Origin of the sequence: Agaribacterium sp. ZY112, assembly GCF_041346925.1 — a bacterium.
Classification (GTDB): Bacteria; Pseudomonadota; Gammaproteobacteria; order Pseudomonadales; family Cellvibrionaceae; genus Agaribacterium.
This window is the reverse complement of the sequence record NZ_CP166840.1, coordinates 4,228,564-4,280,525: the sequence shown is the minus strand read 5'-3', so window position 1 is coordinate 4,280,525 and position 51,962 is coordinate 4,228,564. Positions and strand designations below refer to the sequence as shown.

56 protein-coding genes and 2 tRNA genes (1 of these 58 running past the window's edge) are annotated in these 51,962 nt (G+C 44.4%); 34 read left to right on the top strand and 24 right to left on the bottom strand.

Annotated elements, in window-relative coordinates; all coding sequences use genetic code 11:
- The first annotated feature begins 204 nt into the window (after positions 1–204).
- The 9 genes from AB1S55_RS18715 to AB1S55_RS18675 all read left to right on the top strand — a co-directional run bounded on the left by AB1S55_RS18715 (position 205) and on the right by AB1S55_RS18675 (position 7,351).
- On the top strand, positions 205–522 hold the full coding sequence (locus tag AB1S55_RS18715; protein ID WP_370978766.1) for a hypothetical protein: 318 nt from the start codon (positions 205–207) through the stop codon (positions 520–522).
- A gap of 521 nt (positions 523–1,043) precedes the next feature.
- Positions 1,044–1,427, top strand: coding sequence for a hypothetical protein (locus AB1S55_RS18710; RefSeq protein ID WP_370979713.1), 384 nt, complete (start codon positions 1,044–1,046; stop codon positions 1,425–1,427).
- A gap of 939 nt (positions 1,428–2,366) precedes the next feature.
- On the top strand, positions 2,367–3,074 hold the full coding sequence (locus tag AB1S55_RS18705; RefSeq protein ID WP_370979712.1) for a hypothetical protein: 708 nt from the start codon (positions 2,367–2,369) through the stop codon (positions 3,072–3,074).
- 113 nt (positions 3,075–3,187) lie between these two features.
- Positions 3,188–3,538, top strand: coding sequence for an ankyrin repeat domain-containing protein (locus tag AB1S55_RS18700; RefSeq protein ID WP_370979711.1), 351 nt, complete (start codon positions 3,188–3,190; stop codon positions 3,536–3,538).
- Positions 3,539–3,690: 152 nt separating this feature from the next.
- Complete coding sequence (locus tag AB1S55_RS18695; RefSeq protein ID WP_370979710.1) at positions 3,691–4,008, top strand: transposase; 318 nt, start codon at positions 3,691–3,693, stop codon at positions 4,006–4,008.
- The gene (locus AB1S55_RS18690; RefSeq protein ID WP_370979709.1) at positions 4,005–4,874 is read left to right on the top strand and encodes an IS3 family transposase; all 870 of its coding nucleotides are present in this window, start codon (positions 4,005–4,007) and stop codon (positions 4,872–4,874) included. Before AB1S55_RS18695 ends, AB1S55_RS18690 begins: the two co-directional genes overlap by 4 nt.
- 48 nt (positions 4,875–4,922) lie before the next feature.
- Entirely contained in the window at positions 4,923–5,324 is a 402-nt protein-coding gene (locus tag AB1S55_RS18685; protein ID WP_370979708.1) for a DUF2059 domain-containing protein, read from the top strand.
- A 753-nt stretch (positions 5,325–6,077) separates the two neighbouring features.
- Complete coding sequence (locus AB1S55_RS18680) at positions 6,078–6,485, top strand: VOC family protein (protein WP_370979707.1); 408 nt, start codon at positions 6,078–6,080, stop codon at positions 6,483–6,485.
- Positions 6,486–6,547: 62 nt separating this feature from the next.
- A complete protein-coding gene (locus tag AB1S55_RS18675) occupies positions 6,548–7,351 on the top strand; it encodes a GyrI-like domain-containing protein (protein ID WP_370979706.1) in 804 nt (267 codons plus the stop codon).
- Between the two features lie 170 nt (positions 7,352–7,521).
- On the opposite strand, the gene AB1S55_RS18670 is transcribed toward AB1S55_RS18675, so the two are convergent.
- Positions 7,522–7,932: an MAPEG family protein gene (locus AB1S55_RS18670; protein ID WP_370979705.1), complete on the bottom strand. Its 411-nt coding sequence runs from the start codon at positions 7,930–7,932 to the stop codon at positions 7,522–7,524.
- 117 nt (positions 7,933–8,049) lie between these two features.
- On the opposite strand from AB1S55_RS18670, the gene AB1S55_RS18665 reads away from it, so the two are divergent.
- The 4 genes from AB1S55_RS18665 to AB1S55_RS18650 all read left to right on the top strand — a co-directional run bounded on the left by AB1S55_RS18665 (position 8,050) and on the right by AB1S55_RS18650 (position 9,804).
- Positions 8,050–8,409 (top strand): winged helix-turn-helix transcriptional regulator, encoded by a 360-nt coding sequence (locus AB1S55_RS18665; RefSeq protein ID WP_370979704.1) that lies wholly within the window; start codon positions 8,050–8,052, stop codon positions 8,407–8,409.
- A 172-nt stretch (positions 8,410–8,581) separates the two neighbouring features.
- The gene (locus tag AB1S55_RS18660; protein WP_370979703.1) at positions 8,582–8,995 is read left to right on the top strand and encodes a MarR family winged helix-turn-helix transcriptional regulator; all 414 of its coding nucleotides are present in this window, start codon (positions 8,582–8,584) and stop codon (positions 8,993–8,995) included.
- 16 nt (positions 8,996–9,011) lie between these two features.
- Positions 9,012–9,215 (top strand): 4-oxalocrotonate tautomerase family protein, encoded by a 204-nt coding sequence (locus AB1S55_RS18655; protein WP_370979702.1) that lies wholly within the window; start codon positions 9,012–9,014, stop codon positions 9,213–9,215.
- Positions 9,216–9,342: 127 nt separating this feature from the next.
- Positions 9,343–9,804: a DMT family transporter gene (locus tag AB1S55_RS18650; RefSeq protein ID WP_370979701.1), complete on the top strand. Its 462-nt coding sequence runs from the start codon at positions 9,343–9,345 to the stop codon at positions 9,802–9,804.
- A 236-nt stretch (positions 9,805–10,040) separates the two neighbouring features.
- Here AB1S55_RS18650 and AB1S55_RS18645 read toward each other — a convergent pair whose 3' ends face one another.
- Positions 10,041–11,420 (bottom strand): hypothetical protein, encoded by a 1,380-nt coding sequence (locus AB1S55_RS18645; RefSeq protein ID WP_370979700.1) that lies wholly within the window; start codon positions 11,418–11,420, stop codon positions 10,041–10,043.
- Positions 11,421–11,915: 495 nt separating this feature from the next.
- Between AB1S55_RS18645 and AB1S55_RS18640 the strand changes: the two genes are divergently transcribed.
- The 3 genes from AB1S55_RS18640 (at position 11,916) to AB1S55_RS18630 (ending at position 13,345) form a co-directional block, all read left to right on the top strand.
- A complete protein-coding gene (locus tag AB1S55_RS18640; protein WP_370979699.1) occupies positions 11,916–12,161 on the top strand; it encodes a DUF2164 domain-containing protein in 246 nt (81 codons plus the stop codon).
- 98 nt (positions 12,162–12,259) lie between these two features.
- Positions 12,260–12,766 (top strand): Tfp pilus assembly protein FimT/FimU, encoded by a 507-nt coding sequence (locus tag AB1S55_RS18635; RefSeq protein ID WP_370979698.1) that lies wholly within the window; start codon positions 12,260–12,262, stop codon positions 12,764–12,766.
- A 126-nt stretch (positions 12,767–12,892) separates the two neighbouring features.
- A complete protein-coding gene (locus tag AB1S55_RS18630; RefSeq protein WP_370979697.1) occupies positions 12,893–13,345 on the top strand; it encodes a DUF2780 domain-containing protein in 453 nt (150 codons plus the stop codon).
- A 109-nt stretch (positions 13,346–13,454) separates the two neighbouring features.
- On the opposite strand, the gene AB1S55_RS18625 is transcribed toward AB1S55_RS18630, so the two are convergent.
- The 3 genes from AB1S55_RS18625 to AB1S55_RS18615 all read right to left on the bottom strand — a co-directional run bounded on the left by AB1S55_RS18625 (position 13,455) and on the right by AB1S55_RS18615 (position 15,709).
- Positions 13,455–15,020: a SulP family inorganic anion transporter gene (locus AB1S55_RS18625; protein WP_370979696.1), complete on the bottom strand. Its 1,566-nt coding sequence runs from the start codon at positions 15,018–15,020 to the stop codon at positions 13,455–13,457.
- A gap of 163 nt (positions 15,021–15,183) precedes the next feature.
- Positions 15,184–15,402 carry a SlyX family protein gene (locus AB1S55_RS18620; protein WP_370979695.1) on the bottom strand — a complete coding sequence of 73 codons (219 nt, stop codon included), beginning with the start codon at positions 15,400–15,402 and terminating at the stop codon, positions 15,184–15,186.
- 25 nt (positions 15,403–15,427) lie between these two features.
- The gene (locus AB1S55_RS18615) at positions 15,428–15,709 is read right to left on the bottom strand and encodes a pyrimidine/purine nucleoside phosphorylase (RefSeq protein WP_370979694.1); all 282 of its coding nucleotides are present in this window, start codon (positions 15,707–15,709) and stop codon (positions 15,428–15,430) included.
- Positions 15,710–15,867: 158 nt separating this feature from the next.
- Between AB1S55_RS18615 and AB1S55_RS18610 the strand changes: the two genes are divergently transcribed.
- From AB1S55_RS18610 to AB1S55_RS18600, 3 genes are all read left to right on the top strand, one after another.
- A complete protein-coding gene (locus tag AB1S55_RS18610; RefSeq protein WP_370979693.1) occupies positions 15,868–16,332 on the top strand; it encodes a peptidylprolyl isomerase in 465 nt (154 codons plus the stop codon).
- Positions 16,333–16,478: 146 nt separating this feature from the next.
- Complete coding sequence (locus tag AB1S55_RS18605; RefSeq protein ID WP_370979692.1) at positions 16,479–16,838, top strand: MliC family protein; 360 nt, start codon at positions 16,479–16,481, stop codon at positions 16,836–16,838.
- 1 nt (position 16,839) lies between these two features.
- The gene (locus AB1S55_RS18600) at positions 16,840–18,117 is read left to right on the top strand and encodes a carbohydrate porin (RefSeq protein WP_370979691.1); all 1,278 of its coding nucleotides are present in this window, start codon (positions 16,840–16,842) and stop codon (positions 18,115–18,117) included.
- Positions 18,118–18,216: 99 nt separating this feature from the next.
- Here AB1S55_RS18600 and AB1S55_RS18595 read toward each other — a convergent pair whose 3' ends face one another.
- Positions 18,217–19,494 carry an aminotransferase class I/II-fold pyridoxal phosphate-dependent enzyme gene (locus tag AB1S55_RS18595; protein WP_370979690.1) on the bottom strand — a complete coding sequence of 426 codons (1,278 nt, stop codon included), beginning with the start codon at positions 19,492–19,494 and terminating at the stop codon, positions 18,217–18,219.
- A gap of 264 nt (positions 19,495–19,758) precedes the next feature.
- Between AB1S55_RS18595 and AB1S55_RS18590 the strand changes: the two genes are divergently transcribed.
- Positions 19,759–20,295 carry a chorismate pyruvate-lyase family protein gene (locus AB1S55_RS18590; RefSeq protein ID WP_370979689.1) on the top strand — a complete coding sequence of 179 codons (537 nt, stop codon included), beginning with the start codon at positions 19,759–19,761 and terminating at the stop codon, positions 20,293–20,295.
- 178 nt (positions 20,296–20,473) lie between these two features.
- Here the strand turns inward: AB1S55_RS18590 and AB1S55_RS18585 are convergent, their stop codons facing one another.
- Both AB1S55_RS18585 and AB1S55_RS18580 read right to left on the bottom strand, forming a co-directional pair.
- Positions 20,474–20,923 carry a GNAT family N-acetyltransferase gene (locus AB1S55_RS18585; protein WP_370979688.1) on the bottom strand — a complete coding sequence of 150 codons (450 nt, stop codon included), beginning with the start codon at positions 20,921–20,923 and terminating at the stop codon, positions 20,474–20,476.
- Positions 20,924–20,926: 3 nt separating this feature from the next.
- Positions 20,927–21,784, bottom strand: a complete 858-nt coding sequence (locus AB1S55_RS18580) for a helix-turn-helix domain-containing protein (RefSeq protein WP_370979687.1) — start codon at positions 21,782–21,784, stop codon at positions 20,927–20,929.
- A 170-nt stretch (positions 21,785–21,954) separates the two neighbouring features.
- Between AB1S55_RS18580 and AB1S55_RS18575 the strand changes: the two genes are divergently transcribed.
- On the top strand, positions 21,955–22,263 hold the full coding sequence (locus tag AB1S55_RS18575; RefSeq protein WP_370979686.1) for a SemiSWEET transporter: 309 nt from the start codon (positions 21,955–21,957) through the stop codon (positions 22,261–22,263).
- Between the two features lie 118 nt (positions 22,264–22,381).
- Here AB1S55_RS18575 and AB1S55_RS18570 read toward each other — a convergent pair whose 3' ends face one another.
- Positions 22,382–24,436 carry an agarase gene (locus AB1S55_RS18570; protein ID WP_370979685.1) on the bottom strand — a complete coding sequence of 685 codons (2,055 nt, stop codon included), beginning with the start codon at positions 24,434–24,436 and terminating at the stop codon, positions 22,382–22,384.
- A 175-nt stretch (positions 24,437–24,611) separates the two neighbouring features.
- On the opposite strand from AB1S55_RS18570, the gene AB1S55_RS18565 reads away from it, so the two are divergent.
- From AB1S55_RS18565 to eno, 4 genes are all read left to right on the top strand, one after another.
- Positions 24,612–25,400: a hypothetical protein gene (locus AB1S55_RS18565; RefSeq protein ID WP_370979684.1), complete on the top strand. Its 789-nt coding sequence runs from the start codon at positions 24,612–24,614 to the stop codon at positions 25,398–25,400.
- A gap of 320 nt (positions 25,401–25,720) precedes the next feature.
- Entirely contained in the window at positions 25,721–27,187 is a 1,467-nt protein-coding gene (locus tag AB1S55_RS18560) for an aldehyde dehydrogenase (RefSeq protein ID WP_370979683.1), read from the top strand.
- Between the two features lie 8 nt (positions 27,188–27,195).
- Positions 27,196–28,188, top strand: a complete 993-nt coding sequence (locus AB1S55_RS18555; protein ID WP_370979682.1) for a phosphotransferase family protein — start codon at positions 27,196–27,198, stop codon at positions 28,186–28,188.
- 5 nt (positions 28,189–28,193) lie between these two features.
- Entirely contained in the window at positions 28,194–29,477 is a 1,284-nt protein-coding gene (gene eno, locus AB1S55_RS18550; RefSeq protein WP_370979681.1) for a phosphopyruvate hydratase, read from the top strand.
- A gap of 113 nt (positions 29,478–29,590) precedes the next feature.
- On the opposite strand, the gene traF is transcribed toward eno, so the two are convergent.
- Entirely contained in the window at positions 29,591–30,991 is a 1,401-nt protein-coding gene (traF, locus tag AB1S55_RS18545; RefSeq protein WP_370979680.1) for a conjugal transfer protein TraF, read from the bottom strand.
- 315 nt (positions 30,992–31,306) lie between these two features.
- On the opposite strand from traF, the gene AB1S55_RS18540 reads away from it, so the two are divergent.
- The 6 genes from AB1S55_RS18540 (at position 31,307) to AB1S55_RS18515 (ending at position 37,452) form a co-directional block, all read left to right on the top strand.
- Positions 31,307–31,915, top strand: a complete 609-nt coding sequence (locus AB1S55_RS18540; RefSeq protein WP_370979679.1) for an outer membrane beta-barrel protein — start codon at positions 31,307–31,309, stop codon at positions 31,913–31,915.
- A 281-nt stretch (positions 31,916–32,196) separates the two neighbouring features.
- The gene (locus AB1S55_RS18535; protein WP_370979678.1) at positions 32,197–34,461 is read left to right on the top strand and encodes a putative bifunctional diguanylate cyclase/phosphodiesterase; all 2,265 of its coding nucleotides are present in this window, start codon (positions 32,197–32,199) and stop codon (positions 34,459–34,461) included.
- Between the two features lie 161 nt (positions 34,462–34,622).
- The gene (locus AB1S55_RS18530; RefSeq protein ID WP_370979677.1) at positions 34,623–34,985 is read left to right on the top strand and encodes a hypothetical protein; all 363 of its coding nucleotides are present in this window, start codon (positions 34,623–34,625) and stop codon (positions 34,983–34,985) included.
- Between the two features lie 202 nt (positions 34,986–35,187).
- Positions 35,188–36,063 (top strand): DUF692 domain-containing protein, encoded by an 876-nt coding sequence (locus AB1S55_RS18525; RefSeq protein WP_370979676.1) that lies wholly within the window; start codon positions 35,188–35,190, stop codon positions 36,061–36,063.
- Positions 36,060–36,809 carry a DUF2063 domain-containing protein gene (locus AB1S55_RS18520; protein WP_370979675.1) on the top strand — a complete coding sequence of 250 codons (750 nt, stop codon included), beginning with the start codon at positions 36,060–36,062 and terminating at the stop codon, positions 36,807–36,809. Before AB1S55_RS18525 ends, AB1S55_RS18520 begins: the two co-directional genes overlap by 4 nt.
- Before the next feature lie 28 nt (positions 36,810–36,837).
- Positions 36,838–37,452, top strand: coding sequence for a DoxX family protein (locus AB1S55_RS18515; RefSeq protein WP_370979674.1), 615 nt, complete (start codon positions 36,838–36,840; stop codon positions 37,450–37,452).
- 23 nt (positions 37,453–37,475) lie between these two features.
- Here the strand turns inward: AB1S55_RS18515 and AB1S55_RS18510 are convergent, their stop codons facing one another.
- Together AB1S55_RS18510 and AB1S55_RS18505 are read right to left on the bottom strand one after the other, a co-directional pair.
- Positions 37,476–38,057, bottom strand: coding sequence for a phosphoribosyltransferase (locus tag AB1S55_RS18510; RefSeq protein WP_370979673.1), 582 nt, complete (start codon positions 38,055–38,057; stop codon positions 37,476–37,478).
- 3 nt (positions 38,058–38,060) lie between these two features.
- Positions 38,061–38,627 carry a DUF1415 domain-containing protein gene (locus tag AB1S55_RS18505; RefSeq protein WP_370979672.1) on the bottom strand — a complete coding sequence of 189 codons (567 nt, stop codon included), beginning with the start codon at positions 38,625–38,627 and terminating at the stop codon, positions 38,061–38,063.
- A gap of 143 nt (positions 38,628–38,770) precedes the next feature.
- On the opposite strand from AB1S55_RS18505, the gene AB1S55_RS18500 reads away from it, so the two are divergent.
- Positions 38,771–41,782: a methyl-accepting chemotaxis protein gene (locus AB1S55_RS18500; RefSeq protein WP_370979671.1), complete on the top strand. Its 3,012-nt coding sequence runs from the start codon at positions 38,771–38,773 to the stop codon at positions 41,780–41,782.
- Here the strand turns inward: AB1S55_RS18500 and AB1S55_RS18495 are convergent.
- The 3 genes from AB1S55_RS18495 to AB1S55_RS18485 form a co-directional block, all read right to left on the bottom strand.
- Positions 41,779–42,270 carry a GNAT family N-acetyltransferase gene (locus tag AB1S55_RS18495; protein ID WP_370979670.1) on the bottom strand — a complete coding sequence of 164 codons (492 nt, stop codon included), beginning with the start codon at positions 42,268–42,270 and terminating at the stop codon, positions 41,779–41,781. The genes AB1S55_RS18500 and AB1S55_RS18495 overlap by 4 nt on opposite strands.
- 205 nt (positions 42,271–42,475) lie before the next feature.
- Positions 42,476–42,655: a zf-HC2 domain-containing protein gene (locus AB1S55_RS18490; RefSeq protein WP_370979669.1), complete on the bottom strand. Its 180-nt coding sequence runs from the start codon at positions 42,653–42,655 to the stop codon at positions 42,476–42,478.
- Positions 42,648–43,328 carry an RNA polymerase factor sigma-70 gene (locus tag AB1S55_RS18485; protein ID WP_370979668.1) on the bottom strand — a complete coding sequence of 227 codons (681 nt, stop codon included), beginning with the start codon at positions 43,326–43,328 and terminating at the stop codon, positions 42,648–42,650. Before AB1S55_RS18485 ends, AB1S55_RS18490 begins: the two co-directional genes overlap by 8 nt.
- A gap of 70 nt (positions 43,329–43,398) precedes the next feature.
- On the opposite strand from AB1S55_RS18485, the gene AB1S55_RS18480 reads away from it, so the two are divergent.
- Positions 43,399–43,902, top strand: a complete 504-nt coding sequence (locus AB1S55_RS18480) for a DNA-deoxyinosine glycosylase (protein ID WP_370979667.1) — start codon at positions 43,399–43,401, stop codon at positions 43,900–43,902.
- Here AB1S55_RS18480 and AB1S55_RS18475 read toward each other — a convergent pair.
- From AB1S55_RS18475 to AB1S55_RS18435, 9 genes are all read right to left on the bottom strand, one after another.
- Positions 43,895–44,224, bottom strand: a complete 330-nt coding sequence (locus tag AB1S55_RS18475; RefSeq protein WP_370979666.1) for a hypothetical protein — start codon at positions 44,222–44,224, stop codon at positions 43,895–43,897. The two genes, AB1S55_RS18480 and AB1S55_RS18475, sit on opposite strands and share 8 nt — an antisense overlap.
- A gap of 185 nt (positions 44,225–44,409) precedes the next feature.
- Positions 44,410–44,486, bottom strand: a tRNA-Met gene (locus AB1S55_RS18470).
- Between the two features lie 83 nt (positions 44,487–44,569).
- On the bottom strand, positions 44,570–45,664 hold the full coding sequence (ychF, locus tag AB1S55_RS18465) for a redox-regulated ATPase YchF (RefSeq protein ID WP_370979665.1): 1,095 nt from the start codon (positions 45,662–45,664) through the stop codon (positions 44,570–44,572).
- 42 nt (positions 45,665–45,706) lie between these two features.
- Entirely contained in the window at positions 45,707–46,303 is a 597-nt protein-coding gene (gene pth, locus AB1S55_RS18460) for an aminoacyl-tRNA hydrolase (protein ID WP_370979664.1), read from the bottom strand.
- A 30-nt stretch (positions 46,304–46,333) separates the two neighbouring features.
- Entirely contained in the window at positions 46,334–46,975 is a 642-nt protein-coding gene (locus AB1S55_RS18455; protein ID WP_370979663.1) for a 50S ribosomal protein L25/general stress protein Ctc, read from the bottom strand.
- Positions 46,976–47,075: 100 nt separating this feature from the next.
- Entirely contained in the window at positions 47,076–48,023 is a 948-nt protein-coding gene (locus tag AB1S55_RS18450; RefSeq protein ID WP_370979662.1) for a ribose-phosphate pyrophosphokinase, read from the bottom strand.
- Positions 48,024–48,087: 64 nt separating this feature from the next.
- A tRNA-Gln gene (locus tag AB1S55_RS18445) sits at positions 48,088–48,162 on the bottom strand.
- A gap of 233 nt (positions 48,163–48,395) precedes the next feature.
- Complete coding sequence (lolB, locus tag AB1S55_RS18440) at positions 48,396–48,989, bottom strand: lipoprotein insertase outer membrane protein LolB (RefSeq protein ID WP_370979661.1); 594 nt, start codon at positions 48,987–48,989, stop codon at positions 48,396–48,398.
- Positions 48,986–50,719, bottom strand: coding sequence for a tetratricopeptide repeat protein (locus AB1S55_RS18435; protein WP_370979660.1), 1,734 nt, complete (start codon positions 50,717–50,719; stop codon positions 48,986–48,988). Before AB1S55_RS18435 ends, lolB begins: the two co-directional genes overlap by 4 nt.
- A 220-nt stretch (positions 50,720–50,939) precedes the next feature.
- Between AB1S55_RS18435 and hemA the strand changes: the two genes are divergently transcribed.
- Positions 50,940–51,962 carry the 5' portion of a glutamyl-tRNA reductase gene (hemA, locus tag AB1S55_RS18430; RefSeq protein WP_370979658.1) on the top strand. It continues 237 nt past the right edge of the window, so 1,023 of the gene's 1,260 nt are visible here — the first part of the coding sequence; the start codon lies at positions 50,940–50,942; the stop codon falls past the right edge of the window.

Genomic DNA, 51,962 nt, shown 5'->3' with positions numbered 1-51,962 from the left:
AAGAGCAAAGATCGAAGCTAAGCAAACCCAAAATAAAACGAGGTAGGCATTGTGGCCCGCCAAATAACAAAGCCTTCAACCCTCGCCAGCAAGCTGGCTGGACGTCCACTGCGTTGTTTCTTTTGTGCTATTCAGCTACGCTGGCACAAAATTAACAACTACGTTCCCGCCGGTTAAGGCAGGCGTTAGCTCTCAGGAATTATCGTGGAATTTACCCATAAACTGAACGCAGTAGAAAAAGAGTTTAGCTTAGAGGCTAGAGCATTAAGTGGTGTAAAGTCTTGGGTCAAACACGAAGAATTTGGTGTTAATAAAACAGTATCTGATAAATTTAATTACCACTTTAAGTCTCATAAGTTTTGTTTTAAACATTCAGATTTATCATATGAATATATTGAAACAACGTACGATATTGAGCACATGGGGGAGATTATTGGATACTACTCATTGTTTACTGATCTCAACGGCGAATCCGTAGATGATATACTGGTTATTACCGATGAAGAGTTTAGAAAGAGCTAACAAAACGTTTAAATACGCTCCGGCGCAAGCGCCTGCGCCGGACACAAATTACTGTGGTTCGCTTCGCTCACAATACCACAGCAATTTGTGCCGTTTAACTTGGCGTTATGTGTTGCTAGCGAGCATATTTTAAGAGGTAACTTTGGAGTGAGCGGGACGTGATCCAACGCTACTGTGAAAGTCAACGAACCGAAATAGTAGTAAGTAGTGAGCGTTCAGGGGGTTCAATTCCCCCTGGTAAAGAAAAAGTAATCTTGATTAACCAAACTCAGCGTTGTAAGGAGGTGAGCTATGACTAAAATCATCGTGAATCTTAATTTTCGTATCAAACGGGTAGCTTTGGTTTCACTGTCTTTGCCACTGGGTTTGTACGGTGTATTCCTCGCTCAGCCCAAAGTTACTTCAAAGCCATCAACCACCGCCCGCAAGCGGGCTGGACGCTCACTGCGTCGCTTAAAGTGCGCTTTAATAGCACACTTTAATCAACTCCGTTCCCGCCGGTTATGGCGGCGTTAGTTTCTATGAGCCACCTCGAAGATCTACTTCCATATCTAGCGATCTCGATCCTAGTCCCAATATCTTATAGGGTCTTGTTTATCCCGTTTGATATAGCCGTCTGGAAAGCTAGAAGAGAGCTCTACACGCCCCTAGAAATAAGTGTCGGCCTTAATGACAAGCAAGAGTTTGAAGTAGATAAGCTATTTGTCCAAAAAACTAAAGGACGCTTCTATACCGCTATTCGCGGCCTGCAAGGAATTTTGTTAACACCTGTATTCTTCGCAATAATGGCGGGCCTTGGAAAAGAGGAAGAGGACGGTGGAGAATCCATACGCCCAATATTCATGTATCCGATCATGTCTATTTTCTTTTGCGCGTTGTATTTCCTGTCTACTATTGAAAACTAACAATGCCATCAAAAATCGCCCGCAAGCGGGCTGGACCTCCGCTGCATTGCTCGTTTTGCGCTTTTTCGCTACGCTAGCGCAAAACAATCAATACAACTCCGGCCTTTTATGGCGGCGTTATGCATATCTCACATTTAGGCTCCGTGACATGAACTGGAAAAGAATCATAACCTTCCAAATATTGGCTCTCTTGAGTTCTTTTTCGTTGGCGCTCACTAACTCAATTCTAGACTGGGGAAATCCTAGCCATTACAGCTCAGCTATAAATTTGTATCTCGCTCTGTATTTACCAGTAATCACATTCGGCATTCTTTTTTACTGGTGGTTTTCTCACAATTTGAATAAATACAGGTATCTGCAATCTCTTGTTGTACTTTTGGGGGTAGCTGTAGTCGTGCATATCATGAATCGATTTCTACTTGGCTCATTCCTGATCACCAAATTGATGCTCATAGAGTTGATCATCTCAGCTATCGCTATGACGGTCGGCGTATACATTGGCAAGCTACGGCAGCCTGCCTCCGAAGTTCCTCAAAGTGCATAACAAAGCGCTCTTGGTTTGCACGCAAGCGTGCTGGACCTCCGCTCCGTTGCTTCGGTTGTGCTTTAACGCTACGCTAGCACAACCAAACCAACTCCACTCCGGCCCCAAAGCGCGGCGTTAACTGTATCTAGGGAATTATGCGAAATACTGAAAGAGTTAATTCAGAAAGATCGGAAAGCGCATTTGAGGGTGAGGTAGCATGGAGCCCTTTAAAATCAATTTGGTTTCTTTCAAATCTGTTCGCAACGCTTTGTGTGGCACCTTTCGTACTTTCTTTTTCTTCTCTCCTCATTTTTATCTTATTGACGTCGGTTACTCTTTGTCTTGGTCATTCCCTAGGAATGCATAGACTGCTAATTCATCGCTCGTATGAATGCCCTAAATGGATGGAATATGTGTTTGTCTATTTGGGTGTGTTGGTTGGTATGGCTGGGCCTATTGGAATGATGGTGCAGCACGATTTAAGAGACTGGGCGCAACGGCAGAAGAAGTGTCATGATTTTTTATTGCACGGATCAAAAATATTAAAAGATGGTTGGTGGCAGCTCAATTGTGATCTTAGCTTGAAATACCCACCTAAATTTACTATCGAAGAAGAAGTGTCAAAAAATAAGTTCTATCTATTTATCGAGAAATATTGGTTAGTTCAGCAATTAGTTATCGCAATCCCGTTATATCTATTGGGCGGTGTATCATGGCTGGTGTGGGGCGTATCTGTAAGGGTTGTCGTTTCTGTCGGCGGCCATTGGCTTATTGGTTACTTTGCTCATAATCACGGCCAGCGCACCTGGACTGTTGAAGGCGCTGCAGTTCAAGGTCACAATATCCGTATAGCAGGTTTTCTTTCAATGGGTGAGGCGTGGCACAACAACCATCACGCATTCCCAGGTTCGGCAATGCTTGGCTTATACAAAGATGAACCTGATCCGGGTTGGTGGGTGTTAAATGCACTTCATAATTTAGGCATTGTTAAAAACATTAAACTACCTAAAGAGTTGCCTCATCGTTCAGAGTTAGTCACAGAAGCTACAGATCTTGAACGTCGAGTGGAACGTGTCCCAAAAGAGTGTGAAATTGCAAATTTCATCAGAAGAAACAGTTAACAAACAGCTCAAACCGACCTCCACTGCGTTGCTCGTTTTGTGCTTTTCAGCTACGCTGGCACAAAACAATCAACTCCGTTCCGGCGGCTTAGCTGGGCGTTAGCCACTTAGTCATGAGTTTTTCGATAGATCAACAAGTTATATTTGCAGCTCGGTCTGGCAATCTTGAACTTCTTCAAGAAAGGGTTGAAGCGGGTGGCAATATAAACCATCAAGATCCAAGTCATGGCTCTGCTATCACTGTGGCAATAAACTCAAATAACCTTGAAGTTTTAGATTGGCTAATTGCCCAAGGGGCTGACCTAAACCAAGAAAATAGCCACGGCATCACCCCACTAGATCAAGCTCTAAGATTCCCTAACACACAGGTGGTGCGCCTGCTTGCATATAACGGGGCAAAGCTAGGCAAGACGGTGCGATCTCATTACAAAGCTCGTCTAGAGGAGTGCCTAAAACATGGCTAACAAGGCTATCAACCGGAGCTCCACTGCGTCGCTTAATATGTGCTTTAATGGCACATATTAATCAACTCCGTTCCGCCCGGTTATAGCGGCGTTAGATTTTCTACCTACCCACAAAAAGTGGACACCTCATTCCTATCTAATGAGGTCCAAAAATGACTAAGAAAACGAAGAACAAATACAACCATTACACCGAAGATTTCCGCCGAGAAGCCGTGCGTCGATCTGAAGGCCCAGATACGTCAGCCGCTGAAGTAGCGCGTGAGCTAGGCATTCACCCCGGCCAGATTTACAATTGGCGTCGACAATATAAGCGATTATCAGATAAGCAGTTTAATGCGGTGGATGGTGTGGATTATTCTAAGCAGGAAAGCGAAGAAGTACGCAAACTAAAGCGTCAAATCTCAGATCTTAAAGAAGAAAATGAATTCTTAAAAAAGGCGGCGGCGTACTTCAGCAAGCCAAATTGGTGAGGTACGCCTATATAGAGTCACTCCGGGCAGAGTTCTCAGTCGTAAAAATGTGTCGATGGCTCAAGGTTAGCCGTTCTGGATACTATAAATGGCGAGAGCGTGAACCAAGCTCCCAAGCTGTCTATCGTGAGCAGCTCAGACTAGCTGTTTTGCAAACATTTGAAGCCTTAAAAGCTCGTTACGGCGCACCGAGGCTTACGCTGGAGCTTCTTGATCAAGGATTTTTCTGCTCAGTCAACCATGTCGCTAAGCTCATGTCTGATGAGGGTTTGAGAGCCAGGAACGGTAAGTCGTTCAAGTACAGCCCCTCGGGGGCGGCAAGAAATAATATCGCTAAGAATCTATTAGATAGAGACTTTGTTGCAACCAAACCAAATGAGAAGTGGGTATCGGATATCACCTACATACCGGTTCGGGGTGGTCATGTTTATCTTGCAGTTGTTATGGATTTGTTCTCAAGAAAGGTTATTGGTTGGGCTTTGGATAAGACGATGACAACTGCGCTTATTTCAAATGCATTAAATATGGCTGTATCAAGCCGTAAATGTGAGCCCGGATTATTGCTGCATTCAGATCAAGGCGTTCAATATAGATCTGCTGATTATGTTTTGGCTATGCATGACGAAGGCATCACGCCGAGCATGAGTCGCAAAGGCAACTGCTGGGATAATGCCGCAATGGAGTCTTTCTTTTCCCGACTGAAAGTTGAAGAAGTGTTCGATCAATCATACGCTGATCTAAGCGAGGTATACTCGAGTGTGTTCGAATATATAGAAATGTTTTACAATCGAGTACGGAAGCACTCAGCAAATGATTACGCCAGTCCAGTTGAGTATGAAAATTATTATTACGAAGAGTGTGCTTAAGCTGGTGTCTACTTTTCGTGGGTAATATCAAGTGCAAAGAGAAAATATATGAATAAATTAATCCTTATAATGTGTCTGTTCTTGCCTCAAGTGGCTTTTTCCGAAAATGCGTCTCACAGAGACGCAGCACAAAGAGTAATTGAAGGTTTTGAAAATAAGCCGGTTGAACAACGAGCGATGGATTTGGTTAATGCTATTGAGAAAATGGGCATGGGAATGCCAAAGGAAAAAAAAGAGTTAGTTTCAATATTTACAGAAATGTTAGGTTCTGATGCTTTTAAGGCCGACATGCAAAATATATACATGGCTAACTTTACAGAAGTCGAGCTTGTTAGAATATCAGAATTACTTAATGACCCTGTGTTTCAAAAATTTATCGGTAGTAGAATGAAAGTATACGCAGATAGTCAGCAAGTGATGTCAAAATATATACAAAAAGCATTTGAGTAAATGTACTCTAACAAGCGACTGTGGTGTCAATAGTATTAAAAACTAATTAGCACACGATTCGCTATAACCTATAATCATTGAGTTCAAGGTAGTAATGAGTTTTCTCATGCACGCCGTTATCGCCACTTTTGAATGTTTCCCGTTTGCTTTGAGTTTCAAGTAGAACGATCTAATTACGGGGTTACATAAAGTGGCGCTGAGTGTTGCCATATAGTGTGTGGTGCTTATGTGTCCACCTATGATGCGTCCTTACCCCTAACTTTACCTCTATCTCGATTTAAGGGCACAACACCAAGGAGCTTGCCAAGTTGATTGTTCGTTAACGTTCCTATCTCAGTCAGATCGGGCAATATAGAGTAACTAGTGTTTTTCCAACGCTAGGAGCTGATAATAATATTTCTTCCCGCAGGTGTATGCCTTTCTCGTGGATATAGACGTACAGGTTAAACTTACTAATATCAACGCCGACGTTAACAGATGTTTTACTCGTTTTAAGGTTTGCCATAAGGCTCGCCCTTGCTGAGTTCGAGCTCGACGCTTTTATGTCTTTGAGTGCAACTAGGCTACGGGCTACACTTTGTTTTAAGTGAGTTGATAAGGACAATTATCCATGTAAATTTGTGCAGTTGACGTTTTGGTTGGAGCTTAATTTGGGGGGGGCTTCATCACGGATCGCTTTTTCCGGCCTTGACTCTCCCATTACAGGAGCGTTTACAGTTGTGTCTTGTTAAACATAGTTGTAGGAGAGTTAAGATGAAAAGCTTGTTTCCTGATATTTGCTCAAAAAATCTTCTTGAATCTAAAGCGTTTTATATTTCTTTACTGGGGTTTGAAGTGATCTTTGAGATTGATTGGTACATACAATTACAAAGCCCTAGGATAGAGCCTATTCAGATTGCCTTTGTTGATATTAACCATTCCAGTGTGCCCAAAGAGCATCAGAAGATACCTCAGGGAGTAGTCGTAACTGTTGAGCTGGATGATGTTGATGCGGTTTATCAGAAAGCTTTGGCTTTGAAATTACCAGTAATCGTCGAGTTGTGTGATGAAGAGTGGGGGCAGAGGCACTTTATGGTGGAAGACCCAAATGGCTTGCTGGTGGATGTTTATACAATGCTTGAGCCCACATATGAGTTTGCAGTAAAGTATGGTCTTACGTAAGGTTTGCCTTTCATTGTGCCCCAGTGTCTTCGGAAAAATTGGGGCTTAGAAAGGGATTATCTATGTTAGAAAACCTAATGCCGATAGGGCGCTTTTCTAAAAGCTGTCGCTTAACTATTAAGGCGTTACGCCACTATGATGAAATTGGTTTACTAAAACCTGTTTTTGTTGAACCAGAAACAGGGTATCGATACTACGCACAGCACCAAGCTAAAAGAGCGGTATTGATAAACATGTTGCGCTCTCTCGATATTGCTATTCCCGCCATTGATAAGTTACTAGAGGCCGATGAAGTAGAGTTAGGTTCTCTCCTTGAGATGGAACAGGCGCACATATTGCTTGAACTAAATCGTAAGCAGAGCATCCTGAAGTCGATAAAGCGCATTAGCCAAAGCGGAGTGCTTATTCCCTACGACATCTCGATACGAACTGAGCCGTCTTATATGGTTGCGAAATTATCATGCTCCTCAACCTTAGATCAGCTTGTTGAAGATGGCGCTAAGGTCATCTATCAATTGCATGGGATTCTAAATAAAGCAGGACGAGACTTTGAAGACCCTGTCATGTGTATCAACCGAGACCCAGATAAACAAGGTAATGTGCTTATCGATGGCTGTATTGGGATTAAAAAGCCATATCCTGAATTGGGTGCAGCAGAGATTGTCGATATATCAGGGGGGACTGTTGCGTGGTTAACTCACAAAGGGTGTTACAGTGAACTCGGTCTTGCCTATCACTCATTATTTGCTTGGAGTCAGGAGCATGGCTACCAGCAACGTGATGACATGCGAGAAATTTACAGAAATAACCCTGAAGAAGTTAAAGTCGAAGAGTTGATTACAGAAGTTTTATTGCCGATTGAATAATCTTAACAATAATGGCTGATAATTTACCTGTCTTTGCATCTGACTATAATGTCTACTTGCAAATTTCAACCTGTTTTATACTTTTTATTGGCTGATAAGCGGACTTTATCGAATAAAGAAACTTCAGCCCGCTATGTTTTTAAATTGTTTTCATTAAGCCTTCTATTTCACTACCAAGTTATGCGAAGTATGGATAAGCCAATTACAATTTGGCATATCCATCCAATTAAAAAAGTTATGGTTCTAAGGAGTGGCACTCTAAGTGAGTAAAGGGTGAAGTGAGCAAGTCTAGAAAAAAAGTAAATAGCGCATGCTAAGGCTGTAGTGTGTGATCCTATTTGTAATATTTCTACAGTTAGCACGAGAGTAGAGAATAAAACTAAGTTTTCGATGGCATTCTCATGGGCTTTCATCATACGCTCTGCCCATTGTGCTTTGGGTCTGGTATCTGGCTGTGGGTTATATAGCGCCGACCAAACTCCGTGTTCATACATTCTGTTTATAATATAGGGGACCCAGAATAGGGATGTCATTAGTATCGTTAATGTTAACCAAAAAATATCGGGGTTTAGATTTGTCATAACTGTTTCCTTAAATAACTGATTGTTAAGGAGGCAATTTATCAGAACGTTTAAACATACATAAGAATGCACAAATACTGCATATAGTGTCTTATTTGATACCGGAGTACTTTAATTATGCGTAAGCAACGCCATCAACAATACAATGACTGCCCTGTAGAAGCTGCCCTTGATGTTATTGGGGGGAAGTGGAAGTCCATTTTGCTTTTTCGTGTGATAGAGGAAACAAGGCGATTTAACGAATTACGTAGATTGATTCCGAATGTGACGCAAAGAACGTTAACTAATCAGTTAAGAGAACTTGAGCGTGACGGCTTAATCAGCAGAAAAGTATATGCAGAGGTGCCTCCTAGAGTCGAGTATTCTGCAACTGAGCTTGGCCTATCTTTGAGATCTGTTTTACAGGCTCTGACAGCTTGGTCTGAGGATCATCTATTGCCCTCTTTTAATAAAAAAGAAGTTGTTAATAATCAGTAGTATAGGATGTTTATCTCGTCATTTTATAGCCGCATTAAAAACTTATCCGTCTAAGAAGCTATGTCAAGTGTTAGTGGTTTTAATTATTGTTGCGTATGCAACCGTGGTTTGCTAGTATGGGCTTGCCTAATGTTGCTTGTGCAACTACTTTTGTTTTATTTGAATGTAATTTATGTTTGAGCGTTGTCTTTATTTTAATACTAATACATTAGCAAGAAAACTAAATGCGCGATGGGAAAAGGCCTTTGATCCTTTTGATCTAGCTCCTTCTCACGCTTATTTGCTTCGTTTAGTGCTTGATTCACCTGGGTTAACTCAGCAGGAGTTAACAACAGAGCTTCAACTTAATAAATCTACCGTAACCCGCTTTGTCTCAGCGTTAGAGAAGAAAAAACTCGTGTTAAGAAAGGAGGGAGGCGAAGATCAGCGTAGTAATTCTATATGGCCTTCACCTAAAGCAGTCGCGATTAAGCTAGAGTTAGAGCAGTTAGGCGATGAGCTTTATGCTTCTATGTGTAGCGCTATAGGCAAAAAAAATGCAGAGACTTTTGTGGAAATGGCTAGAAAAATCAATAATGAAATCTAAATAAGGAGACCACGGTGTGCCGTATGTAAATATAAAGGTAACTAATGAAGGCGTAAGTAAAGAACAAAAAGCAGCATTGGTTTTGGGGGCTACTGAACTGCTTCAGACTGTTTTAAATAAGAATCCTGAAAGGACTGTGGTTGTCATTGATGAGGTTGAAACAGACAATTGGGGTATAGCAGGAGAGCTAGTTACTGAGCGTAGGATTAGGGGGAGTTAGAAAGTCATTAAATAGCTGTAATTGACTTTATTCCCACAAAATCTTCATGTGTGCTCTAGCTATGTGTTGATAATATGCATCATTATAGCGCTTAACATTTCTTATCTATAAGAAGCTTCAACTACTTATGAATAATTCGGTGATTTATGCTTTTATAATGCTGTTAGCTGGGCTTGGTATTCCTGTAATGGCAGCATTAAATGGCGGGCTCGGGGCTAGGCTTCAAAGCCCAGTTCTTGCGGCTACTATCTTATTTAGCTTTGGTTTTTTTGTTGCAGCTTCTGTGCTTTTAATAACAGAGGGTATTCCATCTACCTTTACGACCAATGTATTTATTCCGTGGTATTTCTATTGTGGAGGGGCGTTTGTAGTTTTCTATGTGCTAAGTATTACTTGGGTTGCTCCTCGTTTTGGTGTCTCTAACGCGGTTTCATTTGTATTGTTAGGACAGTTATTGGCTATGACGGTTGTTGATCATTTTGCTTTTCTAGGTATGCCTCATTCCCCCTTAAACATCAAGCGGCTTTCAGGTCTAGTGCTTATGAGTTTAGGTGTATTCTTAGTGCTTAATAGGCCGAAGTATGTGTGATGTTCTACTGTGAATGTATTCTTCTTGTAACTAAGCAGTGATGATTACCGTGGTTGTTGTAATGTGAGCTGCTGAAAGGTACTTCGGGTGAGACTTTAATATCTTCACCGGTGACTTATAAGTAGCCATTTATAAACTGGATCGTAAATGGCTTGTCATTATACTTTGTTAAAAAAATAGGCTTAAAGTGATGACTTTAAGCCTATTTTTAATAACTAAAACTTATTGTTCATTCATTAAAGTGATTCATTGGCAATTTGTAGCTGCCAATTTGCATCGTAATAATAGGTTTGTGGTGCTTTAGTGCCGGTACCATTAAATGACCACCAGCTAGCAAATTTTACGGAACTATTACTCCAAGCGGTACTGTTACTGTAGTCACCAGGAACATTAAATAGGGTTGCATTGATACCGTAAGGATCAGTGGTTTGGAAGTTTGTTGCATTAGTATTACTAATAACAAGGTTGCGGTAGCCAATGGCTTGAATTACGTTTCGGCCGACACCGGTAACAGTATTACGGTCATAAGTGATATTGGTGGATGCTTGAGCAATATTCAATGGCGCGCCGTGATCATTGTAAGGTAATAGGGTAAATGCATTGGCAAAATTACCTGTTGTACTTACGTGGATTTGGTTGCTGCTTACACTGATGTTATTTGCGTTGTGCTCAATATTGATGCCTGAACTAAATTCGCCTTCGTTACCCCAAGTTGATACGTAGTTTCCTGATACGTAGAGGTTGCCAACGGTTGCCAGGGCAATACCAAATTCGCGAGCATTATAGATTTTATTGCTGTTGATTTTTGAGCCTTCATTGTAATAACTACGCTTATCTTTGATGTCTTTACGGATTTGGGCGTAGTGATCTGGGTAGCTAGGTGCTACGTGAGGGTAGCCATCGTTGCCGCCATCAATGGAAATACCAAGGCGAATGTTATTACCTTTAAATTCGTTGTTAGAGATATTTAGGCTACCTGCATAAAGGCGATCGCCTAGGTTCCAGTTTGCACGATAAATATCACGCAGTAACTCAACGCCACGGTTTACGCGATCAAAAGTATTCCATGCAATATTTAGATCACGTGGCAGCATGCCGATGGAGTTAATACCCACGGCACTATCGATAAGATTACAGTCGTAAATATTAAAGTAAGCTGGGTTAGAAGCAGTACTTGTTGTGGGGAGATATATAAGTGCGCTATTGGAGGAATCCCACTGGGCGTATTTAGCTAACTGAGTATTGGTGTTTTGGCCAACCCCTTGTAGTGTCAGGTTGTGGATAGTGACGCCAGAGTATTGGATGTTGAGCATTGGAGCTGCAAAGCTATAATTGTTACGCTTTAGTTTACTCTGACGGTACTGTGCGGCACCTTTGATCTCAACTTTAGATTTAATGTTAACGGTATTACTTAGGTAGATGGTTCCATTAACGATGATGGTGTCAAGTTCGTTTGGATTTACGTAAGCTCTGTTAAGTGCATCACGCAGTGAGTCTTCGTTGTTTACCCAATAAGTTGCGGCATTACTACTTAAACTGAAAAGAGCAGCTGCAAGGCTAAGTAGGGCGGGTAGAGCGAGCTTAACAGCAGAATAAATCTCGCGAGACTGTTGCATAAAAATATCCTTAATTAAAGAAAGTGGCTTTCATTAAAACTGATATCTTGCGTGCTAGGCACGTCATCAAAAATTAGGCGAAGTTGTCCCCAATTTTTGTAAACAAGTTACAGAAATAATGAAAATGGGAGCTACTTGATTAGAATTATGGCGAGCGGGTCAGTGTCAGCGCTATGGTATTCACTTTTGGTAGAGAATTTAAATGACTGTATGTGCGCTGTACATCTGAACGCGGAGGTTAGCGCTTTGTTGTTACATTTAGCAAGCGCTTTACTATGAAATTATTATTTTTTTGATAAAAGGTAGTACGTTTGATTACAAAGCGTGCGAGTTGAGTGGTTTTTTGTCGTTCCCTCTTATTTTGCACCTGTCTTTATTTGCATGGTATTTGAATGTTTATTTTCTGTGGCCATTGCTACTGCTTTTCATTGAAATACACTAGGTTGTGTTTGTTTTTTTAAGTGGCTATTGGTAGTAAGATTAAGAGGCTTATATATGACGGATGTTAAATTTTCTAAAGAAGAAACGGATCGTTTAGTGAACAAGCTTAAGGCGTATTTTGATAAGGAGTTCGATCAGGAAATCGGTGCTTTTGACGCTGAGTTTCTTCTTGATTTTATTGCAAAAGAACTTGAGCCTGTTTTTTATAACCGTGGCCTGGCAGATGCCCATTCGCTGTTCTCAGATAAAGTGGATGAACTAGGGTATTTGATTCAGGAGCTAGAGAAACCGGCCCTCTAATTCTCCTCATTTACATTTGAAACCGGTCTAGCTGTGCTTGCTAGTGCTTAAGCTCTTGTTGTAGTAGGCTTTTATTACCTCAATGACTTAACAGTTTTATGTTACGACACCAGTATCAATACAGGTCCTACCAATACGCTTTTACTCTAATTGAAATGTTAGCGGTGATCATTGTGGTGGGAGTATTAGCTAGTATTGCTGTCCCTAAGTTTTTAGATCTGCAGCGTTCAGCGACTATTGCTTCGATGCAAGGGTTGCAGGGGGCACTAAATAGTGCTGTTTCGTTAAGTTTTGCTCGCTCTGCCGCTGATGGTGTTCAAAATGAAGCTATGGCGACAATAACGGTAAACGGTCAGCTTATTGATGTTGTTTATGGCTTTCCTGCAGGCACTCAGAGTGGTATCGGGACGATGGTAGTCAGCCCGAGTAGTGATTGGCAGCAGCGTCCGAGCACCCATTTGGGAGCTTATGTTTATTGGCCTAGCAGGTTTGATGTTGATGCTTGGCCAGCACAATGTTTTATTCGTTACCGGCAGTCGACGGGGGTGGGTAATGCGCCTGTTATCGACTTTTATACTGGCAGTGCTTCTGGTTCGGGTTGTTAGTATTCTTGCTAAAGCTTGTTTGTTTTCACGTTTACTTCATTAAATTGACATATCGATGTGTATACATTGTTTGTTTTTTAAAGAACCGTACAATGCATGGTTCTGTTAACTACTTAAGGGAAGAGTATGAAAAAGTCACTCGTTGCGGTTATGGCCGTTTGTCTATTAGGTGCTGGTTGTGGCGCTTCTAATGAAACTAAAGATTCTATGGACTCTGCGGCCTCATCGTTGAGTGCTGGTAGTCTAGTTGGTACAGATTTGTTTAGCAGTATTAGCAGTTCTTTGGGTGTGACTGAGCAGCAAGCTCAAGGTGGTACAGGTGCGCTTTTAGCTTTGGCTAAGAATAAGCTCACGGATCAAGGTATGGGTATGATGGCTAAGGGTTTAAGTAGTGGTAGCAGTGAATATGCTTCTGCACTTAGTGGTATTAAGAGTATGGATTCTGTTGAAGCCATTTTCTCACAGCTAGGCATGGACCCAAGCATGGTGTCTAAATTTACTCCTATGCTGATGGATTATATCGGTGGCAAAGGTGGATCTGATTTAACTTCTGCGCTTGGTAAAATCTGGCAGCAATAGTCTAAGCTCAGATACAAAAAAGGCGTCTATTAAGACGCCTTTTTTGTATCTGGATATGGATAGCTAACGCATCTCAATGGCTTAACTATCCGCTGGCTTAATCTTTTGCTTAGCCCAGTTTATCGCTGGCTACATGATAGTCAGGGTCTTCTAAGTGGTTGACTTCACAGAGATCACCGGCTTTATCAAATAGTGCGACACATTCAGGGCTCAAGTGGCGAATATGCAGGGTTTTACCGAGAGCCTGATAGCGTTCAGCGAGGCCGTCTAGGGCTTCAATACCACTGTGGTCACTAATGCGAGAGCGTTGGAATTCGATGATAACGTCATCCGGATCTGACTCTGGTGTAAACAGCTCTTTAAAATTGGCGACGCTGCCAAAGAAAACTGGGCCGTGTATCTCGTAGATCTTCGAACCTTTGTCATCCGTTTTGATTTCGGCATGAATATGCTGAGCATGCTTCCAAGCAAATACCAAGGCTGAAACGATTACTCCAATAATGACCGCAATGGCTAAGTCGGCAATAACCGTAACGGCAGATACCAAGATCAAGATAAACGCATCACTTAACGGTATCTTGCGAAGTATGCGCAAGCTCGACCATTCGAAGGTGCCGAGTACAACCATAAACATGACACCAACAAGAGCTGCAAGAGGGATTTTTTCAATCAGTGAGGCACCAAAAAGAATAAAGGCAAGTAAGACAAGGGCTGCGGTAATACCGCTTAAACGGCCACGGCCACCACTGTTAATGTTGATCATACTCTGGCCGATCATGGCGCAGCCACCCATACCACCAAAGAAACCATTTGTGGTATTTGCGACACCTTGGCCGATGCATTCGCGGTTACCACGGCCTCGAGTACCAGTGATTTCATCAATAAGGGTTAAGGTAAGTAGTGATTCAATTAGGCCAATCGCGGCAATAATAAAGGCGGTTGGTAGAATGATTTTTAAGGTTTCAAGGTTAAACGGCACTATAGGAATAGCAAAACTAGGTAGCTCGCCCTTTAAGGTGGCGTTGACGGCTTCTTCTGCAGGCAGCATGTCTCTTACAAAATCGATTACTGTGCGTGCTTCTAAGCCTAAGAAAGGAACAGCTAAACTTACGCCCACAATAGCGACTAGAGAAGAGGGTACTGCTGTTGTTAACTTGGGTAGGAAATGAATAATCAGCATGGTGATGGCGATGAGTATGCCCATGGTATAAAGCATTTCACCTTGCATCCAAGTTTGCTCGCCGAGTTCGTTTTTAACGAGAAACTGCCCCATTTGAGCTAAGAAAATCACAATCGCAAGGCCATTTACAAAGCCGAGCATTACAGGGTGGGGCACCATACGTATGTATTTACCGAGCTTTAATAAGCCGGCGGCGATTTGAAATAGGCCCGCAAGAATGACGGCGGCAAATAAATATTGAACGCCGTGGGCTGCAACGAGGCTAACCATCACGACGGCAGTGGCACCGGTTGCGCCACTGATCATACCTGGGCGGCCACCGACAATAGAGGTGATCAAGCCCATCATAAAGGCAGCGTATAGGCCAACCATCGGTTCAAGGCCGGCGACAAAGGCAAAGGCTACGGCTTCGGGCACCAGCGCTAAAGCAACGGTAGTACCAGATAGAACGTCGTTTTTTACATTCGACGGTGTTTTGTATATCAGATTAAACATGGGCTTCCACACGTGAGGAAATAAGGGCAGAGCGCTGAACTTGGTTTTGCTTTAACACTCTGGGCTTAGGGGCGCGCATGGTAACAAGCCCCTTTGGGTCGTACAAATACTATGCAGCTTAGCAGCTACGCCGACACTATGATGACTCGCTTTAGCGTCTGTCTTAATAGTGTGGTGGGCGCTCATCAGCGGCATTGAAGCCAGCTGCACCTTCGCTAGACTGGCTTTCTTTAAGCAGTGCGGCGAGGTGTTGAGTTTGTAGCTGCAAGCGAGCGATCTCATTGTCTTGTTCGGCAATACGCGCATTCATAGCTTGTAGCCAATCTTCCTGATGAACCAAACGGCTTTGCAGATCGGTAATTTGTTGTTGAAGATCGCTCATGGTCTACCTTGTTTTGTTTGCTAGCTTATTCGTAAGTGCAAATGTAAACAGATTGAACTTCGGTTTTGACTAGGAAGCTCTGGTTAGCAGCAACATTAAAGTGGCTGCCGGCTGTAAAGGTTTGCCATTCGTCGCTGCCAGGTAGTTTTACAATTAGAGCTCCTGCAACGACGTTCATTACTTCATCTTGGCTGGTGCCAAATTCGTATTCACCAATGTCCATAACGCCAACAGTAGAAGGCAGCTTCTCACCTTGGAATGCGATAGATTTAACTTTGCCTTCAAAATATTCGTTGGAAGTTAGCATGCTTTAGTCTCATTTATATAGGGTGGATTAGAAAACGGCGCGGATTATAGCACGCTCGGCTAGGCAGATTTGCGACGACTGCTTTGGCACATTAGACTGGCAGCCCCAAATTATTTAGCAGCCCCCTTTTACAGGGGCTTGCCCATATAGGCAGAGCAATGAAAATCGAACGTAACTCGGTAGTAAGCATTCACTACACCCTTAAGGATGAAAATGGTGAGGTGATTGATACCTCGGATGGTCAAGAGCCTTTGAAGTACCTTGCTGGTGCTAACAACATTGTTCCGGGCCTTGAAAATGCTTTATTTGACTTAGAGGTTGGCGCTAAGAAAGAAGTGACGGTTGAGCCTAGTGAAGGTTATGGCGACTACAATGCTGAGTTGGTACAAAAGCTTCCTAAGGAAATGTTTAGTGGTATCGACACCATTGAGGTTGGTATGAGCTTTCAAGCCCCTGCGGAAAACGGCGCCGTTCACTATGTTGAAGTGACTAAAGTCGAAGACGACGGTGTTACCGTTGATGGTAACCACTTACTAGCAGGCAAGACTTTGTACTTTTCTGTCAGTATTGAAGACGTGCGTGAAGCGACTGAAACTGAGATTGCTCACGGCCATGTTCACTAAGCTTTTAATGCTTAAATGAATAGGAAAAGGAGCCGCGTGCTCCTTTTTTTGTGCCCAGAACCTTCTCGTCTTTGTTTGCGTGTGCGCTTCGCTTAACATAGGGATCAATAATAATTTTATGAACCCAACTCTGTAAGGAATATAGAGTGAAATGTTTTGTTGTTCTGCCCTCTTTTTTAGCTCTACCTTTGTTATTGGCATCGTGTACTGAGTCGCCTGTTCCAGAATCTACTCTAAATACCACAAGTGATGTAAAAGCTGAACAGATTTATCGCTGCGATCGAGGTGCTGAGCTCGCACTCACTTTTTCGGACGATGGTGAGCAGTTGAACTTGGTTGTTGAAGGGCAGTCGATGAGCCTAACGCGCCAAGTGGTCGCATCCGGCTTTCACTATACAAATGGCCACTACGATATTCGTGGCAAGGGTGATGAGCTGATGTATAGCGTAGGTCGTATGGCGCCGACTAAATGTATGGCTCTTACAGTTCTTGCAGAGGAGGCTTAACGTGAGGTCTTTAACTTTTGCAGCTGTAGGGTTTTTATCGGTCTTGTCTGTGTCGACTAGCGCGCTTACATCTGGCCCGCATCAGTTAGAGCTGGACGGTTATATTCGCCACTCTATGGGGGTGAGTAAATCAGGCCAGGAGCAAGTCAGCTTTCAGGCTCCTGGTGCCCAAGCTAAATATCGTTTTGGTAACGAGGCTGATACCTATGGTGAGTTGGCGGTGGATTACCACTACTTGCCGGAGGGGGGCGCCGAAGACGCTATGTCGTATCAGTTGTACTTTATGCAAAGCGCTTATCAAAAACATGGCGAGCCCGGAAACTTTACGTTTGATAATACCGAGCAGCTTTATCTTAAGTTGAATAATGTGCTTCCCGGTGGGGTAGACCTGTGGATGGGCAAGCGCTACTACGATCGGCATGATATTCATATGCTCGACTACTACTGGCTCAATACCGTTCAAGGTGCAGAGGGCGCATTAGGCTTAGAGGGGATGGCCTTGTGGGGTGGTGAAGCGAGTGCGACGTTGATACGTACGGCAGATGATGTAGAAGCGAGTGATGGTTCTACTGAACTTTTATATGCCACAGCTTTAGATATGCGTTTATTTGATGTGCAGCTTAGCGAGCGTAGTCGAATTAATTTTTGGGCTTTTTTCAATGAGCGCCACCAAAATGAAAAGTTACATCTGAATGCTAAGGCTGGTTGGGCTTTGGGTTCTTGGTTAGTGACGGATGATATTTTGTATGGAGAGTTATTAAATGGTTTAACTCTTCGCAGCGGAGCTGCGGTTCAGCAAAACCATTTTGGTGGGCCACAGCCTGTACGTACAAGTGATGACAGGGTGTACGAAGATAACTGGGCTTTGGAGTGGGTAAACCAACACACAATCGATGTTCACGGCGATTTTGCTGTACAGAGCGTGTTTTTATACGGCTTAGCTGACGGTGATGTACCGGGTAAAGATGGCTCAAAAGTCAGTTGGTTAAGTATGGGTTCACGGCCGATGTATCGTTTGAGTCAATATGGCATGGCATCGTTCGAACTTGGCTTAGATCATGTTCGCGATGAGTATAAAGATGAAGAAGGCTGGTTAAGTAAAACCACCTTGGCTTATGAGCTTAAGCCTAGATTCTCATTTTACGATCGGCCAACACTGCGTTTTTTTGCAACCTATGCTCATTGGTCTGATGCTTTTGTCGGACAGGTTGGGGGAGAGACCTACTTGGCCGATAACGAAGGCTGGACTTTAGGTACACAGTTGGAACACTGGTGGTAGTGAGGGCGATAATGGCATTGATTGCGTAATGATCAGTAATAAAAAAGGGGCTTTAAGCCCCTTTTTTATTACTCTATTTTATTGCTCGGGTTGTGTTTTTTAAGCGGCTAGTGCTTGTTTAACAGAGGCTAATTTAACGCAGCAAACAAAGACTTTCATGGCCTCATCGACTTGCTCTACCGTAGGTACAGTCGGTGCAATACGAATATTACTATTCTGAGGGTCCTGCCCATAAGGGAAGGTCGCTCCGGCTGGGGTTAATTTAACACCGGCTTCACTGGCTAGGCTGACGACTTCTTTAGCAAGGCCTGGCTGAGTATCAAAAGAGATAAAATAACCACCTTGAGCACTTTCCCACTGGCCAAGCTCGTTATTACCAAAGGCTGCTTGTAGATGGTTTAAGACACTTTCAAAGCGAGGGCGAATAATGGCAGCATGTTTGTTCATGTGCTCGGCTAAAGCATGGTCGCCGGCAAAGAATTTAACGTGTCGCAGTTGATTGACTTTGTCTGGGCCTATCGTCATAAAGCCAAGCGACTTTTTAAAGTCACTTAAGTTGGCATCGCTGGCTGCTAAGAAGGCAACGCCGGAGCCTGCAAATGTAATCTTAGAGGTCGAGGCAAATTGCAAAACACTGTCTTCAGTACCGGCCTCTTTACATGCTTGCCATATGTTAGCAAGTTGCGGTGCATCGTCACTTAAGGCGTGAACGGCGTAAGCGTTGTCCCAGAAAACGCGGAAGTTAGCATTGGCGATGTTGCCAAGCTTGGCAATACGCGCGACAACATCATCGCTGTAAACAACCCCTGTTGGGTTTGAGAAGCGAGGAACAGCCCACATGCCAACGATGCTGCTGTCTTCTTTAATGAGTTTTTCAACGGCATCCATATCTGGGCCGTTAGCGTCCATACCTACCGTTACCATGTTGATGCCAATGTGCTCACACACACCGTAGTGGCGGTCATAACCAGGTACAGGGCAGATGAAGGTGGCTTTTTCCTGTTTGTTCCAAGCGCTTTCGGGGCCATTTAAACCATAGTGATAAGCGACACTCATTGCTTGATGCATCAATGTAAGGCTTGAATTACCACCAGCCATGACATTACTTGCAGGTGCGCCGATAAGCTCAGCACCTAAGGCGCGAGCGCCAGCAATACCATCTAGGCCGCCGTAGTTACGGCAGTCTGTGCCAGCATCGTCGCTGTAATTTCCATCTAGGATTCCATCCATCGCGTTGCTGAGGCTAAGCTGCTCAGCAGAAGGTTTACCGCGGGTCAGATCGAGGCCAAGTTTCTGGGCTTTAATCGTCTCGTATTCGGCTTCAAGTTGTTGGGCCCATTGTTGGAGTTGATCTTTTGATGCGGCTTGCAGGTCCAAGGTTCTTACCTCACATGTGTTTGCTTGGATGGATAAGTTAGTGTGCGCTTGTGGCGCAGCGGGCGAATTATACCCGTATTAGTGAGGCAATTTGCAGTAGAATATTGAGCAAAGTGACGCATCTGCAAATTTAGATCAAAAATGGCCTTTTGCATTTCCATCCTTGGCGCTTAGTTCGCTTTGCTGCTGTACTAAGTTACTGTAGTACTGGTGTCGCGCGTCTATAGTGTGCTTGTGTTTTGTTTTTCTGGATATGAGAGTTTCATGATCGATCGATTTTCTTCAAGTGGCTATGTAGGCTTTGATGTCTTGCAACTAGCCAGTGGCGAAAGCTTGAATTTACGTCAGTTACCAGCCTTCTTACGGGTATTGCTGACGACCGATGGTACGGTCACAAAAATCTTGGAGAGCTATTTCTGGGAGCCTGTAAATGTGAATCGGCTTGCCCAGAGGCGTTTATTATTAGACTGCAAAAGTAATAACCTGAACTTAAATGCTGGTGATGAGGTGATCGAGCGTCGAGTGAGTTTAAGTGGTGGTAAGAGCACGCGCCTTTATGCTTTAGCTCGGTCCTTATTGAATCCCGAAGCCTTACCGGCAAATGTTGTTAAAGAGCTGGAAGGTGAGCAAGTAGGTATTGGCGAAGTATTACGAGAAAGTGGTTTAGAGACCTATAGAGAGCTGCTGTCGATTAGCCAAGATGGCACGAATATTAGTCGTACATACCGAATCTTATTGGCGGGGAAACCGTGTATGGAGATTTGTGAAAACTTCCCCCTGGAAATTTATAAGCAGAACTAAGCTAAGTATCAGAGGCTTAGATGCAGTAGTGCGACACAAGCCAAGCTATACAGTAGGCAGCTGAGGCTAAACACTACGAGTTGTTTTTTTTGTTTTGCATGAGCCTTGCTTGCGATTAGGTTTATAGGTAGTCGCATCATTGTTACTCCTATTTATTGCAGGCCGTGCAGCCTGCTATTCATTTAACAGCTCTTGTTTGCATACGCTGAGCTGTTACTTTTAAACCGTTGTATTCAGTTTCAAAGCTTTCCACTACGTCAAAGCCATATTCTTGATAGAGCTGTTTGGCCTTGTTATTACTTTGGGCAACAAAAAGCTCGGCAGGTTCCTTACAGCGTTTTAGCATGTGCTCCAACAGTCGGCGGCCTATGCCCAAACCGCGATAGTCTTGTAGAACATAGAGGCTGCGTATTTCATTATTCTTAAGAGCCCCAAATGCCACAATGGCGCCATTTTCCTGCCAAGTATAGATCTTGCTGGTGAATATGTAGTGGTGGCGTACGGGGTCGTTTTGCAGGGGGCATAGAAAGAAGGTTTGCGGCTCTTGTTTTAGCTCGTCGAGTTTGCAGGCCGCATAGACCTTAAGTACCTGCCTGTAATCGGATTCGCTATAGTTTTTTATGGGCATGTACTAGGTTTCGGTGTCGTTGTTGGCGCTTTTTCTGTACCTAGCAGGAGGCACTCCCACACTTTTTTTGAAGCGCTTAGCAAAGCTAAATAAGTCGTGGTAGCCGACTTGTTCGGCGATTTGGGCTAAAGGCCAAGCGGTGCTGTTTAATAGGTATTTAGCCCGTTCCATACGCATATGTATAACTTGTTGTAAGGGGCTGCGGCCAAAGCGTTTTTGGCAGAGCCTGTGTAAGTGCGGCGTGGAGTAATGAATCAATGTGGCCATCTCTTCTACGCTCCAAGGGTAGTGTAAGCGTTTTTCTACATCTCTAAAGAGCTGGTCTAAGCGCTGACTTTCTGTGCTTTGGCTGGTCGGTGCTTTAAGCGTTTCTAATAAATAGTGCTCTAGATAGTTTAAGCTTGGGCGGCGCAGGCTTTCGCTTTTTTCGTAATAGAGCGTGGCAATTGTATGAAAAATCTGTCGCCCACTCTGGCAGTATTCACTAGGGGAGCGGTTGCGGCACAATTCGCTCCAGCGTGCAGTATCCGCAAGATCTAACCATGACATAGTCCAGAATGGCGCTTGTAACTCAATCAGAAAGGGGCGGCCGGCGGGCAGAATGATGAGCTCGCTCTTCTCTACGGTTTGGCAGCCTTCGGGGGTGAAGAGCTCAATGGCTCCGTCAACACTGTAGAGCAGGGTGTTACACATCGGGGCTGAGCGGCCAACACGGTAGTTTCCCTCTAATTGGCTAAAGCCGCACAGTGGAATGGCAAGTTCTTTGAGTTCCGGCACACGCTGGCAATCCAAAAAGCGTTCATTACACTCTGGCCCAATTTCGAGCACGTCTTGCCATTTCCAGTCTTTATCTAACTTCATTTTACGTCTAGGATAGTTTTGGATAAAAACATGATAGGTTAATCCATAACCAAAAGCCAGTTGGCCGATTACACTGTGCAACATATTCTGATGAAGCAGAAAACGCTTTAAGAGCTTTTTGCTTCTCGCTGTTGAACCCTTAGCGGGTTAGATTATTTAGGAGAGATGATATGAGCAACCTTGAACTACTGGGCTTTGTAGCTGCTTTTGCAACCACGTCTTCTTTTTTGCCTCAGGCCTTTCAGGTATTAAAGACACGTGATACCGCGTCTTTGTCTCTGGCTATGTACAGTATTTTTACTGTTGGTGTAGCCCTTTGGTTAGGTTACGGCATCGTTAAGCAAGATATCGCTATGATAGCTGCCAACATGGTTACTTTTGTTCTAGCGGCCTCAATTTTAGCAGTGAAAGTGCATAACGAAATCAAAGCTCGTCGTGCACCTGAGCTTCCAAGCGACAGCAACGAGTGTGTTGCCTAGCGATGTAATCAAGACTTCCACATGCATTTGTTGTTGGTTCTACGAATGCTGCTTTACCCGGCTCCGTGCCGGGTTTTTTATGGCTAAGCCTTCGGCATTTTGTATCAGCTCCTTTCGCTCACATCCTTGTTAAGGGTTTGCTGTGTTGCATATCTTGTATGGCGATGGTGCTTATTTTGCCGCCGTCATCAGGGAAGATAAGCTCAATGCTATTGTTGGCTTTGAGTAGTTGGTAATCAAAGGGGATTTCGATCACGCCAAAGAAGCTTTCACGGGCGGTACCGGGCTCACCTGCGGCATTGTGGTATTGGTCGTAACCTCTGTAGTCATCAGGGATGGTTACACTGCTACCATTGATGCTTAGTTTAGGTTTTAGGCTTAAGCCAAAATCTCGGCCTACTCCCAGACGCAGAATGGCTTCACCTTGCTTGGCTGGATTTAAGCCATTGACTTGGAATCCAAGTTGCTTGTCTTTTTCAATATCGACAGTCATTTTTTTAGCAAAATAACGGCTTTCTTGATTGTTTTCTTTTTGTTTTATTTTCTTATTAAAGTCGACCACCAAAACGGCTGTGGCTTCGGTGTCTAAGGCTATGCTTTGGGGGATGTTTTTGCCAAGTTGTTTTTCTTCGTAATGAACTTGCTTATTGTCATCAAGGTAAAGATGGCGAAGTTCAACATTTTTGACTTTGGCTTTGTTCGTACCGAGTAATTCAAGGTCGAGTTCAATGTCTTTAAATTCAAGGCTGTTAAGAATTAGATATAAACGCTTATTATCTACATAAGCATCTACCTGTACATCGGGATCGGCTGCCCAAGTGTCGATACGCTTACCTTTGATGTCGTTCCAGAGGTCGTAAAAATAAATAAGGTCTGAATACACCCACTGTTCGCCTTTTTCACCTGGGCGTTCTTTTTTCTGAATCATTAAGCGCCAGTAATAAGGGATCTCCGGTGAAATTCGGCCCCATTCAGCTTTGAGCGGAGTAAAGGGCAGCGCTTGTTCAATTCGGTCGGGGCGCTCAAGAAACTGCATTAGCATCGCACTAAATGCTTTAACTTGTAACCAGTCGCGTTCACTTGTCCAGGGTTGGTTAAAGCTGCCTTGTAGCTGGGAGCCATATTCGCTGACGACAATGGGCTTCCTTTTTTCCCAGTTAATATCCATGTAGGCGTCGAGCATATCGAGGGTGGCTTCCATGTTGGAGCCTTTACGATACAGCTGACGCTTGACCGCACCATAGGGGATATTGGGGAAGTCATAGAGGTGGATGCTGATAAAATCCATGTTTTTACCAGCGATATCCATAAATAACTTATCGGTTGTTTCCCATTCTTCAAAGTTGTTGATTTCGTAGTTCGGAAATGCAACGGTATAACCACCGATAAGTACTTCTTTATCGTGTTTTCTGATTTGATCTGCAACGGTATTGTGCAGGCGCATTACTTGTTCGATCGTAGCGGGGCGATGGTCACCTGGGTATTCCACTAGTTCAAATAATGGCTCATTCATTACCTCAACATACATAGGTTTGAGCTGGCCGGGCCCTTTTCCTTTGCGTGGGCGGAAAAACTCACTGACATAAAGCCCCATAAAGTCACCCAGCGCTGAACCTAGAGGCTCGTCTTTAGTATCCGCTGATGAAAAGTACCAAGGCTTACCGCCATAAGCGCCAACTGGGTCTCCGCCGTCTGGCCAGTAGGGGCGTTGCTGGGCACCAATAATAAGGCGCGTATTTTTATCTTCGTATTTGCGCATGGCTTTGCCTTCAGCGCTTTTATTGTTGCTATACCACCAGCGTGTATCTTTACCGCTTTTCCTCATGACATCGGCGTCGGTCCAGCCTTTGCGTTTTGGGTCTTCTTTAATGTTGACTACTTGCCACTTCATACCACCGGTATCTCGGCCAAAATACACATCGCGTTTTACGATGATATCGTGCAGTAAGTCTTTGACTTCATTGGGCTGATTTAGACTTTGCGCATTGTTACCAAACCAGTCGTGCTCATTATGGGTGGCGTGCATGGTGATAAAACGGCTGCGGTCAAAGCTATCAAAATCTCCGACGCTATGTGCGACATCGGCGTTTACTTGAACCTTTACGCCAGCTTGGCTGTAGAAAGGCAAAAAAGTCATTACGACAACATAAAGGCGGATGAGTGGTTTGTTCATGAGCATAACAGCCCTCTTGGTCTAAAAAGCGTATAGGTTTGAGTATAGAAGAGCTTGTAGAGGGCGTGGTGCTTTAGGGCGCACGCCTGAGTTAGACATTTAAAGTGTGGGGAACTGTTGCAAACTTGCCGAGTCTGAGTTGCATATTTCATACCCCTTCTGCAGGATGCAGGCTTTGATAGACGATCATCAAACAGCTATTTATCAACGGCCTTGGTTTGTTGCGCTGCTTTTTTCGCTTGTTTTACACCTTGCCTTATTAAGCCTATTTCTTTTTTTTAATTCTTCTTTGGCTTTGCCGCATTTGGGTTCTGAGTACTCGTTCCCGCTTAAAATTAAGCTACTTAAAAGAGAAGAGAATAAAGCCGCTTATGTAGCAGAGCATATTGATATGTGGGGTGAAGGTAATGATCTTGTAGATAGCGATATAGATGCTTTGAATCGTGAAGCTCAATGGCAGCAAGATGGGAGCATAAGCGCTAGCAATGTTGTGAATATGCAGGCATCTGAAGGCGGCAATAAAAACAACAAGCTTGCTCCGCTTACGAATACTCCAAAAGCAGAGCTTGACTTAGACTTAAGAGCCAAGAAACCTGTACCGTTGAGTCAGCGTCAAGAGCTTAATAGCCGTGAATTACTAGACGCTTTATCTGCTTTTGATATAGACGAAAGCAATAGCTGGCCCGCTTCACTTGATAAGGATCCCGCTTTTAGGCCTTTTGATCCTCGTCAGCAGGAGCGATGGAATAAAGCACAAAAGCGTTCCAAAGCAATAAACGTTCATCAGGATTCTCAGTTTTATCTAGATGGGCAAGGGCAAAAGGTTGTTGAGCATAACGGGCGGTGTATGACCTTAAAAGAGGATGTCAGCACGGGGCAGTTTTGGTGGACATTACCTAGCTCTTGCTCGGCTACAGAGGCGGATCTTTTATTGCTTGATTTAAAACGTCGTTTGTCTCGTTAAGTCGGTCAGTATTTGTTTTTGTTTATTTAAGTGACAGCTTAATTTATTTTATTTTCCCTTCGAAAATGTCACATATATGCTTTTCAATGCCATTGGTTTTTACCTATTGGGAAAAAGACAAAATGTTGATATTTATCAGCTGACATCTATTATCTTGTCGATAAAAACTATTGTTTTGAATTTTTTAGATTGATTCACGTCAATGGATTTCAAGCTCTTACTGTTAATGTTTGATCAACTCCTGCACAGGTAAACAAGAAAAATGTTCGCTGCTTGCTCTGGCGCTAGGGGTCATACTAATAATTAACGAGGATGCTTCGATGGTAGCCCAAACAGATAAGATCAAGGCCTTTCTGGCTCAAGACCCAGTACCGTTTTATATAGACGGAAAATATGTAGTGAATTCCGATGGTAATGAAATCAAGGTAGAAGACCCTGCAGACCAGAGTGTCTTGGCTATGGCAAGTAAAGCCAGTCCTGATGATGCTGTTAAAGCTATTGAAGCTGCTGATATCGCCTTCCAAAGTTGGAAACAATTAAGTACGGCAGAGCGCGCTGAAAAAATAAATAAGTTTGCTGACTTATGTGAACGAGATACAGAAGAACTCGCCCAACTTGAAACCTTGGATGTAGGTAAGGTTATTGAAAATGCGCGTGGTTTTGATGTGCCTTTTGGCGTTGAAGCACTGCGTTATTATACCGATCTTGTTCAAAAGATCGAATTTGAAACGGTGCTTGAACTTGCGGATATGGACGCTAAAAGCGTACGTCTTCCCCACGGTGTTGTGGCTTTTGTATTTCCATGGAACTTCCCTTTAACGCTTTGTTTGTGGGGAATAGCTCCAGCGTTAGCAGCAGGTAATACTGTTGTTATTAAGCCCGCAGCACAAACGCCTTTAAGTACGGTTTACTTAGGTAAGTTGGCATCAGAGGCCGGTATACCCGATGGTGTTATCAATATTGTTCCAGGTGGTGGCCCAGATATGGGTGAGGTACTTAGCTCTCACCCAAAAGTGAAGTATTTAAGTTTTACTGGTTCAACTGCTGTGGGTAAAACCTTAGGCGCTGCATGTGGTGCAAATTTAAAGCCCGTAAAACTGGAACTCGGCGGCAAAGGCGCAGCTGTTATTTTTGATGATGCAGATCTTGATGCTGCGGCAGAAGGTTTAGCTGGTGCGATTACGTTAAATTCAGGCCAAGTTTGTTGTACGGCAACCCGTTGGATTATTCAAGAAAATGCGATGCCTAGCTTTATTGAAAAAGTCTTGGCAGTGCTTGCAAGTACGGTTATCGAGCCACCCATGAATGAAACCAGCCAAATGGGGCCGGTGGTGAGCCAAACACAATTAAACACCATCAAAAATTATATTAGCGAAGGCGTGAAGCAAGGCGCTGAGGTGCTTTGTGGTGGTAAACAGTTGGATGGTCCTGGTTACTTCTTTGGGCCAACTTTATTAAAAGGCAGTGAAGACAATATCTGTTTTAAAGAGGAGATCTTTGGCCCTGTTGCCTATTTAACTTCTTTTACTGATGAGGCCGATGCGATTCGACAGGTTAATAGTTTGGATTACGGTTTGGCAAACAGTGTATGGACTAAAGATGAGCCTCGAGCCGAGCGTGTTGCCAAAGCGATGGTCAGTGGTAATAGCTGGGTTAATGCACACAATGTCTTCGCTTATGGTTTGCCGTATGGTGGTGTTAACGCCAGTGGTGTGGGCGGTGGTGTAAACAGTCTAGATACCTTGCTTGATTACACCCGTTCTCTATCGATAGCTGAACCCAAGTAGGTTGATTGATGATTGATGTAGCTATCCTTGACACCCTGGTTAGCCAGGGTGTTTTAAGCTCAAAAAATGTTACTGCAAGCCCCCTCAGTGGGGGGGTTAGCTGTGAAATTATTTTACTTGAAAGCGACAACGAATCTGTTGTTGTTAAGCGCGCACTCGAAAAGCTAAAAGTTAAAGATGATTGGTTTGCAGATGTTGGGCGAAATAAAGTTGAGCAAAATTATTTACGTTATGTAGACGCCTTTTTGCCGGGTATTGTTCCTAAAATATATTACTGCGATGATGAGCAAAACTATTTTGTGATGGAGATGCTTGGTGGTGATTTAGAAAACTGGAAAACCCGTCTTTTAGATGACAAGTTTGATCAAGCATATGCAGTTGAGGCAGGTTCGGCGCTAGGAAAAATTCATGAGCACAGTTTGGGGGATCGAGATGCCCAAGCGATGTTTGCAACATTGGAAAACTTTAAGCAGTTGCGCCTAGAGCCTTATTTACTTAAGACCGCAGAGCGAAATCCTGAGTTGTCTGATTTGCTTATTAAAGAGGTTGAACGTTTAGCTTCGACGCAGCGTTGTTTGGTGCACGGTGACTATAGCCCTAAAAATATTTTAGTCTCCCCCGAGCGTTTGGGCGTTCTAGATTGTGAAGTGGCTTGGTATGGGGACCCCGTCTTTGATGTGGCTTTTTACTTAAATCACTTTTTATTAAAGGCTGCACTTAAACGCGATCACTGCGATGCATTGTTGGACTTAGCTGAGCAAGCTTGGCAAGCCTATTCAAGTGCCGCACCAAGCATAGTAAATGCTGAGTTTGAACAGCAGCTTTGTCATTTGCTGCCGATGCTTATGTTGGCACGTGTGGATGGCAAGTCTCCTGTTGAATATCTTAATTCAGATCAGCAAAAAATAGTTAAAGATTTTGTCTACGACATTCTACTTACGAAAAAACCTGTAACACTCTCTGCACTTCTAACATTTTGGCAAGGTGCTTTGAAAGGATAGTAAAAATGAAAATTTCCAATATTGATGCATACCAGATTTACGATAGCCGTGGCTTCCCTACTCTTGAAGTCGAAGTCGAACTAGAAAATGGCGTAAGTGCTTGTGGCTTAGTGCCTTCAGGTGCTTCTACTGGGCAGTTTGAGGCCCTTGAATTGCGAGATGGCGATAAGACTAAGTTCCGTGGTAAAAGTGTTTATAAGGCCATTACCAATGTAAAAGAAGAAATTGCTCCTGCACTGATTGGTAAAAGTGTGTTTGACCAGCAAAAAAATGATTTGTTGATGATTGAACTGGATGGTACTGAAAATAAAAGCCGTTTAGGTGCCAACGCCATTCTTGGTGTGTCTATGGCCATGGCGAAAGCGGCTGCAGCTGCACGTGGTGAAGCACTATTTGAATACCTTGGTAAAGGTGAGGGTAACTTAATTCCTTTAAATGAGATTCAGATCTTGGGTGGTGGTGCTCATGCAGGTTGGGCAACAGATATTCAGGATTACCTTGTTATAGCGGTGGGGGCGAAGACCTACGAAGAAACATTAGAGATGACTCACAATATTTATCATACTGCCGGTGAGCTTATGAAAAAGCTAGGTAAGTGTGTGGGTATTGCTGATGAGGGAGGCTGGTGGCCAGATTATAAGGATAATGAAGAGCCTTTTGAGGTTCTGATGGAGGCCATTAAATTAGCAGGTTACGAGCCCGGTAAAGATGTTGCTATATCTTTGGATATTGCTGCAAGTGATTTATATGATGGTGAACACTACCGGTTTAAGCTAGATAATAAAGTATTCACTCGTGATGAGTTTTACGATTTGATGTCGGCGTGGTGTAAGAAGTACCCCATTATTAGTATCGAAGATCCGTTTGCTGATACCGACTTTGAAAACTGGAAGCGACTGCAAGCGGAGTTGGGGCATAAAGTTCAGATTATTGGTGACGATTTATTCACCACTAATATTAAGCGTATTGAGCAAGGCATTGATCAAGGTTTAGCAAATTCTGTGTTGATTAAATTGAATCAAATTGGCAGCGTAAGTGAAACAATTGATGCTATTCGCTTAACTCAAAAAGCTGGCTGGTTACCTGTTGTCTCTGCTCGTTCCGGCGAGACCGAAGATGCCTTTATTAGCCATCTGGCTGTAGCAACCAATGCTGGTCAGCTGAAGGTTGGCTCTTTTGCTCGAAGTGAGCGGCAAGTGAAGTGGAATGAAAACCTGCGTATTCAGCGTAAGTTAGGTGATAAGGCTCGTTTTGTTGGTGCAGCCTTGTATAAAACCATTTTCAGTTAATGTTAATGCTTGAAAAAAACGGTATAGAAAAACCGTATCCAGATAGGCTGACGTGCCATCGTTAGCTAGTACTAAGCGGCCTTTTTATAGGCCGCTTTTTTTCTAGCTTGCAGTTAAAACGCTAAACCGAGTTGAAGCGCACCACCTGCATTGTTGTCTCCTCCTTGGGCGGCAAAGTCAAAGTGCACGGCCATTATATTAAAGCCTAGCCCAGCAGATATGCTTTGATCTGCGCTATTTTCTAAGTTCTCACGCAGACCTGCCCGTAAGCGCACAATCTTCATAATGTCCCACTCCGCACCTAGTGCTAAATATTGAGTATCGTCACCTAAAAATAAGGCGGAGTTTTTGGTTAAATCCAAATCCGCAGCGAGGGTAATGCCCATAGGGGCTTGCCATGCGATACCTGCGCGAGCCTGACGGTCAATGCTGTATTTCCCTGTGACACCATTTTCGGTCGTGGTTGTTGTGTAATCTTGCTCTATTAGATTTTTTATTACTAAACCTAGGGTGAGCGAGTCTCCCGCTAAGAAACTAGTGGCGATACCTAGGTCTGCATTAAAGCTATTTTCAGTTTTTTCGGAGTCTTTGAATTCGTCTTCAATTTCATAGTTCTCATCATCTAAATCTTGAACTGTAGGAACTGCCCAGTAGCTTGTTATCTTTTGGATTTTGGGCGTGATGCCAAAGCTAATTTTTTGGCTTCCAAACTCAAACTGTTTGGCAAGAGAAAGACCAAACTCTGTTGTTGTTACGCCAGCTACAATGACATGGCTCGCTAGATCATCGGTAGGGTCATACAGGGCAGGTGTTGCTGAGGCTTCGTCTAGAATAGACCTATCTTCTGTTTCACCTTCACATCGATAGCGAAATGGTGGAATGCCTGTGCGTAATGCTGTTTCAATGTCTTGCTCGTTCTGAACGTAATTTAGGAATTTAGTATATTCATCAAGGGTTGTTCTATCACAGCTATCGATAACAGGAGTCGTTTCTATTGTTGCATTACTGCTTATATAAGCCGACATTCCTGCAAAACGAGTGGGGAAGGCAATACTGGCAAAAGCGCCTGCGTTAATTCGAAAGGGCTTTTCACTTAGTACGCTAAGCTCGTCATCAAGCCCTTGGCTGGCATCAACAACTTGTTGTCTTGCAGCTAAAAACTCGTTGGTGTCCATTGTATTTATGCTGTTATTAATTCGATCAGAACCAGTGGTTATATTATCTATATAAGCTTGGTCTTCTATGTTTTCAAAAGCGTCAACGGCATCGGGGTCTGCAAATACATTAACGCCTACATTGGGAAGGATGATTTGTATATTTCCCTCTGGTTTTTCGGCCAGTAGAGCTGGGTTGAATATCGCTGCAGAGCTGGCTTTTGCAGAGGCCACACCAGTATCTCCCATCGCTAAAGAACGGGCTTCGGTGCTATTAAACGGTTGAGCAAAGCTGGCCGAGCTGGTGAAGAAAAAAATGTAGGAAATAAAAGAACTGAGAGATAAGGAAAAGCGAGCCATAAAAGACATCCTTGAAACTTTAAGCAAAACAAGAGCAAAAATACGTCATCAAATTAAGCTTAGTTCAGTCTTGTATTAATCAAGTTTGGCTAAGGGATTTCGGCTATATGTAATAGATATAATGAGGGGTGTTTAGGTAAGTTTTGGATCTATGGCTACAGCTATTATTAGTCTTTCTATGCTCTTCTTATTCTTATTGTGAACCTGCTTTGCTATAGCAGGTGTAGTACTTGCCTTTATGTACTCGCTTGTATCAACATCAAGTGCCGCCTACAATGGACGCCTTTGCCCCATTTCTTCTGACGGATTAATTTGATGTTGTTTGCTCGCACTCCTCTCGCCTCTAGTTTGATTGTAAAAATCACCGTTGCTACCGTGCTAAGTGTACTTACTGTGGTTTCGCGGGCAGGTGTTTATGTTGACGCGGATATTGCTTATGCAACCCCCTCATCCGATGTCGTTAGCGCTTCTGCTGGCCCTGCTTTTAGTGTGGGGGTGGGCACAGAGCTAAACTCTTGGTTTGCCCTAGAGCTTGATTATGTAAGGCTTGGTGGCTTTTCTGTGAGTGGTGCCGAAGCAATTGATGAAGATGATTTGGCTGTTATTGGTTTAGGGGCTGCATCAGATTTTAATATTTCTGGTGTTAACGCGAGTGCTTTGCTCAGCTGGAGACCCAATCGCTGGGATAATTTTTACCTGCGAGCAGGCTACATGGCGTGGAACAATGCCTTAGAGGTAAGATTAAACCGCGGGTCTCATTTTGTGGATCACACGTTTAATCTTGATGGCCAAGACCCGATGTTTGGGTTGGGTTATGCCTATTTGTTAGGCGGTAATATGGAAAGCTCAATTGAGTACAACCGCTATTTCGTCGGTGATGTCGACATTGATGTGCTTGCTCTGGGCTTGAATTATCATTTTTAAACCTTTCTTACCCATCTTCAAAAACCGGCCTTGGCCGGTTTTTTTATGCCTCTGCTTTGTAGTTGGGGGCTTCTACTTGCTTTAACTTTCGGATCTATCCCGTGCTAATACACCGAGACGAAGATCAGCCGCGAAGGTGCTTTTGACGCGCCGAACATCAGAATGTCTTTATCGGCAGTTATGGGGGGTATCTAATGAGCACTGATAGATAGCTTCTAACTGGCAAAACCTTGTGTCTTCAGCTTGACTGACTGTAGAGCCTAAATAAGGGTATTAACATTTTGATAATCAGCAAGGTCAAACATCATTGGCAGGCTTGGGGCATCGTCTCGTGTTTAGCTTTGTTGTTGGTATTGCTAGCACTCTATGCTTATCAGTCAGCAGAGAGGTCAAGCGAGCAAATACTCACATTCAATGAAAGTGAATTACCACTGTTTGATGAGATCCAATACCTTCGCACATCACTGGTTTCGATCGAATCTTCGGTTTACGAATACTATTTAACAACCGATAAAGCCGCCTTTGAAGAGCGATATTCAGCGCATCTTCGCCAGTTTGAATCGTCTTTGACGCGGCTTTCTGATGCCTTGGGAGCAACAAGTGAGCTTTCACGCTTGCAGCAAATCAATACCGAAATGCAAAGCACAACACGAGTTTTTATTGGGGTTATGTCTGATAAACCCATCGATTGGGATGCGTCTAGAGAAGTGCTAAGTTGGTTTTCTCCTTTAACGGATAGAGCAAACGAGGAGAGTGCGGTTTTAACTCAGTACATACGTCAGCGCGTGTTAGATTCGTCAGAGCGTTATAGCGCTGATACGCGCCGTACGGTCTCTCTGGTGGCTTTGTTGACCTTGATATCTATATTAGCCGGTGCTTGGTTGGCGCGTAGTAACCTTCGGCGTTTAAATGCGCTCAAAGAACAGCAGCGCCTCGCTTCTTTTCCAAGTAGTAACCCTCACCCAGTTTTGTCACTGAGTCGTGATGGCCGGGTTATGTATGCCAATGAGTCAGCTTATATAGTTGCTTTAGGTGCGGATGTTGATGAATTACTGCCCTCAGATCTTTTAGACTTTCTAGATGAAAAAGAAATCTATCGAGAATGGGAATACGAAAGAAATGGCCGTCATTTGCAAATAAGTCTTGGCTGGTTACCTCAATACAATGAGTATCACGCTTATTTGAGTGATATCACGGCGAGGAAAAAAGCTGAACAAGACTTGGAGTATCTTGCGTATCACGATGTCACTACAGGTCTTATTGAGCGAGAGCATTTTAACGCCTTTGTCGATCAGCGCTTACAGTTAGAGTCGCAAAGTGTACTGGTTGCTATTTTAGATCTAGATCTTATCGATACGGTACTGGAAGCTGCAGGAGTCGCCATCTCTGAGCAAATTGCACGTATGGCCGCAGAGCGGTTTAAAAGCACAGTATTTGAAGAGGGGCTAGTAGACGATAGCTGCCTGTCGTATATCGGTGGAGGCTTGTTTTGTTTTGCTTTACCTAACAACTCTGATGTAGCTGCTCATTTATTTTCACGCATGCAAAGCAGCTTTGAGCAGTCTTTTGATATAGAAGGTTATGAGTTTTATTTAAAGTTGGTCATTGGTGTTGTAACAGGGGAGTACCTAGTTGGTGTAAACAGTGAGGAAGCCTTGCGTTTGGCCGATGGCGCTTTAAACCAAGCGAAGCAGGTCACTGCGAATAACATTGTTTATTATGAAGCCGGTATAGAGCAGAGACAGCGTTTCCGCATGGCGGTTGAAGCTGGTTTGCGTCACGCAATTACCAATGATGAGCTGCTACTCTATTATCAGCCCAAAGTCAGCTTAATAGAAGGGCGCATCATTGGTGTTGAGGCTTTAGTTCGCTGGAAAACGGCTTCTGGTGACTGGATCAGCCCTGCTGATTTTATTCCTATTGCTGAAGATTCTGGACAAATTGTTGATATTGGCCAGTGGGTACTAGAAAGAGCCTGTGAAGACGTTAGCAAGTGGAATCAAGGCCGGCTTGATAATGTCAGTGTGGCGGTGAATGTGAGCGCCAAGCAGCTATTGCATTCGGATTTAAGCCACTCGGTCATGTCTGTATTAAAGCGCAATAAGGTTCCGGTAGATTGGATAGAGCTAGAGATCACGGAAACAGCGGCACTGACTGATTTCGAGCACGCTCTGGATAAGTTACATGAGTTAAGGCAGCACGGCATTAAGATATCGCTGGATGATTTTGGTACAGGTTACTCATCGCTGAGCTATTTACAGCGCTTACCTGTGCAAACTTTGAAAATTGACCAAAGTTTTATCCGCTCTCTTGTACCTGGTTCGAAGGATGAGGCTCTAGCTTCAACCATGGTCGAACTGGCTCATCAGCTAGAGATCGCCGTGGTTGCCGAGGGCGTGGAAACAGAAGAACAGCTGCAAATGCTACGTAATTGGGGGTGTGAGTTTGTGCAGGGTTATTTGATTGCTGCCCCCATGCCTTTAGAGCAGTTTATCGCCTTTAAGAATGAGTTTAATGAGCTTCCTAAGGCTCAGAATCAGTGCTAGTCCTTAATCTGTGAACCTAGCTGTTACTTTTTTTATCTATCTTTGTAAGAATCACTCGGCTTGTGCCTACTAAGTGCATAAGAGCTTAGGCTATGTGGCCTTGGAACACTTTTTGGTGCAGTCGGCTAAGGGCTGCGTTTATAACTCGATGGAGAGCTTCAATGAAAAAACAAACTCTAACTTCTTTAACGCTTGGTTCTGCTTTTGTACTTGGTGCTGCTATTTCTGGTCACGCAAGCGCGGCTGATAACCCTTTTTCTGCTAATCAACTTAAAAGTGGTTATGAAGTAGCCGCAGCGAAAGAGGGCAAGTGTGGTGAGGGCAAGTGCGGCGGCGAGAAAAAAGCTGATGGCAAATGCGGTGAAGGCAAGTGCGGCGGCGAGAAAAAGTCTGACGGTAAGTGTGGTGAAGGCAAGTGTGGCGGCGAGAAAAAGTCTGACGGTAAGTGTGGCGAAGGCAAGTGCGGCGGTGAGAAAAAGTCTGAAGGCAAATGCGGCGAAGGTAAGTGTGGCGGTAAGGGCTAGTCACTCAAGCTAGCTGATACTTCTTAACCACTTAGGCGTATTACTCGCTACTATCACGGGCTATTACTAGCACTGCGATAGCTACTAAGAATGTTAAGATCACTCTATATCACCGCTAAGCTGCAAAGCGAAGGCGGTGATTTTATTTGTGCCTTTATAAAAGTGGCCGTTATCAACATGGCCTTGATCAGTAAGAGCTTATATGAACAACAAGGTGTTACATGGAACTGGCTTGGGCTTTAGGCGTGAGCTGCTAAGTGATCTCAAACAAGCCGATATCAGTCAGATTGATTTTTTTGAGATAGCTCCTGAGAACTGGATGCAAGCCGGAGGTCGTTATGCTCGTGATTTGCGTCACTTTACCGAGCAAAAAACCTTTGCCTGCCATGGTTTGTCCTTGTCTATCGGCAGTGCTGAAGAGCTTGATTACAGCCTGCTAAAAAATATTAAAACCTTTTTAGACGAGCACGATATTAGTTTGTATACCGAGCATTTGAGTTGGTGCAGTGACGATGGTCATCTGTATGACTTATTACCTATTCCATGTACTGAAGAAGCTGTTTTTTGGGTTGCGGAGCGTATTCGCCGGGCTCAAGAAATACTGGAGCGTCAAATAGCATTTGAAAATGCCTCTTATTACTTCACCCCGCCTGGTGCACAAATGAGAGAGCAGGAGTTTATTAGTGCGGTCATTGCAGAGGCTGGTTGTTTATTGCACTTGGATGTCAATAATGTGTATGTAAATAGTCAAAACTTTAACTTTGACCCTATCGCTTATATGCAAGAGCTGCCTTTAGATAAAGTATGTTATTTGCATGTTGCAGGGCATTATGTAGAAGAAGATGGTTTAATTGTTGATACTCATGGGGCGGATGTGATTGATCCGGTGTGGTCTTTGTTAAAAACCAGTTATGAGCTCATTGGTGTTGATGCCGCCAGTTTACCTACCTGCCTAGAGAGGGATTTTAACTTTAATGGATTAGAGTCTCTTTTTAACGAGCTTGAGCATATCCGTTCTATTCAGAAAGCCTACAGATCGGCCCAGGCAGCTGTGGTTGTAAGGCAGGGTGGCGTATGAACGATAGCAGCGATAATGTATCTGTAGCACCTAGTTCTCTGCGTGAATTTCAACTTAGCTTTGGTTGCTATTTACGTGATCCTCAAAATCAAAGTCGCCCAGACGGGGTGCCTGAAAGGCAAAGTCGTGTTTACGAAGAATTGCTTTTTAACAATATCTCCGGTTTTATTGATAATTGTTTCCCGGTAGCTAAAACCTTATTTAGTGAATTGGATTGGGTCGCTCTACAACGCCAATTCTTCTCACTTTGGCGTTGTCATACCCCTATCTTCAGCCAAATTCCCTTAGAGTTTGTTCACTTTACGCATGAGCATGCAGACGATATTAGTGCACCTCACTATTTTGTTGAACTATTGCACTATGAGTGGATGGAGCTCGAGGTCGATCTTGATGAACACCCGTGGCCGGAAGAGCTTGAGGACGTCTTAACACTTAATCCGTCAGCTCGCTTACTTGCGTATCAGTGGCCGGTGCATACTGCCAGCGCTGATAATAAGGACTTAGCCAAAGAGCCAAGTTTTCTTGCTATATGGCGAACACAAAAGTTCAATGTAAGTTTCAGTGAGTTAAATGCGACTACTTATATGTTATTAGAACTTCTAAAAGAAGAGCCTATAACACTCGCTTTACTTATTGAAAAAGTGGCGCAGCAGCTTGAACGTAATGATATTGACGCATTAAGCGCTTTTGCTGTGCCTTTATTAAACGAATTTATAGATGCTGAATTGATCGTTGGGTCCTGTTGAAGCATTAATAAGATTACATGGAATAATTATGAAACTTTTATGCCGTTTGTTTTCTGGTGTTAGCTCTGTGCTTAATGCTAGCCAGAAAGCGGATTTTATTGCGCCTTTATTATTGCGTGTATTTTTAGCTCCCATTTTTATTATGGCAGGCTGGGGAAAGCTAAGTGATTTAGATAGCACGGCTTATTATTTTGGTGAATATCTAGGTATGCCTTTACCTGAATTAATGGCCTTTTTGGCTGGTGCAACAGAATTTTTTGGCGGTTGGTTTATTTTATTAGGTTTTGCTGTTCGCTTGAGTGCTATTCCTTTGGCGATAACGATGGCCGTTGCGGCGCTAACCGCCCATTGGCAATTTGGTTGGCATGCTTTACCAGAGCAAACGCTAACTATGCCTTGGGAGTGGCGTACCGACTTGATTGATGCAGGAGCATTAAGAAAAGAACGTGCCGTTGCTCTGTTGCAAGAGCATGGGAATTACTCATGGTTAAGTGAGGCAGGCTCTTTTACTGTGCTTAAAAACGGAATTGAATTTGCGGCAACCTATTTTATTATGCTTATAGCCTTGTTTTTTACTGGAGGCGGTCGCTGGGTCAGTATTGATTGGTACATTGATCGCTATTTAAAAAGATTTGAATCGTAGTTTTTCTCAGCTGTTTTTTCGCTTTAGCTGAGACCTTCGTTAAAAGGCGGCATATCTCGACACAGTGCAGCGATATGTTCGCCTTTCCCAGTTCTAATTTCATCAAGGCTAAGCCCCTCTAGCTCATGAGGGAATACCAGCCAGTCATTGGTTTCATGTAAGAAAAAGTCGGGCACACGCTTAGTGATATTTCGCTTAGGCTTAAACCAAGGACAGGCGACTTTAATGGTTAAGGGGACTTGCTTACCGCAAGCGTGATGTAAAGCCTGAATGATGGCTTCGATCGAGCGCCCCGTATCAAATACGTCATCTACGATCAGTAACTTGTCTTGGGTCGTTAGTTGCTGAACAACGTAATCTAAGCCAAAGACTTTCACCTCTTTGTTTTGCTGGTTTATGCCGTAATAAGAGGCTGCCCGTATTGCAGCATGGTCACACTTTATGCCTGCTAAGCTTAAGTACTCTTGAATAGCGATACCGGTAGGCGTGCCGCCACGCCATACACCAATAACAAAGTCGGGTCTAAAATTGCTTTTTACGATGTCTTTTGCCAGCGTGAATGAGTCTGATAGCAGCTCGTTGGCATCAATAAAATATTTTTGCATAAGTTATTTGGGCTTGTAGATATGAGGGAAGAGGCTAATTAGTTGGGCCTCAGTTAAGGCATGAACACACTGTATATTACGCTCGTAAATACCCTCGGGGTCTTCATAAGTACTCAGAACATGTTCTAAGCTGGCTTCTCTAATGATATGGAAAATAGGCAGTGGTGCACGGTTGGTGAGATTATCTTTATCGTCTGGCGCGGTGTGTGCAAACTGATAACCGGGATGGAAGCTAGCTAGTTGAAAGTGGCCAGACCAGCCTTCTTGCTCTAAATAGAGATTGGCTAAGCCTAAGAAATCATTGTATTCAATAAAGTCACTAAGGGCATGACTAAGGCAAATTAAACTGGTTTCAACATAGTTGGCAGCATTTCTATCTTGTGTGTAAAGGCGCTGGCATTCGTTTGTTAGTGCATTTAGCAGTTTCTCGTCAGCATTGCCCTCATAGATTTCAATGTGTACTTGGTCTTGTTGGTGGGGGTAGGCAGCAAATGGACAAAGGCCTAACCCTATAACGACTTCCTCGAGCCATTGTTCAACTTTATTTTGAGCTTGTTTGAGCTTATTCATGAATCTCTCATTTGTTGCTGTAAGCCCTTATGACCTGCCTTTGTAGATGGCCTGCAGGGCTTGCGAAACTAGTGGGCTCAGCTAGGGTAATAGAGTGAGCCTTCTTTGGGCTTAAGGACGTATTGTTCACGGAGTCAGATACCATGCTTGCCTCTTTCAAGCTCTATTTGCTTAATGCCCCTCTATCTAAAAAAATCAACCTAACCATTGTACCGCCAATGGTATTGGTGCTTGCTGTTGTGCTGCTGATCATTACTCAAAACGTAGAGAAAATACGGGCCGCTAGTATAACCGAAGATGTGATCGAGCTTGTCTTGATATTAGATGGGGTGGCTCATCAACATGCTGTAGAGAGGGGATTAACAGCTGGCTTTTTGGCTAGTAAAGGGCAGGTTGGGAAACGCAAACTCGTTGAGCAGCGCAAGCGCGCAGATACGGCCGCCGCAGCTTTTAAAAAGGCTCTGACGGCTGATTTTACTTTGACTTTAGGGGAGGATTTACAGGAGCATCTAAGGGATTTAGGCAGTGAGCTAGCGTCAGTGGCAAGCCTGCGTGAAGAGGTTGATCAGCTAGATACAAGTAGCAAGCCTTTCGCTCGCTACTCTGAGATTAATAAAGCTGCCTTAGATGGTATTGATGAGTTAAGTGCTTTGATAGGCGAAAGTTCTGTACTGAAAGGCCTGCATAGTTTGACAGGTTTACTCTGGCTGAAAGAGCGCTCCGGTCAGGAGCGTGGTGCTCTAAACGGCATTTTTGCCAGCGGTCAATATACAACCGCCAAACTTCTTTCTGTAAGCCAATATATTAATGAGCAAAATGATCAGCTCGACTTTATCTCTCGAAATATGCCTGCTCAAGACTTTTCCGTGCTTGTTGAAGGAATGGCGAGTGATGCGAATACTGAAGTATTGGCGATTCGTCAGCAATTCTTTGAGGCCATAGAGGGAAGGGCTGATATTCCTCGTAATTCGCAGCATTGGTTTGCTGTGAGCACAGAGAGAATCAAGCATATTAAAGCTGTCGCAGATGCCTTGAGTGAAAACTTGAGTCTTGCGGCTGCAGCTAAGGCGCGCAATGCGCTAATCACTCTTGTTGCTTTAGTACTTGTTACGGTTTTAATCTGCTGGTCTATTTTTAGCTTAAGTCAGATGGTTAGCCGACAAATTCGCACGCGGGTTGGAGAGCTGACAAGCATGCTCAATGCGGTGGCTCAGTGTAAGGATTTTAATTCTAGATTAAATGCGTCATATCAAGATGAGCTGGGGCAGGCTGCCAATGCTTTTAATGCCTTGTTAGAAGAACTTCAACTCGCCATTCATGCTGCAACCGATACGGTCTCTGCTGTGGCTTCAGGGAAATTTGATGCGCGTATTAGCCAGCACTTTGATGGGGATTTAAAACACCTTAAAGATGGGGTGAATCAAAGCTCGGAGAAAGTAGAAAAAACCATGAGCGCCTTGGCTGATGTGATGTCGGCTTTAGCGAGAGGCGATTTTAGTGCGCGTATGGATAGCCAAGTTGAGGGTGGTTTTAAACAAAAAGTAGATGGTGCCATGCAGGCAACTGAGTCGGCAATAAATGCGGTATCCAGTGTGATCTCAGCAATGAGCGCGGGGGATTTCTCTGCTCGTATCCAAGTTGAGTTACCTGGTAAGTTAAATGAACTTAAATACAGTGTGAATACTTCTCTGGAGAACATTAGTTCAGCCATGGATGATATTAATCAGTGTGTTCAGGCTCAGAAAAAAGCTGAATTTAGCTGGCGAATTTCATCGGATTACAGCGGTGATTTGCAGGTCTTAAAAAATGGCATTAATGACAGTATGCAAAGTATTGATGAGGCTATTAAAGATTTAAATCGTATATTTAGGCACATAAAGCGTGGTGATTACACTCTACGTATTGAGCGTGAGATGAGCGGCGATTTAGCCGAAATGAAGCTTGGTATAAACACATCGCTTAATGAGTTGGATTCGGCTGTTAGTGAGATTGTAAGTGTTGCCGCTGCTCAACAGAAGGGCTTGTTAGATGTTCGCATTGAAGGTCAATACCAAGGGCAGCTTGCGGAGTTAAAGACTAGCCTTAATGGTTCTGGGCAAGCATTAAACATAACCTTGAGTTTAATCTCAGATCTAATGCTTAAAATGAAAAATGGCGATTTTAGTGGTCGAATTGATCAGGCAATGGATGGGGTGTTTAACGAGTTAAAAAATGCAGTGAATGAATCTTTAATTGCATTGCAGCACGCTGTTAGCGATTTGACTCGTATAGCAAGTGCTCAGAAAAAAGGTGAGTTGTTTAAAAGAATGGAAGATAGCCACCGTGGAGAACTTGCGAATATTAGCAGCGCTGTAAATGAGTCGATGCATAATTTGGGGGACATTGTGCAGAAGGTGCAGCAGAGTTCTACTCATACCCTAGCAATGACCGGTGAACAAAGTACCGCTACATTTGAGATGTCTAAGCGAACAGAGGGGCAAGCTGCTGCGCTTGAAGAAATTGCGGCAAGCATGGAGGAGATCGCAGCAGCAACTGATCACGCTGAAAAACGCTGCTCTGCAATTAGCCTTCAAGTTAATAAGGCAATGCAAGTGGGTGAACAGTCGTTAGCTACCGTTGAAAGTACGGTGGAGTCGATGGCTTTGATGCGTGAATCGAGCCAGAAAATTGCCAGTATCACATCTATGATTGATGAAATTTCCTTTCAAACTAATTTACTTGCTTTAAATGCTGCTGTCGAAGCTGCACGAGCAGGGGAGCAAGGGCGTGGTTTTGCTGTTGTGGCATCAGAGGTAAGAAATTTGGCTCAGCGCTCAAGTGAAGCTGCACGTAGTATTAAAGAATTAATTGAAGAGAATGTGACTAAGGTTGATAGTGCCTGGGAATTAAGTCAAAAATCAAAAGATAACCTAAAACATATCGCGCAAATGTTATCCGACTCCCACCAGCTTACTATCGAGGTCTCAGCGGCGGCGAGTGAGCAAAACCAAGGTGTGCAAGAAGTTAATGCTGCTATTTCCTCTTTGGATGCCATGACACAAGAAAATGCAGCGATGGTTGAAGAGACAAAAGCCGCAACCAAAAATGTTGAAGAGCAAAGTGCGAGTATGCATAAGCTACTGGGCTTTTTCTCTTTGGCTGATAAAGTGAGCTAAGTGGGTTGCACAAGTTTAGGTGCATAAGTCACTTCTCCTTCAGGGAGGTTGTTGGAGAAACTCTGAGCCAATAAACGAGCATTACTTAAGCTTTGTAAATACATTTTTGCTGTTGGCTTGAAATTAAATCGTTTATAGAAATGACTATTACCAAGTACGATGCAGCCTGCTGCACCTTGGCGTTGCAAGAGTTTTAGACCTGATTTTATTATGGCGCTAGCTATGCCTTGACCTTGTTTTTCGGGGAGTACGGCGATCGCTCCTAAGCGATACCAACCTTGGCTGCCATCACTAATCCGTATTTCAGAAAATCCTAGGTGAGCTAATACTTTTCCTTGCTCTAAAGCGACAAGAGAAGGGCTTAGGGTTTTGTGATGACTGGCCCTACACAGTTTGTTGCTTTTGCTTTGTTGAGGCTCTTTGCATGCGAGCTTGTGTAGCTCTTCTACTTCTGTGTTGTCGTCAGCTTGTTCAAAACGTATATACACAATTACCACTCATGTTGCTGATTATTAGCCGCTGAGGTTTAGACGTTTAAAAGTGTAATTAGTTTCTGTTTTTGCCGATTTTATAGCAGGGCTTTGATATGAGCTCTTATTCTTGATGTTTATTGCGATGAGTGAATTAATGGGCGTGATAACGGTTTGTCGTTTATCTCGCCCTATATTTAGGTCTGCCTGCTTTGAGATATACCTACTCTTTACGTTGTTTAAACTGTGTCATTGCAGCTCTGAGAGAGCCTAAGTTGTTGTTGAAGCGTTTGCACTTTTTACACATAAGTAAATGAAATTTAAGGCTTATCTTTTCGCCTAGGCTTAAAGGTCGTTCTTGTGCAAGTGATAATAGGCGAGTGACTTCTTTACAGCTAAGCATTTTTATCTCCCTCACTGAACCAACGAAGCTCTAAACATTTTTGTAGGCGCATGCGAGCGCGATACAGGATGACATGAAGGTTGCTGACACTTAGTTCTTCGCCTTCACATATCTCATCTGAATCTAAACCGATAAACTCTCTCATCATAAATACTTTTGCTTGGCGCTCGGGTAATTCATGTAGGCAGGTTTCAAACACCACCCAGAATTGATCATCTTTAAAGCTTGCTTCTGGGTTGCCCCAGTCTGCAGGCCCCATTCCTCTAGACCAGTGACCGCGTTCATCAAATAGGTTTGAGAAATCTTCATCTTCACTCGCACTGTTACCTGATAAATTTGTAAGCTCAACGGTGCGGTGCCGCTTGCGAAGAATATCGGCTATTTTATTTTTTAAAATAGCAAATACCCACGTTTTATAAGCGCTCTTGCCCGCAAAGGACTTGGTATTCTTCATTGCGCCAATCAATGCTTCTTGTACGGCGTCCTCAGCAAGTTGATGATCACGTAGCTGTAAATTGGCAAATTTAAGCATTTGCGCCTGCAGCTCCTGCATATAAGCAGCATCGTTAAAATGTGCTAATCCTGCATTTGGATCGCTTTGCGTAGAGGTCGTATTAGTATTCATTGCTCGGGCCCAGCTTAAGTTGGTCGCCCATTCTACCTGAACTGTCACGTGTATCTACAAAGCATGTTTTAATATTCTCTTCTTTAGTAGTCGTTTGGTTCGAGGTTTTCTTACGTTTATGTTGCATTCAAGCTTTCCACCCTTGTATCAGGAGAGCACTGAGATATTGGTATTGGGCTCTATGCCAGGTCAGGTGTCTTTAGATGCGCAGCAATATTATGCTAATCGGCAAAATCTGTTTTGGAGTTTTGTCTTTGCCTGCCCTCGGGCGGAGCTGCCTAATTGCTACGATCAGCGTATTAAGGTCTTGTTTGATAGGCATATTGGGCTCTGGGATGTGCTAAAGCATTGCCATAGGGAAGGTAGCTTGGACAGTGCTATTTCACGCAGTAGTGAGGTAGCAAATGACCTCGAGGTTCTTGTACAAAGCATGCCTAGGCTTAAGCGCCTTTGTTTTAATGGTAAGAAAGCCAGGCAGCTCTTTGATCGCCATATTCTTAAGGCAGGTAGCTTCCCTGTTGCACGCTATGAGCTTGTTGATTTGCCCTCTACGAGCCCCGCAAATGCTGCAATGAGTTTTGAGACGAAAGCGCTGCGGTGGCGTCAGGCTTTATCTATTTAGCCTGCAGCCATTCCTGATAGTAGCTTTCTAGTAACTCAAAGCTTTGACTGAAGTTTTTTGCCATAAGCTGGGCAAGCGCTTCAGCTTGTGTTTGTTGCTGCTCGTGCAGCTCCCGCTCTTGTTTGATCACTTCAATGACCCACTGTGCGTCATTGCTCGCGTGGCTACGACGTTGAAAATGTAAGCTATAAGCAGCGCCTTGATCATTGGCGATTAAATCGAGTGTTCCACCCCCGTTCTGGCCAAAGGCTTTGAGAGTACTCTCATCAAAACTATCATCAAAGACGGCGCGGGTGGTTTGATTATGTAAGTTTGTGGGCATCGCAATCTCCTGTGAATTCGCCTCAATTGGCGCGTTACTTGGAGAACTGTCTGAAGGCTTGGTTCAATTGCGTGTGGCTGCACTTGGTTTTTTTATTGATGTAACGCAAGAACTGGATTTCCTTCAACATACAAACCGAAGGGCATAAAAAAGGCCGACAAGCAAGCTTATCGGCCTTTTAAATATGGTAGCTAGAGGCAGGGTTGAACTGCCGACCTCAGCATTATGAGTGCTGCGCTCTAACCAGCTGAGCTATCTAGCCATTTTTTCTTGCGGACCTCAGTCTGCGAGAGGGGCGGTATTTTGCTTATCAAGCCCCTCGAAGTCAAGCCTCTTAATGAAGTTTTAGACGTTAAATCTGAAGTGAACGACGTCGCCGTCTTTACAGATGTAATCTTTGCCTTCTAAACGCCATTTTCCAGCGTCTTTTGCGCCACCTTCACCGTTAAATTCGATGTAATCGTCATAGGCGACAACTTCGGCTCGGATAAAGCCTTTTTCGAAGTCAGTATGGATTTTACCGGCAGCTTGAGGTGCCGTTGCGCCAACGGGGATGGTCCAGGCTCTTACTTCTTTCACGCCAGCGGTAAAATAAGTGTGTAAACCCAGTAGATCGTATCCGCCGCGAATAACTCGGTTTAAGCCCGGCTCTTCTAGGCCTAGGTCTTGTAAAAACTCGGTTTTTTCGTCGTCTTCTAATTCGGCAATTTCAGCTTCTAGCTTGTTGCACACAGGAACAACAATGGCGCCTTCTGCTGCTGCAATTTCGCGAACTTGGTCAAGCAGGGCGTTGTCTTCAAAGCCATCTTCTTCGACATTAGCGATATACATGGTCGGTTTAAGGGTCATCAAACTCAGTTTTGAATTTAGCTCTGCTAGTTCTTCTTCATTTAACTCAAAGCTGCGTAAGGGCTTGGCTTCGTTTAGATGAGGCAATACCTTTTCGCACAGCGCCTTAATCTTCATGGCTTCTTTGTCTTGGCCTTTGGCGGCTTTAGCAAAGCGCTGAATGGCTTTTTCTACCGCTTCAAGGTCAGCTAGGGCAAGCTCTGTGTTGATAACGTCGATGTCGCTGGCAGGGTTTACCTTGCCGTCAACGTGGATGACGTTCGGGTCATCAAAGCAGCGAACTACATGGGCAATAGCGTCGGTTTCACGGATATTGGCCAAAAACTGATTGCCGAGGCCTTCACCTTTGGATGCGCCCGCAACAAGGCCTGCGATATCAACAAACTCCATGGTGGTCGGAATCACTTTCTCTGGCTTGACGATCTCTGCGAGTTTGTCTTGACGGGGATCAGGCACAGGTACGATGCCACTGTTGGGCTCGATGGTGCAAAACGGAAAGTTCTCGGCGTCGATGCCGGCCTTGGTCAAGGCATTGAACAGGGTGCTTTTACCGACGTTGGGTAGGCCAACGATACCGCATTTAAAACCCATGAGCGTGTTCCTATCTTAATGTTGTGAACTGAAGTCTCTCAGTTACTTTGTTCGTGAATGCAGTTCGCGCGTGGCTTTGTCCCAGTCGGCCGCGACAACGTCGTCGAGCACTCTGAGGCTCTCATCAATGGCGTTGTCTATCTGCTGCTGGTCTTGGGCGCTGGCGCGTTTTAATACGTAGTTGGCAACGGCGCTGGCGTGACCCGGATGGCCAATGCCTAGGCGCAGGCGCGCAAACTGTTTGTTGTTGCCCAGCGCGCTAATAATATCGCGCAGGCCATTGTGACCACCGTGACCGCCACCAATTTTAAGGCGTGCAACACCGGGAGCTAGATCGAGCTCGTCGTGCACAACCAGTATGGCTTCGGCTTCGATTTTATAGAATTTGGCGAGTGCGCCAACAGCTTGGCCGCTGCGATTCATATAGGTGGTCGGTACCAGCAGATGCACATCGCTGTTAGCAATGCGCGCTTTTGCGCTGAAACCAAAAAATTTGGGGGAGGAGGCGAGCTGGGTGCCCGCCTGTCGCGCCAGCAATTCAACCAAGTCTTGGCCGGCATTGTGGCGCGTTCTGTCGTATTCAGAGCCTGGATTTCCAAGCCCCACAATCATACGAACAGGCACAGCAGCAGATTTCATAGTTCATTCACCTGCGCTGCGATATCACTCTTACTCTGCTGCGTCTTCTGCAGCTTCACCTTCAGAGGCTTCGTCTTCACCCATGCCGCGAGGCTTGATGATAGCAGCAACACTCTGATCGTGGTCAGCGCCGTGGCTCAATGCAACAGACTCAACACCTTTAGGTAGTTTAAGGTCTGAGATGTGAACTGATTGGCCAACTTCTAGTTCAGCAAGATCCACTTCGATGAACTCAGGGATATCAGCTGGTAGACAGCTAATTTCAAGTTCAGTCATCTGGTGGTTTACGATGCCGCCCTGTTGCTTAACGCCAACAGAACTTGCTTCGTTGATGAAGTGGATTGGTGCACTCATCTTAAGCTTCTTAGTTTTGCTAACACGCAAGAAATCAGCGTGGTAGATCACTGGCTTAGAAGGGTGGCGTTGTAGATCTTTCAAAATAACGTTTTCAGCTTTGCCGTCAACGTTAAGTTCGATCAAGTGTGAGTAGAACGCTTCGTTTTCAAGGTGCTTGATAAGCTCCTTGTATACGATGCTAATGTTCTGAGGCTTCTTGCGACCACCGTATACGATGGCAGGCACAAGGCCTTCTTCGCGACGGAGGCGGCGGCTCGCACCTTTCCCTGCGTCATCGCGAGCAATAACGTCTAGTTTAAAATCTTCAGCAGACATAGTCTTTTCTCTGTTTCGTAAATAAAAATAAACCCCGATAACCCGCGACCAGGACTATCAGGGACAGATCACTGCCGAGGCAGTGGGCTCTAGTGCTTGTTTAACCTTCGTTAAACATCGCGCTAAGAGATTCTTCATTGCTGATGCGACGCATCGCTTCAGCGAGCATGTCAGCCAAGCTAAGTTGGCGAACTGCCTGACAATTTTTCGCTTCTTCTGAAAGGGGGATAGAATCAGTAACAACCAGTTCATCGAGTTCACTGTTGTTTAGGCGTTCTATCGCAGGTCCGCTCAGTACTGCGTGTGTGGCGTAAGCCACTACTTTTTTCGCGCCATGCTCTTTAAGAGCGAGAGCTGCGTTGCAAAGTGTGCCTGCGGTATCAACCATGTCATCGACCAGCAAGCAGGTGCGACCTTCGATCTCACCAATAATGTTCATGATCTCTGCGACGTTCGCCGTTGGGCGGCGTTTATCGATAATCGCAAGTTCAATGCCTAGTTGTTTAGCAACGGCACGGGCGCGAACAACACCGCCAATGTCAGGGGAGACAACCACTAGGTCTTCAAAATGTTGTTTGCGAATGTCTTCAAGCAATACTGGTGAACCATAGACATTATCAACAGGCACATCAAAAAAGCCTTGGATTTGCTCACAGTGAAGGTCAACGGTGAGCACTCGGTCAACACCAACGGTGACCATCATGTCTGCAACTACTTTGGCTGTAATAGGGACACGCGCCGAACGCACGCGTCGGTCTTGGCGGGCGTAGCCAAAATAAGGTACTACCGCAGTGATTCGTCCCGCAGATGCTCGTCTGAGTGCATCGATAATGACCAGCAGTTCCATGACGTTGTCATTGGTGGGAACACAGGTCGGTTGAATAACAAAGACGTCGCGCCCGCGCACATTCTCATTGAGCTCAACGCGTATCTCACCGTCTGAGAACTTGTCGACCATAATGTCGCCAAGAGGTACATTAAGCTTGTCTCCAATGCTCGCTGCAAGTTCAGGGTTTGCATTACCGGTGAAAACCATTAAATCAGCCACGTAGAGACCTCTTTATACTACCAATTGTTTGGAGACTAATGAGTGTGGCGTGAGCGAGAAGAAATGGCTGGGGTGGAAGGATTTGAACCTTCGCATGACGGGATCAAAACCCGCTGCCTTACCGCTTGGCTACACCCCAGTAAAACTCGCTTGGGGAGGCATCATAATCACTTAGTGATTAAGTCCTCGAGTATATAAACAACTGTTTATCTACCATCGTCGAAACTCTTGTTTTGCCTTGGCAAAAGCTAGAAGTCTCAGCCCCCCTCGAGGAAGGCGCGTACTTTAATAGCGCTTTAAGACGATGTCAAACCTTTGTTTCGATTTTTTTTATGCTTTTTTATTTTTGGTTAGTGGCGGTGAAAGTTTAGGCTATTTGTGGGTTTGGGAGCCACTTACATGCTTGCCCCAGTTCTTAATGGCGAGCTTGATCTGAAACTCGCCGGTGCCTGCACGCAGTTTGTAGGGCAGGCGTAATTGTTCAATTGCGTTGTAGCGGCTAGGCTCGACAACCCAGCCGAGCTGTTCGAAGTAAATAAGGTCGCCATTCTCGGAGTAGCGTTGTTGGCTGACACTTGCATCTGGGCTTGGTAAGCCTCTTATCCACCAGCGGAGCATGTCGACTGGCATGGCAAGACCTGACATGCGCTCTAATAATTCTCGAGCGCTGTTTGCGTGGTATTCACCATTAGAGTTGCGCAGGGTGGCGCTGTGACTGTTGCCTTCAAGTTCGATAGCACCGCTGCCAAGTGGTCCGTTAAGGCGGATTTCATACTGATCTTGTTTTTGATTCCAGCTTAGGTTTGCACTGTGCCCTTCGTTAGGGGTTTTAAGTGCAATTTTGCCCTTGATACTCCATTGCTGCAGTTGCCCAGGGCTTTGGGCTGTGAATACCGTTTGCTGAGAGGTGCAAGCGGCTAAGGCTAAGCAGTAGCAGAGTACGTAAATACGCAAGCTGGGCTTCACAGTTCTACCTCAAGTCGTTTGAGTGTTTGTTTTAAGGTTTCACTATTGGGCCAATTATTAATTGCTTCTTTCCAGATTTTACGTGCTCGCCGCTGATCACCCTGTTGCCAAAGCACTTCTCCAAGGTGGGCTGCAATCTCATGATCCTTGGTTTGCTTATAGGCCTGTTCTAGTAGCTCTTGTGCTTGTTTGTAATTCCCTTGTTTGAATGCGAGCCAGCCCATACTGTCGATGATTGCGGCATCATTGGGCTTAAGGGCGTAGGCTCTTTCTATATAGACGGCAGCATCAGCAAGGCGGTTTGTTTGGTCTAGCAAGGTATAGCCTAAGGCATTGAGTGTGGCGGCATTATTAGGCGATTGCATTAAAACAATTAAGAAGTCTTGCTCTGCTTTATCTGGGTTGCGCCTAGCTGCGTAATACATGGCTCGGCTGTAATGCAGTATTACGCTCTCTGGGAATTCGTTTAAACCCTGTCTGTAAACTGAGATGGCGCGAGCGTCTTGTTGGGTGCTGCTGAGGGTTTCAGCTTCTACTTGATACAGCGATTCTTTGTGTCCTGGCGTATCAGCTTGCTCTCGCCTTGCGCTTAAAAAGGCTAGGGCGTTTGAAAATGTCTCATTGCGAGCAATCAACTCTGCTGCGCGTGATGAGGCTTCGACATAGCGCGTGCCACTCTTTACTTGGATGTAGTGGTTTATTGCGTCGTTTTTCCGGCCTTCACGCTCGGCCATGTCGCCGAGGTTGAAATGAGCAATGCCCGTATATTGGTTGCGGCTTAGCAGGTTATTAAATGTGTTTTTGGCCGCTGGGATATTGCCTTGGCTGTATTCTAATAGTGCTAAATTGAGTAGCACGTCGGCATCTTGTGGTGTTTGCTCGTGAAGGATTTGGTACTGCTCAAGGGCCATGCCTAAGTCGTAACCAATGAGGAGCTGAGCGTAGCGGTTACGTAGTTGTGGGTTCTGCGGCTGTAGTTCAACCATTTTGCCATAGGCTGTAATAGCCTCGTCGGTACGCTGCATGGCAGTCAGTACACGAAACTCTTGGAAGCGTGCTCGAGAGTTGTTTTTATCGAGTTTGTTGGCTTTTTTGATCGCTTTTAACGCGGGTTCTAGCTCGCCTTTGGTTTGCAATAAAATACTGTAACCAACAAGTAGTTCGGTGTTTTTAGGGTATTGCTTTAGTAGGTTGGAGTAGGCTTGAGTGAGTTCATCGTTCTTGCTGTAGTTCTTTTGAGCTGCATCGATAGCGATGTCTTCAAACCCTGAGCTATGTCCGGCAGCAAGTAAACGCTGGGATTCGGCAAATGCCTCTTCAAAGCGTTCTGCATAAATGTATTCTGAAATGAGAATGAAGCGGGCTTCATAACTGCCTGGATCAAGCTCCCGCCACTGTTCAGCGAGCATTAGGGTTTCACTATGGTTTTTGAGGATACGGGCTATTTGTGTTGCGCGAGCGGTGACATTGACGTCGCGGCTTTCTATCGCTTCTTCTACGTAGTTGTCTAGGCCGACATCATAGCGCTCTCGTACTAGAGCCAGTTCTGCAGTTAACAAGCGATAAAGGCTATCCTGCTGGAAGTGCAGACTCGGCTCAATCTCTACCTTGGGTAGGGGGGTTGCAGCTTGTTTGGCTGGGGTTGAGCTACAGGCACTTAAGCCTAGCGCTGCTGAGACGGTAAAAAAGGCTGCCAAAACACAATGCTTGGGCCTTTTGCAAAACAACATTCAAACTCCTGACTCTGTTCTCGCTGGTGTAAGCGCCTGTATCCTTTGGCGAGTTCTATCGTCGGCACTATAGCGTTTTTCTGATGCTTGCAGCTAGCTGTAGCTGCGTATAAATGCCTCTAAATGAAAAAAGCTGCGTCGCTTTATCACTTTTGGCTTGCTCCTAGGGCTAGTTGCACCGAAAATGCACGGTTTTATCTAATGGCGGCCTAGGCGGCGAATGACTCTTTTTGCTCTTGGAATTAATCACACTACGGCAACGGTCGATGTACGTGAGAATCTGGCATTTTCGTCGGATGACGTACGTCGCGCCTTAGCTGAGGCGCGTGAGCAGGGCATTGTTTTGGAGCTGGCTTTATTAAGCACCTGTAATCGTACAGAGCTTTATGCAATTTCTGAGCAGCCTTTACTTGTGATTCAGCAGTGGTTGGCCGAATTTAAAGCTATTTCACTAGAGCAGCTTTGTAGTTGTAGTTATGTATACCGTAATTCTGAAGCGGTAAGCCATATGATGAAGGTGGCTTCAGGTCTAGATTCTTTAGTGCTGGGTGAGCCACAGATTCTAGGACAGATGAAAAGTTGTTACGCCTTGTCGGGTGAGCACGGAGCTATCGATTCTCAATTACACAACTGCTTTCAGCAGGTTTTTGCCACGGCAAAGAGGGTGCGTTCGGAAACCGCCATTGGCGAGAATCCGGTATCAGTCGCTTACGCTGCAGTGAGTCTTGCTCAACAAATCTTTTCGGATTTACGCAAAGATACGGCTTTGTTGGTGGGGGCTGGTGAGACAATAGAACTGGTCGCTAGGCATCTGCGAGAGCAGGGCATTAAGCGTTTATTGATTGCCAATCGAACTCTAGAGAATGCGAGGCGCTTAGGTGCAGAGGTAGATGCAGAGCCTTTGCTAATATCTGACATCCCTCATTATTTGGCAGAAGCTGATATTGTTATCTCGTCGACGGCAGCACCTTTGCCTCTTATCGGTAAGGGCATGGTGGAGGACGCCTTAAAGAAGCGTCGCCATAAGATGATGTTTATGGTCGATATTGCTGTTCCTAGAGATATCGAGGCCCAAGTTGGCGAGTTAAATGATGTCTTTTTATATACGGTGGATGACCTTACTGAGGTGATCGATGAGAATCGGCGCTCTCGGCAAGCAGCCGCTGAGCTTGCTCAAGATATTGTTAATGAGGGGGTTCGCAAGTTTGAAACTGAACATCGAGCCCTGAGTGCGGTTGGCAGT

Coding starts and splice junctions, on each gene's coding strand:
- AB1S55_RS18585 (WP_370979688.1), bottom strand. CDS start 20,923: ATGCCCATAAAAAACTATAGCGAATCCGATTACAGGCAGGTACTTAAG.
- AB1S55_RS18625 (WP_370979696.1), bottom strand. CDS start 15,020: ATGTTTAATCTGATATACAAAACACCGTCGAATGTAAAAAACGACGTT.
- AB1S55_RS18515 (WP_370979674.1), top strand. CDS start 36,838: ATGAAACTTTTATGCCGTTTGTTTTCTGGTGTTAGCTCTGTGCTTAAT.
- AB1S55_RS18510 (WP_370979673.1), bottom strand. CDS start 38,057: ATGCAAAAATATTTTATTGATGCCAACGAGCTGCTATCAGACTCATTC.
- AB1S55_RS18575 (WP_370979686.1), top strand. CDS start 21,955: ATGAGCAACCTTGAACTACTGGGCTTTGTAGCTGCTTTTGCAACCACG.
- AB1S55_RS18640 (WP_370979699.1), top strand. CDS start 11,916: ATGACGGATGTTAAATTTTCTAAAGAAGAAACGGATCGTTTAGTGAAC.
- AB1S55_RS18500 (WP_370979671.1), top strand. CDS start 38,771: ATGCTTGCCTCTTTCAAGCTCTATTTGCTTAATGCCCCTCTATCTAAA.
- ychF (WP_370979665.1), bottom strand. CDS start 45,664: ATGGGTTTTAAATGCGGTATCGTTGGCCTACCCAACGTCGGTAAAAGC.
- AB1S55_RS18435 (WP_370979660.1), bottom strand. CDS start 50,719: ATGTTGTTTTGCAAAAGGCCCAAGCATTGTGTTTTGGCAGCCTTTTTT.
- AB1S55_RS18630 (WP_370979697.1), top strand. CDS start 12,893: ATGAAAAAGTCACTCGTTGCGGTTATGGCCGTTTGTCTATTAGGTGCT.
- AB1S55_RS18525 (WP_370979676.1), top strand. CDS start 35,188: ATGAACAACAAGGTGTTACATGGAACTGGCTTGGGCTTTAGGCGTGAG.
- AB1S55_RS18615 (WP_370979694.1), bottom strand. CDS start 15,709: ATGCTAACTTCCAACGAATATTTTGAAGGCAAAGTTAAATCTATCGCA.
- AB1S55_RS18480 (WP_370979667.1), top strand. CDS start 43,399: ATGTTGCATTCAAGCTTTCCACCCTTGTATCAGGAGAGCACTGAGATA.
- AB1S55_RS18620 (WP_370979695.1), bottom strand. CDS start 15,402: ATGAGCGATCTTCAACAACAAATTACCGATCTGCAAAGCCGTTTGGTT.
- AB1S55_RS18570 (WP_370979685.1), bottom strand. CDS start 24,436: ATGAACAAACCACTCATCCGCCTTTATGTTGTCGTAATGACTTTTTTG.
- AB1S55_RS18520 (WP_370979675.1), top strand. CDS start 36,060: ATGAACGATAGCAGCGATAATGTATCTGTAGCACCTAGTTCTCTGCGT.
- AB1S55_RS18530 (WP_370979677.1), top strand. CDS start 34,623: ATGAAAAAACAAACTCTAACTTCTTTAACGCTTGGTTCTGCTTTTGTA.
- AB1S55_RS18710 (WP_370979713.1), top strand. CDS start 1,044: ATGAGCCACCTCGAAGATCTACTTCCATATCTAGCGATCTCGATCCTA.
- AB1S55_RS18455 (WP_370979663.1), bottom strand. CDS start 46,975: ATGTCTGCTGAAGATTTTAAACTAGACGTTATTGCTCGCGATGACGCA.
- AB1S55_RS18560 (WP_370979683.1), top strand. CDS start 25,721: ATGGTAGCCCAAACAGATAAGATCAAGGCCTTTCTGGCTCAAGACCCA.
- eno (WP_370979681.1), top strand. CDS start 28,194: ATGAAAATTTCCAATATTGATGCATACCAGATTTACGATAGCCGTGGC.
- AB1S55_RS18685 (WP_370979708.1), top strand. CDS start 4,923: ATGAATAAATTAATCCTTATAATGTGTCTGTTCTTGCCTCAAGTGGCT.
- AB1S55_RS18590 (WP_370979689.1), top strand. CDS start 19,759: ATGATCGATCGATTTTCTTCAAGTGGCTATGTAGGCTTTGATGTCTTG.
- AB1S55_RS18635 (WP_370979698.1), top strand. CDS start 12,260: ATGTTACGACACCAGTATCAATACAGGTCCTACCAATACGCTTTTACT.
- traF (WP_370979680.1), bottom strand. CDS start 30,991: ATGGCTCGCTTTTCCTTATCTCTCAGTTCTTTTATTTCCTACATTTTT.
- AB1S55_RS18680 (WP_370979707.1), top strand. CDS start 6,078: ATGAAAAGCTTGTTTCCTGATATTTGCTCAAAAAATCTTCTTGAATCT.
- AB1S55_RS18695 (WP_370979710.1), top strand. CDS start 3,691: ATGACTAAGAAAACGAAGAACAAATACAACCATTACACCGAAGATTTC.
- AB1S55_RS18555 (WP_370979682.1), top strand. CDS start 27,196: ATGATTGATGTAGCTATCCTTGACACCCTGGTTAGCCAGGGTGTTTTA.
- AB1S55_RS18665 (WP_370979704.1), top strand. CDS start 8,050: ATGCGTAAGCAACGCCATCAACAATACAATGACTGCCCTGTAGAAGCT.
- AB1S55_RS18670 (WP_370979705.1), bottom strand. CDS start 7,932: ATGACAAATCTAAACCCCGATATTTTTTGGTTAACATTAACGATACTA.
- AB1S55_RS18645 (WP_370979700.1), bottom strand. CDS start 11,420: ATGCAACAGTCTCGCGAGATTTATTCTGCTGTTAAGCTCGCTCTACCC.
- AB1S55_RS18675 (WP_370979706.1), top strand. CDS start 6,548: ATGTTAGAAAACCTAATGCCGATAGGGCGCTTTTCTAAAAGCTGTCGC.
- AB1S55_RS18505 (WP_370979672.1), bottom strand. CDS start 38,627: ATGAATAAGCTCAAACAAGCTCAAAATAAAGTTGAACAATGGCTCGAG.
- AB1S55_RS18580 (WP_370979687.1), bottom strand. CDS start 21,784: ATGAAGTTAGATAAAGACTGGAAATGGCAAGACGTGCTCGAAATTGGG.
- AB1S55_RS18660 (WP_370979703.1), top strand. CDS start 8,582: ATGTTTGAGCGTTGTCTTTATTTTAATACTAATACATTAGCAAGAAAA.
- AB1S55_RS18650 (WP_370979701.1), top strand. CDS start 9,343: ATGAATAATTCGGTGATTTATGCTTTTATAATGCTGTTAGCTGGGCTT.
- AB1S55_RS18610 (WP_370979693.1), top strand. CDS start 15,868: ATGAAAATCGAACGTAACTCGGTAGTAAGCATTCACTACACCCTTAAG.
- AB1S55_RS18490 (WP_370979669.1), bottom strand. CDS start 42,655: ATGCTTAGCTGTAAAGAAGTCACTCGCCTATTATCACTTGCACAAGAA.
- AB1S55_RS18700 (WP_370979711.1), top strand. CDS start 3,188: ATGAGTTTTTCGATAGATCAACAAGTTATATTTGCAGCTCGGTCTGGC.
- AB1S55_RS18540 (WP_370979679.1), top strand. CDS start 31,307: ATGTTGTTTGCTCGCACTCCTCTCGCCTCTAGTTTGATTGTAAAAATC.
- AB1S55_RS18475 (WP_370979666.1), bottom strand. CDS start 44,224: ATGCCCACAAACTTACATAATCAAACCACCCGCGCCGTCTTTGATGAT.
- pth (WP_370979664.1), bottom strand. CDS start 46,303: ATGAAATCTGCTGCTGTGCCTGTTCGTATGATTGTGGGGCTTGGAAAT.